Origin of the sequence: Sphingopyxis sp. BSNA05 (genome assembly GCF_013265645.1) — a bacterium.
GTDB lineage: Bacteria > Pseudomonadota > Alphaproteobacteria > Sphingomonadales > Sphingomonadaceae > Parasphingorhabdus.
Genome location: NZ_PYIA01000166.1, coordinates 1 through 57671 on the forward strand (window position 1 = coordinate 1; position 57671 = coordinate 57671).

Here is a 57671-nt window from a genome sequence, read left to right on the forward strand (position 1 = left end):
AAAATCTGATCAGCCTTGCCGTGATCGCTGTGGCCTTGCTCATCATCGCCTTCATCCTCCGGAATATTGCGGTCAGCTGGGCGCCGTCCCGCGACCAATATCCGGTGCAGGGAATTTCGGTCGACGAAAGCCACGGTACCATCGTCTGGCATGTCGCGGGCGCCACCGGAGTCGACTTTGCCTATATCCAGGCCACCGCCGGCGCGGATAAGCGTGACGCGAATTTCGCCGCGAATATCGAAGGCGCGCGGGAAGCCGGTATCCGCCACGGCGCGCTTCACAATTATTCGCTCTGCCGCCTGGCCACCGATCAGGCCACGATGTTTGTCACCACCGTACCGCGCGGTGAAAATATGCTGCCGCCCGCCATTCGTCTGGCCTTTGACAATGGCTGTGGCGACCGTCCCGGTCGCGCCCTGATGCTGAGCGAGCTCAACACCTTTCTCAACCAGATCGAATCGCATAGCGAGAAACGCGCTATCATCGCGGTGTCGCGGGAATTCGAGGAACTGTACAATATCAGCAGCGGGATCGACCGGACCTTCTGGCTGGAAGCCAATTTTTTCCCGCCCGACTATGCCACCAAGCCATGGGTGATGTGGCGCGCTTCCGACATGCGCCGGATCAGCGGGGTTGACGGCCCGATAAACTGGAACGTAGTGCGTCCATGAGTATCAACAGGAATCCGATATGAGCATTTTATCCGACCGCTGGATCCGCAACGAAGCCAGACATTCCGGCATGATCGAACCTTTTGTCGAAGGCCAGAAGCGCGAGGGATGTATCAGCTACGGCCTGTCCTCCTATGGCTATGACGCGCGGGTATCCGACGAGTTCAAGATTTTCACCAATGTGAACAATGCCGTCGTCGATCCCAAGAATTTCGCCGAGAACAGCTTTGTCGACCGCAAGACCGACTGCTGCATCATCCCGCCGAACAGCTTCGCCCTTGCCCGGACCGTCGAATATTTCCGGATACCGCGCGACGTGCTGGTCATCTGTCTCGGCAAATCGACCTATGCGCGCTGCGGAATCATCGTCAATGTCACACCGCTGGAACCGGAATGGGAAGGCCATGTCACGCTGGAATTTTCCAACACCAGCCCCCTGCCCGCCAAAATCTACGCCAATGAAGGCGCCTGCCAGTTTCTGTTTCTGAAAGGCAACGAGCCTTGCGAGACGAGCTATGCCGACCGGTCGGGAAAATATATGGGGCAAAAGGGTGTGACTCTGGCCAAGCTCTAGGCCATAGCAGGACCAATTAATTCCCCGATTAAACAATCTGCAGGAGAGCTCGTCATGTCCGTAGCAAAAGAATTTGATGTCATCATCTATGGTTCCACCGGCTACACTGGCCGTCTGGTCGCCGAATATATGGCGCAGCAATATGGCATCGGCAAAGACGCTCCGAAATGGGCGATGGCGGGCCGCAGCCTCGACAAGCTCGAAGAGGTCCGCGATCTCATTGGCGCGCCAAAGGATACGCCGCTGGTCGTGGCCGATTCCGATGATGCCGCCTCGATCGACATGATGGCGAGCCGGACCAAGGTCGTGCTGACGACGGTCGGCCCCTATCAGCTCTATGGCGACGAACTTGTTGCCGCCTGCGTCAAGAATGGCACCCATTATGTCGACCTGTGCGGTGAACCCGGCTGGATGCGCGAGATGATCGACCAGCATCAGGAAGCGGCTGAAAAATCGGGCGCGCAGATATGCTTCTCCTGCGGCTTCGACTCGATCCCCTTCGATCTCGGCGTGCTGATGCTGCAGAAGGAAATGAACAAGCGCTATGGCAAGCCAGCAACCCGGGTCAAAGGCCGGGTGCGCGCGATGGAAGGCACATTTTCCGGTGGCACCGCTGCCAGCCTGAAAGAAACGATGAAGGCGATCGCCAAAACCCGGGCCTGGTAAAGATTCTGGCGAGCAGCTTTGGCCTGACCCCCGGCTTCAAGGGCGTGGATCAGCCAAATATGACGCTACCGAAATATGACAAGGCCATCGACAGCTGGGTCGCTCCCTTCATCATGGCGGCCATCAACACGAAGAATGTCCACCGGACCAACTTCCTGCTCGACTTCCCCTTTGGCGAAGATTTCAAATATGACGAGATGGTCGTCACCAGCCCCGGCGACCTCGGCAAGAAAGCCGCCGAAATGATGGCCAAGGCCAATCCTCTTGGCGGCGAAGACGGCCCGAAACCCGGCGAAGGGCCGACCAAGGAACAGCGTGAAAACGGCTATTATGATGTCCTGTTCCTGGGCGAGACGGCTGACGGCGAAACCGCTGCGCTGTGCGTCAAGGGCGACAAGGATCCCGGCTATGGCTCGACCTCGAAAATGATCGCGGAATCGGCGCTCTGCCTGGCCCAGGACGCGAACAAGAAGAGTGGTGGCGTCTGGACGCCGGGCGCGTTGATGGGCGAGAAGCTAGTCAAGCGTCTGGAAGACAAGGCCGGTCTCAGCTTCGTTGTGGAAAGCTGACGGCTGTCCAATTTCGCTCGACCATTTCATGCCGGATTGTCGCGCGGAACAATATTCTGTCATTTCGCCCTTGAAACTCCGCTTTTCAGGACAAATTTATTAGCATCATGCTGAATCGTCTTCTTCGCAGAAAAAGGCCTCCAGTCCGCTTGATCACGCGACCGTTCCGGAGGGACGGCGGGTCTATGCGATTGGTGACGTCCACGGGCGTAATGACCTGTTGCTGCAACTGCTCGGCAAGATCATCAAGGATGACGGCGAACGGGACAAGGCGGACAGCGAGATCATCTTCCTGGGCGATCTGGTCGACCGGGGACCGGACAGCGCCGGCGTCCTCGACACGGCGATGCAGATCAGGGAACAATTGCGCAATGTCCGTTTCCTGATGGGCAATCACGAGGAAGTCTATCTCGCCGCAGCTACCGGCGACGAAAAGTCCGTCCGTTTCTTCAACCGGATCGGCGGACGCGAGACGATCCTGAGTTACGACATCAGTCTGAAGGAATATATCGAGCTCGACATAGTCCAGCTTGCCGAACGCATTCCCGACCTATTCCGTCAGGAACATATCGAATTTATCAAGGGATTTGAAGATCATGTGATCATCGGCGACTATGCATTCGTGCACGCCGGCATCCGCCCTGGCATCCCGATTGCCGAACAGCGCAAGAAGGACCTGCGCTGGATCCGCGAGGATTTTCTGTCTGCACAGGAAGCGCACGAGAAGGTGATTGTCTATGGCCACACGATCACCGATGACGTGGTGGAAAGCGGGAACCGGATCGGTATCGATACCGGCGCCTATTATTCCGACAAGCTGACCGCGCTTTGCCTCCAGGGGTCGGAACGCTGGTATCTCGACACCGCCTCATAGAAAAACGGCGGAACCGTGAGGTCCCGCCGCTTTCGGTCTGCCATGCAGACGATCATATTGAATTGCGGGCCGTTCAGGCGACCTGCGCGGTCGGAGCGAGCTCTTCTTCCATATCGCGCAGGACATAGCCCCTGCCCCATACGGTTTCGATATAATTTTCGCCGCCGCAAGCCAGCGACAGCTTCTTGCGCAGCTTGCAGATAAACACATCGATAATCTTGAGTTCCGGCTCGTCCATTCCGCCATAGAGATGGTTGAGGAACATTTCCTTGGTGAGCGTCGTGCCCTTTCGCAGGGAGAGCAACTCGAGCATGGCATATTCCTTGCCAGTCAGATGCACGCGGTTGCCATCGACTTCCACCGTCTTCGCATCAAGATTGACCGCCAGTTTGCCGGTGCGGATAACGCTCTGCGAATGGCCTTTCGAACGGCGCACAACCGCATGGATGCGGGCAACCAGTTCGTCCCGGTGGAACGGCTTGGTGACATAATCGTCAGCACCGAAGCCGAAGCTGCGGACCTTGCTGTCCATTTCGCTGATGCCGGAAAGAATGAGAACCGGCGTTTGCACTTTCGCTACGCGCAGCTTCTTGAGCACATCATAACCATGCATGTCGGGCAGGTTGAGATCGAGCAATATGATGTCATAATCATAGAGCTTGCCGAGATCGAGGCCTTCTTCACCCAGATCCGTTGTATATACGTTGAAACCTTCGGTCGTCAGCATCAGCTCGATAGCTTTTGCGGTCGTTGGTTCATCTTCAATCAGCAGCACGCGCATCAGGCAGCCCCTTTTTTCTTAATTGCTCGCTCCGGATCGATCACTGTGCCGACCCGATGGATCATTTATTAACCATAAGATGAATGAACGTAAAAGGTTAATTTTTCCCTAAGGCAGGATTCAGCACGAGTCGCGAGCAGTCGAATGACTCTGTAACCCGCAGAAATGAGTCGTTTCAGGACTCCCGCCCATGGCGAAAAAAAATTAACTTTTTGCCGTTGCGGGGGCAAAAATGTCGCGATTGGGCCGGAAGAGGCCCTGATTTGTGACAGATATGTTTAAAGTCGATACTGAATTTGCGGCTAATCACACGCTTCATCAACAAGCTCTGTCGTCTCGCGGCACATGCGGCTAGTAACCGGATATGGTTGATATTCCGGAAAGTGCCATCACCGAGACCTTTCTTGCCGCCAGCGGGCCTGGCGGCCAGAATGTCAACAAGGTGGCGACCGCGGTCCAGATGCGGGTCGATATCTATGCGCTCGGGCTCGAGCCTTATGCCTTTCGCAAGTTGCGGACGTTGGCCGGCCGCAAAATGACAAGCGGCGGCGAACTGGTCCTGACGGTGCGGGAATATCGGACCCGCGAAGCCAATCGGGCAGAAGCAAGGCGCCGCGTGGCGGAAATGATCGAACAGGCCTATCAGCGCGATGCCCGGAGGATCAAGACCCGGCCGAGCCGCGCTGCCAAGGCCAGACGGGTGGAATCGAAGAAGAAGAAAGCCTCGGTCAAGAAGACGCGCGGCAAACCGTCTCTCGACTGAACCCCTGCCCCACAGACCCGCTTGTGACAAACCGGTCCGCAGGATCCAGAGAGGCTGGCCTGCCGGATAGGAAACGGTTAAGGCACCGCTAACCAAAGCGCAGCCGGAAAGGCAAAAATCACCGATGCTGGATATTTCGATCGACCCGGACCAACCCGCGGCAGAACTTTATGCCGACCTGACGTCCTTCGCCACCGCGCTGGTCGACGGCGAACCCGATGCTATCGCCAATATGGCGAACATCGCCGCGCTGATCTGGCAATATGTGCCCGGGCTAAACTGGGCCGGCTTCTACCGCGTCATTGACGAGGAACTGGTGCTTGGCCCGTTTCAGGGCAAGACCGCCTGTATCAGGATAGCCATTGGCGCGGGCGTGTGCGGTACGGCAGTGGCAACCGGCGAGGTCCAGCGAGTGGCCGACGTCCACGCCTTTCCCGGCCATATCGCTTGCGATGCCGACAGCCGGAGCGAATTGGTCGTTCCGGTCCTGAAGGACGGCAAGGTAATCGCCGTGCTCGATCTCGACAGTCCGCGGCCCGACCGTTTCGGGGTAGAAGACGAAGCAGGAATGGTCCGGCTGATCGGGGCAATTGCTAATGCTCTTGGTTAATTTGGCGCTAACCAACATGCCCCATTTCGAGACAAAGCGCTAAATCAACTCTATTTTACAAGCGGCTAATGGTCAAAGCCCCCGAAAAATGGTAAATGTTCATTAACCAAATTTCGGTCGGACACGCTTCTTGCATGTCTGAAACTAGGGAGTTGTTAACCATGAAGACCCTCTTACTTACCGGCATTGCCGGTGTTTTGGCGGTGGCACCAGGATCGGCCATTGCAGCCATCGACTCGACATCGGGGGCAGCACCGACACCAATGGTCGACCTGAGCTTTGCCTCGTCGACCGCCCTGGCGAACCCGGCGGCAGCGAGCCGGCAGCACAATGGCAATATGCGCCAGATGAAAGGCCATCGCGGCACGACCAGCTATGTTCGCCGTGGCCGGATGGGCTATGATCGCAATTATCGCAAACCCTACCGCGGGTTCCGCCTTCCCATAACCTATATCCAGCCAAGCTATTTCATCAGCAATTTCGGCTATTATGGTCTTAGCCAGCCGCATTATGGCTATGGCTGGTCGCGCTATTATGATGATGCGGTGCTGACCGACCGCTACGGCGTGGTCCAGGACGCGCGCTATAATGTCGATTGGGACCGTTATAATCAGGGCTATCAGGACGGCTATCGTGACGGCTATGCCGCTTATGATCCCGGCGTGTTCACCGGCGATGACCGAGTGGTTGCAACGCCCCGCGCCTATAACCACCGCGACCAGTCCACCTATCGCGGCGACTGGCAGGGTTCCTATCGCGAAGACGGCAGCTACCAGGGCGAATGGCAGGGCACCTACCGGGACGCCGATGGACAGGTCTATCAGGGCGAATATTCCGGAACTTTCATCGGTGACGGAAATATGTCGCCGCACTGGAGTTCGGAAAGAGAAGCCCGTTCAGACCATTATGCCCCCTATCCCGATGATCGCGGCTATGACCGGCAGCGCGCGGAGGATCTCGCCTATCTCGAACGGTGCAAGAAAAGCAGCGGCATCGGTGGCGCTATTGTGGGTGGCGCCATTGGCGCATTTGCCGGCAATCGCATTGCCGGTAGCGGCAACCGCCTCGCCGGATCGCTGATCGGTGGCGGAGTGGGCGCCGTCGCTGGTGCGGCGATCGATCAGGGAACCGATCGTTGCCGCAAGCTGCTCAAGCAATATGGCTATGACCAGCAGCAGCAGCCGAACAGCCACCGGGAATATCCACCAGTGCAGCATCGCCGGCCGCTGCCACCGCAAGGCCATCCGACCTATCCGAGCGGCTGGAACGGCTATTATAGCCCGGGCTATTATTATGCGCCGGCCCAGCCGATGATCACCACGATTGTCATCCAGTCCGCTCCGGTCACGACCACGACGACCACCACCTATATCGAGGAAGAAGTGGTCTATTCGGCGCCGAAGCAGAAGAAGCGCTGGAAGCCGGCGCCGAAGAAAGTCTGGAAACCGGCACCGAAAGCCGTGCCACTGAAAGGCTGTCAGCAGGCGCGCTGCCTGTACGACTGACACGTGCGATAACAGTTAAAAAGCCTGCCAACCGGATGAGGTTGGCAGGCCTTTTTTGAACCATGATCGGCTAGCGGAAAATCAGTTCGGACATTGCAACTTCAGCAACGCGGCGGGATCGAACCTCTGCCAGCCATCCGGACCGAGCCTCTCGAGCGGGCGAAAGCGGACCTTGTATTCCATTTGTGGCGAGCCATCGACCCAGTAGCCAAGATAGACATAGGGCAATCCGGCGGTCTTGGCGCGCAGGATATGATCCATGATGATATAATTGCCGAGACCGGCGCGCTCGCCATGGTCCGCATCAAAGAAGCTGTAGATCATCGACAGGCCGTCACCCTGCTGGTCGGTCAGGCAGGCTCCGACCAGACGGCCCCTGCTGCCATCATCGGTCGGCTCGCGATATTCGATCACGAAGCTTTTGACCGGCGACTGTTCGACCATGTCGGAATAGTCCATCTCGTCCATCTCGGCCATGCCGCCGCCGGGATGGCGTTTGGCGAGATAATTCTGGAGCAGCTGAAACTGTTCGTCGGTGGCCCAGGCTCGCAGGCTTCGACCACCAGATCGCTGTTCCGGCGGATCAGCTTTCTCTGCGTGGCGCTGGGACGGAATTCGTCGGTCAATACCCGGACCGAAACGCAAGCCTTGCAATCCAGACAGCTGGGCCGGTAGGCGACATTCTGGCTGCGACGGAAACCGATCCGGCCGAGCGCGTCATTCAGCTCTTCGGTATGGGGCCCGTTCAGTTCGGTAAAACCTTGCGTTCATTCTTTCCGGGCAGATAGGGGCAAGGGCTGGGATTTGTCACAAAGAATCGCGGGAAGCGAACGGGTGCAGTCACAAAGCCGGCCTTTTGTTACATTCTTGAGAATCGACAAGGACAATATGCAGCGCGACAATCAAAATGAAAAGGCGATTTACCACATTCATTCATATTAAGTCGGACGAACCGGGTCCAAAAAAACGGGGCGAAAACCGCCCCGTTTTCCATTTGGTCAAATATAGCTCAGGGGCTTGTCGGTTCATTATCATCGGCAATGATGATGATACCGGCGATAACCGCTGCCGCAGCCAGAAGCGCGATCAATATGCCATTTTCGCCTTCCAGCTTCTCGAGGGTTACAGACTTGGCATCGGTCCGCTGTACAGCCACAGCCGATGCAACGCTATTGGTCGATTGTGCCACAACGGGTGAGGCAACCAAAGTGAATGCTGCGAGGCTAGCAGCCAGTTTACCGAATTTCATAAAAGATGCTCCAATCAGGTCTTGTCGAAAGATTAAAAGCTCAAAACTGAACTTTCATGCGCCCTGTTGAATTCCGAAGGATTTCCTCAAAAATCAGCCTTCGTGCGTAGCCATTTATCTTATTTAGTGATTCGTCGCAACCATCTCGCGCAATCAAATGCGTGAAGTGGCCCCTTTTCCGGACATTTTTCCTTATGCTCAGTCCCGGACGAATGCGGGCTTGCCCCCGATCCATGTCTGCAGAACCTGGAGCTTCCGGATCTGGGCCGGGGTCGCCAGCATGATATCCTGATCGATGATCAGGAAATCCGCCCTTTTTCCAGGCTCCAGGGTGCCCAGCCGGTCTTCGGCAAAGGCAGCATAAGCCGCACCATATGTATAGGCCTGCCAGGCCTGCTCGCGGTTCAGCCTTTCGGCCGGCATCCATCCGCCAAACGGCTGGCCAGAGGCGTCCTCGCGGGTCATCGCCGCTGCCAGACCGGCAAAGGGATTGGGCAATTCCACCGGAACATCTGTCCCGAACGCGAGAACCGCTCCGGAATCGCGAAGCGATTTCCAGGCATAGGCGCCCGCGAGCCGCCCTTGCCCAAGCCGCGCCTCGGCCATCAGCCGGTCGGAGGTCTGGTGCACGGGCTGCATCGAGGCGACCGTCCCGCTGGCAGCAAAGCGAGCGATATCGACCGGATCGATGATCTGCGCATGTTCGACCCGCCACCGCCGATCGCCCTTGTAAGTGACCCGCAACTCCTCGATCGCCGACAATATCTCGTCATTGGCCTTGTCGCCGATTGCGTGGACCGCGGTCTGGAAGCCGTCCATGGCGGCGCGGCTCATTTTGTTCTTGAGTTGCGCCGATCCGAGCATCGCCAGCCCGCGTTCGCCGGGCTTGTCCGCATAGGGCTGTTTCAGCAGAGCGCCGCGCGAACCCAGCGCGCCATCGAGATATAATTTGACCCCTGCCAGTTTCAGATGATCCTCATAGAGCCAGGGTGAAGGCGCCGGACCGGCAATCGCGACCATGTCCTCGATACCCGAGGCGTAAGAGACGATCCGGATTTTCAGCTGGCCCTTGTCCCCTGCCCGGCGAAAGCTCTGCCAGTCCTGCATCGTCGTGCCCATGTCGGCGATCGACGTTACGCCGTTGGCCAGCAATATTTCCTGTGCCTTGGCAAGCGCCAGATCGCGCTCCACCGGACGCGGTGCCGGGATCGCCGCTTCAAACAGCCCCATTGCCGCATCGACAAAAATACCGGTCGGCTTGCCTCCGGCCTTCTCGATCGAGCCGCCGCTGGGTGATCTGGAAGAATTTGAGACACCTGCGGCCTTCATCGCAGCGCCATTGACCCAGGCCGCATGACCGTCGACGCGGGAAAGATATACCGGACGGTCGGGGACCACGCTATCCAGTTCCGCCGCGGTCGGAAAACGACCGAGCCCCCAGATTTCCTGGTTCCAGCCATTGCCGATGATCCAGGGCTTGCCCGGATTATCCGCAGCATATCGAGCGATTTTGGCGAGCGCCTCGTCCAGTGTCCTGCTGTCGGACAGATCCAGCGTCAGTGCGCCAAAGCCCATGCCCATGACATGGCCGTGCGCATCAAAAAACCGGGGATCAGCGTACGGCCCTTGCCGTCAAACTGGAAATCGACATCGCGCGGCCGCTTGTCCTTGCGATTGAGCAGCTGTTTCACTTTGCCGTCGTCGTCGATATGCATCGCGACAAAACGGACGACCTTGCCCTCGCTGTCGAGCGTCATGCCATTGACATTTTCAATCAGGCTGTCGGCCTGCGCGATACCGGGAAGCAGGAAAAGACCCGCAGCAATCGCCCCACACAGCCTGCCTGTTTTGTCCACCTGCTGCCCATGATATTCACCTTGTTCATTTTCTTTTCGGCAGGCGGGAAACCAATGAACTGGTATCATTGCGTCCGCCGCCGGCGGCCTGCACCTCGGCATAAAATTGATCGACCAGCGCCGCGACCGGGATGGTGGCGCCGTTGGTCCGGGCCTCTTCGATCGCCAGTCCCAGATCCTTGCGCATCCAATCGACGGCAAAACCGAAGTCGAACTTGTCTTCGGCCATGGTCGCCCAGCGATTGTCCATTTGCCAGCTTTGCGCAGCGCCGCCGGAAATCGCTTCATAAACCTTGTCCAGATCGAGCCGGCTGGCCTGGGCAAAGCGCAGCGCTTCCGACAGACCTTCAAGCACGCCGGCAATGGCGATCTGGTTGCACATTTTGGTGGTCTGGCCGGCGCCGGTGCGTCCGACATGGACGATCCGCCCGGCATAGGCGGCCATGATCAGTTCGGCCGCCGCAAAGGCTTCCTCGCTGCCGCCGCACATGATCGACAAAGTGCCGTTTTCCGCTCCGGCCTGACCGCCGGAAACCGGTGCGTCGACGACATGGATCCCCCGGCCCTCCGCTTCTACCGACAATTGCCGGGCAATGCGGGCCGACACCGTGGTGTGGTCGATAAACAAGGCAGCGGATGCCATGGTTGAAAAGGCGCCGTCACGCCCCATGGTGACAGATGCAAGATCATCGTCATTGCCGACACAGGTGATCACTATCTGCTTGTCGCGCGCTGCCTCGGCGGGGCTTTCGGCGATTTCTCCGCCATGTTGGGCCACCCATGCCTCGGCCTTGGCTCTGGTCCGGTTATAGACGGTGAGTTCGTGCCCGGCTGCGGCTAGATGCCCGGCCATGGGTCCGCCCATCACACCAATCCCGATAAATGCAATTTTTGCCATGATATCCCCTAAGCTGTTGCACGGCCATAATCATTGTTTCCCTCGATGACCAGATGCGTTAGGGGCACAGGCGATATGAATGATATGCAGAAAACCGCCCTTCCCTCGTTCGACCATGAGGATGTGAAAGCCGCGCACGACCGGATCAAGGACCGGATCGTCCACACCCCGACGCTCAAGAGCATTACGCTGTCCGAGCTGAGCGGTGCGGAAGTCTTTCTCAAATTCGAAAATCTGCAATTCACCGCAGCCTACAAGGAACGCGGCGCGCTCAACGCGCTGCTGCTGATGGACGAGAGCAAGCGCAAGGCCGGTGTTATCGCGGCTTCTGCCGGCAACCATGCCCAGGGCCTCGCCTATAACGCCAAGAATCTCGGCATCCCGGCCACCATCGTCATGCCGAGCACGACACCGATGGTGAAGGTCGAGCAGACCCGCGGCCATGGTGCCGAAATCGTTATTTTCGGCGGCAATTATGACGAAGCCTATGCCCATGCGATGGAGCTCGCCGAGCAGCGCGGCCTCACCTATATTCACGCCTTCGACGATCCGCATGTCGCGGCCGGTCAGGGCACAGTGGCCATCGAGATGCTGGAAGCCATCCCTGATCTCGATCGTCTGATCATCCCGATTGGCGGCGGCGGACTGTTCTCCGGCATGGCAACCGCAGCCAGCGCCATGAAACCGGACATCAAGATGACCGGCGTCCAGGCCGCGCTCTATCCCAGCATGTATGGCAGGCTGACCGGCAAGACCGTGACCGCCGGCGGCGACACGCTGGCCGAGGGCATTGCCGTGCGCAATCCCTCCGAATTTACCGCCGAGATCATCCAGAAATATGTCGACGAGATTTTGCTGGTCAGCGAAGCACAGCTCGAGGGCGCGGTCAGCCTGCTGCTGCAGATCGAGAAGACCGTGGTCGAGGGTGCCGGCGCCGCCGGTCTCGCGGCGCTGCTCGCCAACAAGGAAAAATTCGCCGGCGAGAAAGTCGGCCTGGTCCTGTGCGGTGGCAATATCGACACCCGCCTGCTGGCCAATGTTCTGCTGCGCGACCTCGCCCGCTCGGGCCGCCTCGCCCGTCTCCGCCTGCATCTGCGCGACCAGCCCGGCGCGCTCTACAATGTCGTGAAGCAATTTGCCGAGCATGAGGTGAATATAATCGAAGTCTATCACCAGCGGGTGTTCACCAACCTGCCGGCCAAGGGACTGATCACCGACATCGAATGCGAGGCCAAGGACCGGGAGCAGCTGGAAGGCCTGATCGCTGATCTCAACAAGGCCGGCTATGATGTCCGGCAGGTCGAACTGGCCGACTAGCGACAGATACGAGTGAAAAATTGTTCGAACGATTGAAAGTCGCGTCCCAGTACATCCTGCCAAAGCGGGGCCTTACCAGCTTTGCCGGTCGCATTGCCGAGGCGGAACGGGGCGCGCTGACGACCCGGCTGATAGGCTGGTTTGTCGGCAAATATGCGGTCGATATGAGCGAGGCCGGAAATCCGGACGTCGCCAGCTATAACAGCTTCAACGCCTTCTTCACCCGTCCACTCAAGGCCGACGCACGACCGATCACGAAAGCGGATTTTGCCTGCCCCGTGGATGGCGCGATCAGCCAGCTTGGTGCTATTGATGACCAGCATATCCTGCAGGCCAAGGGCCATTTGTTTACCTCGACCGAGTTGCTTGGCGGTGATTCAGCACTGGCAGCAGAGTTTCGCAACGGCAGCTTTGCCAATGTCTATCTGTCGCCCAAGGATTATCATCGCATCCACATGCCATGTGACGGCAGGCTTAAAAGCATGACCTATGTGCCGGGCGCGCTGTTTTCCGTTAACCCCGCCACGGCGCGCGGCGTGCCCAATCTTTTCGCGCGCAACGAGCGGGTAATCTGTGTGTTTGAATCACCGGAACATGGCACGTTCGCGATGGTCCTGGTCGGTGCTACCATCGTCGGCAGCATGGCAACGGTCTGGCACGGCCTCGTAAAGCCAAAGCCCGCGAACAAGATTAGGCAGTGGACCTATACTGACCAGAACATCACGCTCGAAAAGGGCGAGGAGATGGGCCGATTCCTGCTCGGCTCTACGGTCGTCATGCTGTTCCGCCCGAACAGCATCGCTTTTCAACCGACTGGGCACCGGAGAGATCGGTGCGTCTCGGCGAAACAATGGGTCACCGGCCTGGATTTTGAACATTTGTCGACTGGCTTGCGAACAAGCGACGAAGCGGTCACGTTATTATTCGCTTGGCTCCCTGATTGCTACCGACAGGTCCGCTAGTCGCCGTTGCGCACAGCTGACCGCGCGTCCGGATGGCGAATTCCGGGCCGTTCCCGGGATGTGGGCATTTGGTCCGCAACATCGACAAAGCAGAGCTTGGGCTCGCTTTTCAGCAACTTCCGTTTCCGACCCAATCGTGGACGTTCGCATTAACCTGATCTAGTGTCCGATGCTGTGGCGAAAGCTGTCTTTTTTGACCGATATTGATCCAGTCTATTGACTTACCCAAGGCACTGAGCCTCGAGTACTGAGAACGAATTAAGATGAGCGATAATATTGACTAAGGTTGTAAATATCTTGAGACAGTTGACTATTTTCAGCTTAGTGAGCGCACTTGTCTCGGCGTTCAGCATATTTTCGATGCTCGAAATCATTTGGCAGTTCGGAATATCGCCAGTCATCAGCGACCTTTTGCAATATTACAGGACGCTATCGCAGTGGGCGTTGGGCTGGATTGGATGGCCGTGGAGCTGGAGGCTCTCCCTCGTTGCCCGTGATATATTGGGGCTGCAACTCTTGTGCGCCGGAATACTATTGCGATCCGGTGCAATTAGAGACTTAACCGTCCGGAGTGCCAATGATAATATCAGACCAGCAGGTCCGGTTTTGAAATTTTTATTCCTCGCTACGCCACTTGGTATATTTTGTTGTTACAGTGCGTTGCAGGGAGTTATCATGTCACCATTCGCGGAGGACGATCGCTCTTCAAGCCTCAGTAAGCAAGTTCTGCCATTTGTGCTGTCGAGTATCTTGGCGCTGTTCGTCATCTTTGCGTTCAATGCTTATGGCGTATCAGCCGTTAGCATGTAGAACTCGATTTATTTGCGGAGAGGTAAACATGGCGGTCGATAGAAAACTTTGGGCTGAGTCTTTTACAAATGGACTACCACATTGGCCTTGTCCCACGTGCACGAAGGGGCATCTCGTGGTCATGGAGGGCAAGTTGTGGAATGAAGAAACTGGGCCATCAAAGGCTGCGCATAGCCATGATGCCTGGGACTTAGAGTGGATCGAAAAACGCTTTGTCGGTTTGCTTGAGTGCAGCATGCCAGTTTGCAAGGAATTGGTGGCTGTCGGAGGTTCATCAAGCATAGATTATTATCAAATCGGTGAAAATGAGTATGTTGATGACACTTATTATCGCGTGGAATCGCTGCATCCGGCGCCTATTCCGATTTCCTGCCCCGAGGAAACTCCGGCGCCAGTGGAAGAATCCATCCGTGAAGCATCTTCTTTATTTTGGCAAAGCCCCGAGTCTACAGCAAATAAAATACGACAAGCGGTCGAGAATTTGATGAATGTTCATGGCATCGATAGCAAGGATGGCAAAGGCAATCACGTCAATTTACACGTGCGGATTGAGCAGTTTTCAATAACCGATGCACTCAACGGCGAGGTGCTATTAGCTACCAAATGGTTAGGAAATAGTGGTAGCCATGTGGGAGGTATCAGCCGCGAGGAAGTTCTGGACGCCTTTGATATGATTGAGCTGGTGTTGGAAAACCTATACGGCAAGACCAAAGATGAAATTATGGCGAAGGTCGCTGCGGTGAACGCTGCTAAGGGTGCCAAAAAGAAACCTTGATCGCGGAAATTTGCCGATGCCAACCAAACAGTTTGCAACTAGGCGTCTATTTTATACTGGTTGATCAAACGCAAATCGACGTCCGCTTTTGGAGTGTTGCCATCTTTAGCAAAAGCATTGTCGAATGACCGCCTTCCACCCAATTTCCGTCATCCAACGAGACCGCGGCCACCGTCCGCTTTCCGGATATTGCTGAGTCCAGACCTAAACCGGCGCCGTAACCCCGGCATCGCGCATGCCGCGCCAGATCTGTAGCGCCTGCACCGTTTCCGGCACATCGTGCACCCGAACGATCTGCGCGCCCTGCTGGATCGCGTGATGGGCGAAGGCAATCGAGCCGCCGAGACGTTGGTCGACCGGCGCTTCCTTGGATAGCGCCCCGATCATCCGTTTGCGACTGGCACCGATCAATAGCGGCTGACCCAATGCATGGAACATCGCGATATTGTTCATCAGGGCGAGATTGTCGGTCAGCGACTTGCCGAAGCCGAGGCCCGGATCAATGATGATCTTGTCGCGCTCGAAGCCTGCCGCGACCACCTCAGCGACCCGCTGCTCCAGCCAGTCGAGCGTATCGGTAACGATATTGCCATAGCCGTCGCCCTTGTGCGGGTCCTTGCCGCTGGAGGGCGCGTGCATCAAGATCACCGGAAGACCGGACACGCCGGCCACCTCGAGCGATCTCTTGTCGTGCAGCAAGGCCGAGACATCGTTGATCAGATGGGTGCCCGCAGCGATTGCCGCCTCCATCACCGCCGCCTTGCGCGTGTCGATGGAAATGGCAGCCCCGCAATGGGCCAGCTTTTCGATCACCGGCACCACGCGCTTGATTTCATCGCCTTCCCAGACCGGATCTGCGCCGGGCCTGGTGCTTTCACCGCCGATATCGAGGATCGATGCGCCGGCAACCGTCATGGCCAAGCCGGCTTCGGCCGCCTTTTCAGGATCATTCTGATGTTTGCCGCCATCGGAAAAACTGTCCGGCGTGATATTCAATATGCCCATGACATGCGGCTGGTCGAAGCGGATGGTCCGCTCTCCACATTTCAGAGCGTCATGCTGCCGGGTCAGATTGGCAAATAAAGTGGCGGCCCGCTCGGCCAATGGCTCGGGAAGGGCTTTCGACCATTCCGGCCATTGGGTGACGTTGACCAGGCCCCTGCGGTTCGGAAAATCGGCCTCAACTATCAGATATTCTATCTGAGAAAACCAAGTTAAACTGTTGTTTAACCATTGATTTTACCCTCATGCCATTGGGGACTATCGACAAATCCGACAGGCTTTAGATAAAGCCTGGCATCCGCCCCACATGCTTCCAATTCTTCCAATTGTCCCATGGCTTCCCCCTATCAGGGTTCAGTAGCCAGCAAATAAGTCTGGCGCAGATTGTCGATCGGCTTCAGGTCCTTGCCGTCCTTGTAATACCAATAGGTCCAGCCATTGCAGCTTGGTGCATTTTGCACGGTTGCGCCGATCTTGTGGATCGACCCTTCCTGACCTTCCCAGATCACCGAACCGTCTGCGCGAACCTTGACCTTATACTTGCGGTTCTTGCTGCACAGTTCGTCGCCGGGCTTCAGATAGCCGGTTTCGACCAGCGTTCCAAAGGCAACCCGCGGTTTGGACTTGGGCGACTGCATGGTCTTGAGTGCGCTTTCGTCTAGCGGCAGCGCCTCGGCAATGCGCTGTTCGGCGACTTCGCAATAGCTGTCCTCTTTCTCGCAACCGATCCATTCGCGGCCCAGTCTCTTTGCGACCGCGCCGGTCGTGCCGGTGCCGAAGAAAGGATCGAGCACAACATCGCCGGGATTGGTGGTTGCCAGCATGATGCGGTAAAGCAATGCTTCCGGTTTCTGGGTCGGGTGCGCCTTGGTGCCGTTGCGTTTCAGCCGCTCCTGACCACCGCAAATCGGCATCACCCAGTCGCTGCGCATCTGCAGTTCATCATTGAGATTCTTCATCGCGCGATAGTTGAATGTATATTTGGATTTTTCCGATTTCGATGCCCAGATCAATGTCTCGTGCGCATTGGTGAAGCGAGTGCCCTTGAAATTGGGCATCGGATTGGCCTTGCGCCAGATGATGTCGTTGAGGATCCAGTAGCCGAGGTCCTGCAGCGAAGCGCCAACCCGGAAAATATTGTGATAGCTGCCAATGACCCACAGGGATCCATCGGGCTTGAGAATACGGCGTGCTTCGGCCAGCCAGGCCTTGGTGAAGGCATCATAAGCGGCGAAGCTGTCAAATTGGTCCCAGGCATCGTCCACGGCGTCCACCTGACTACCCTCCGGACGGAACAAATCTCCGCCAAGCTGCAGATTATAGGGCGGATCGGCGAAGACCATATCGACCGATGCATCGGGCAGCGATGCCATCGCGGTGATACAGTCCATCTTCATGATCTGCCCCAGTGGCAGCTCGACAGCCTTTTTGCGGTGCGTGTTCCAGCGCTTGGCGCGGTGCGTGTTTTGGGCGCCTTAATGCGCTCGATAATCCCCATGAAACTCAATTCCTTTTTTCGATCGCGCCCGTGGTGAGTCCCAAATCGTCCGCGGTCAAGGCCGTTAACATAGGTTAAAGGCGTATCTTAATGGTTAACGGAAACTTGTCCGGGAGAACGAAAGGAGTCCGTCACCAGATATGGAGTCAGGGCCGCCGAGCCAGACTCAATCCCTAGTGGTGTGACGCAAAAGACTCGTTCGCGAAGTTTATTTGTTCAAAATCGGGAAATTGCCCGAAATCAAATTCGGTTCACAAAAAGCGGCGTTCAGGCTATATGCTTAATCAATAGTAAAGCTCGAAAGCGCAACAGCCCGGGGGCCGGTGAACAAATGGCACGTAATTTTCGCGACAAATATCAGCATGAATATGGCATCGCCCAGCAGAGCGACGAACCCCGCCCGCATCCCGGCGTGATCGTCGGCGGCGAGGCCGGGCGCGAGAAGCGCAAGGAATATGCGATCGTTTTCGGCTCCAAGATTTTCGGCTCGATTGCAGCGGTCTGGTGGATGTTTACCTATGATACCGGCTGGGTCGAATGGTCGGCCTTCATCGCCGGCTATATCGTGCTGATGCTCGGCATCGTCCTCGGCTTCCACCGCTATTATTCGCACAAGGCCTTCGAAACATCGGTGCCGATGCAATATATTCTCGGTGCCATGGCGCAAATGTCGATCCAGTCCTCGGTATTGCGCTGGGCCGCAGACCACCGGCGGCACCATGCCCATAGCGACGAGGTTGGCGACGTCCACAGCCCCTGGCTTGACGGCAAGGGCAAGCCAACCAGCAGGCTCAAGGGCATGTTCCACTCGCATTTCGGCTGGTTCATGGACGATTGCGTCACCGACATGAGCATCTACGGCAAGGGCCTTGCAGACAATGAGGTCGTGCTGTGGCTGCACAAGACGCGCTGGTTCTGGCTGGTCTTCTCGCTGATCATCTTCCCCGGTGTCTGGGGTCTTGTTTTCGGCGGCTGGGACCATGTGATCGGCACGATCCTGATCGGCGGCTATTTCCGGACCTTCGTGGTGCTGCAGATCACGCTCGGCATTTCCAGCTACGCCCATGTCGTGGGATCACAGCGCCATACCAAGGGCGTCGGCACCGCCCGGAACAGTTTCATCTTCTCGCTGCTGACCTTCGGCGAAGGCTGGCACAACAATCACCATAAGCATCCGCGCGCCAGCTTTCAGGGCATGGCCTGGTGGGAAATCGACATCGCCGGCTATGTCCTGCTGTTGCTCGAGAAAATGGGCCTGGTGTGGAATGTCACCCGGCAACCCAAATATATCAAAAGCGAGAGCGGCGAATGGGTTCTCGCAGAGCGCAAGATCGCGCCGAAACGCGCGGAAGTCGAAGCCTAGAGCAATTCCATCTGGGAGACCGGAGCGAAGCTTCTGCGGTGCAGCGGCGTCGGTCCATATTGCCTGAGCGCCGCCAGATGCTCGGCGGTGCCATAGCCCTTGTTCCGTTCCCAGCCATATTGCGGATATTGTTCGGCTGCGGCGATCATCAGCCGGTCCCGAAATTCCTTGGCGAGAATGGAGGCAGCGGAAATACAGGGATGCAGCGCATCGCCGCCGATCACCGCCTCGGCAGAATAGGTCCATTTCGGCAAGCGGTTGCCATCGACCAGTATATGATCGGGGACGGCATCCAGCCCTTCCACCGCGCGTGTCATTGCCAGCATCGTTGCCTGCAATATGTTGATCTCGTCAATCTCGGCCTCGGAACATTGGGCCACTGAAAAGCGGGCACATTCCATGATTTCCACTTCGAACCGCGCGCGCTTTGTTGCCGTCAGCTTCTTGCTGTCATCCAGCCCAGCAATAGCGTGATCATGCGGCAAGATCACCGCAGCGGCCACGACCGGACCGGCGAGCGGCCCCCTGCCCACTTCGTCCACGCCGGCGATCATCGCTCATCATCCTGAAAATCTGTCACAAACTGGTGTCCGAGCGGCCCGCTGCCTTCTCCAAGCCCCGGCGCTTCCAGTATCGCGATGCGGGTGAAGGATATGGCCTGCTCGAAAGCCGCGTTCAGATCCAGTCCGCTGCCGAGACCGACCGCCAGCGCGCTGGCGAAGGTGCAGCCGGTACCATGGGTTTCGCTGCTATCGATCCTTTTCCCTTCGATCCGCCTGACAAGGCCGCTTGGCGCATAGAGTTCGTCGACGACCACTGAACCGTCTCCGTGACCGCCCTTGGCCACCAGATGGCAGCCATGGCTCAAAATCTCGTCCTTGCCGCCCAGCGCTTCCAGTTCCGGCAGATTGGGCGTGACCACCGATGCCACGTCCATCAGCTTGCCGAACGCGGCTATCGTCTCGCTATCCGCCAGGATACTGCCGCTGGTCGCGATCATCACCGGATCGAAGACAATGGCGATGCCCAGCTTCTGCAGATAGTCCGCCACCGCTAGCGCTGCCGCCGCAGTACCGATCATGCCGATCTTGACCGCATCGACGCCGATATCGCTGACCACGGATTCGATCTGCTGCAGGATCATTTCGGTCGGCAGCTGGTGGACGGCCTGCACCCCGAGCGTATTCTGCGCGGTAATCGCGGTGATCGCCGTCATTGCATGCCCACCGAGCATGGTGATGGTCTTGATGTCCGCCTGTATGCCGGCCCCGCCACCGCTGTCCGAGCCGGCAATCGACAATATCCGTGGGCAGTTAGCGGTCACAGGAATAATGGCCCGACCTGGACGATCAGAAACCATTCAAAGGCACCGACGATCAATATGATGGGAAGCCAGAAGCGGCGGAAAAACCGCGCGCAAAATATAGAGGAGCAGCGTCACGAGGACCGGCAGGATCAGGCCCATGGCCACAATGGTTCTGGCGTCCATGGCGTCGAGAAAACCCAGCATCAGCCAGCAACTTCCTCTACCACCGCGCAAATGCGGTCGACCACAGCATTGACCTGAGCCTCGTCGTCACCTTCGGCCATCACCCGGATCAGCGGCTCGGTGCCCGATTTACGGATGACCAGACGGCCGCTGCCTGCCAGTTCCTTCTCCGCTTCGGCAATCACCGCCTTGACCTTTTCGCTCTCGAGCGGCTGGCCATCGCTGTAACGCACATTCTTGAGCAATTGCGGGACCGGATCAAAAAGATGCAGCAATTCGCTCGCCGGCTTTCCGCTATCGACCAGTTCACCGAGCACCTGCAGCGCTGCAACGGTGCCGTCGCCGGTGGTTCCGTGATCGAGCAGGATCATATGCCCCGACTGTTCGCCACCGACATTATAACCGCCCTTTTTCATCTCCTCCAGAACGTAGCGATCGCCGACCTTGGCTCGCACGAGATCGAGATTCTGCGCGTTGAGAAACCTTTCCAGCCCGAGATTGGACATCACCGTGGCAACAATTCCGTCCCCGCGGAGCAACCCGTTCCGGCTCCAGCTCCAGCCGATCAGAGCCATCAGCTGGTCGCCGTCGACCACCTGGCCCTTTTCATCGACCACGATCAAGCGGTCAGCATCCCCGTCCAGCGCGATACCGATATGCGCGCCGGATGCGACGACAGTTTCCTGCAAGGTTGCGACATCCGTCGACCCGCATTTGTCGTTGATATTGAGACCATTGGGACTGATCCCGAGCGTCACAACCTCGGCGCCCAGTTCCCATAGCGCAGAAGGCGCCACCTGATAGGCGGCGCCGTTGGCACAATCGCAAACGATTTTCAGGCCGTCCAGCCGGATATGGTCGGGCAAGGACATCTTGACCGCGTGAATATAGCGACCGCGCGCATCCTCGAACCGTTTGGCGCGGCCAATATCAGCCGCCGGGGCCAGCTTTGCCTCGTCTTCCAGATAGGCTTCGATGGTAAATTCATCCTCGTCGGACAGTTTGAAACCGTCCGGACCGAACAGCTTGATCCCATTGTCATAATAGGGATTGTGGCTGGCCGAAATCATCACCCCGAGATCGGCGCGCATCGAACGGGTCAGCAGGGCAACAGCGGGTGTCGGCAAAGGCCCGACCTGAACGACATCCATACCGACGCTGGTAAAGCCGGCAACCAGCGCATTTTCCATCATATAGCCGGACAGTCTGGTATCCTTGCCGATGACCACCCGGTGACGATGATCGCCGCGCTGGAAATGCCGCCCGGCGGCCTGCCCCACCTTCATGGCGATCTCTGCCGTCATCGGATGTTTGTTGGTCAGGCCGCGTATCCCGTCGGTACCGAAAAACTTCTTCATCATATCCACTTATTTCCCACCAAGATCGCGCCCGTTGCGCCTTTCTCTAGCCGATGGATCGGCTGGAGACCAAGAGGGAATGGAAGCGATAGCAAAAATTACACATAATCACCCCTTGCCAGCTCCAGCCCGCCATGGTTGATGGTCCGCTCGGCAAAGACAAAGGGATGGACCATTGAAAAAGCGCTGATCATATTGGTTGCCCTGATTCTAGGGATATTGATCGGACTCTTTGTCGGCCCGAGAAGCGCATTGCTGGTCGAGGCCGCCGATGTCGTCGGTAACATGTGGCTCAATGCCCTGCGCATGACGGTCATTCCGCTTGTCTTCACCCTGCTCGTCGTCGGCATCGGCAAGGCCGCATCCATGGCCCGCGCCGGAAGGATGACCGCCCGCGCGATCCTGTTCATGATATTCATTCTCTGGTGTTCGTCGGCCATGGCAGCGCTGCTGACACCGGCCTTGCTCGAATTTTTCCCGCTTGACGGCGATGCGGCAGCGGCGTTGCGCTCTGCCCTCGGGACTGCCGGACCGCCAGGAGAAGTCCCTCCGTTCAGTGAATTTCTCCGCGCCCTGATCCCGACCAATGCCATTGCCGCAGCAGCCGAGGATGCGGTGCTGCCGCTGATGATATTCGCGCTGGCTTTTGCCTTTGCGATCACCCGCCTGCCGACGCGCAAAGGATGATGCTGGACCAGTTTTTCAATGCGATCGCCGATGCGCTGCTGATCCTGATCCAGTGGGTTCTGGCGCTGGCACCGATCGGCGTTTTCGCCCTTGCCCTGGGCGTCGGCGCCAATGCCGGGCTCGCTGCCTTCGGGGCCTTGGCGCATTATGTGCTGATCGTCAGCAGCATCGGGATGGTGATCTGGATTTTCAGCTATATTCTGACTTATGTCGGCGCAAAGCGCGGACCCGTCGCCTTTTTCAAGGCTTCGGCACGGGCGCAGGCAGTAGCGATTTCCACGCAAAGCTCGCTCGCCTCGCTGCCGGCGATGGTGAACGGCGTCAAGACCCTGGGCGTCGGTGACCGCTCCGCCGATGTCGTCCTGCCGATCTCGGTTGCATTGTTTCGCGCCACCGGCCCCTGCATGAATTTGGCGGTGGCCATCTATGTCGCCCATCTCATGGGCATTGAACTGTCGGTCGGCATGCTCGCGATCGGTGTGGTCGTGGCGGCGATCACGACCATGGGGGCAGTCAGCCTGCCCGGCTCGATCAGTTTCATCACGTCGATCGCGCCGATCTGCATCGCGATGGGGGTCCCGATCGACCCCCTGGTGCTGCTTTTGGCAATCGAGACCTTTCCTGATATCATCCGGACAGTCGCCAATGTCAGCGCGGACATGAGCGTCACCGCGACAATCGCCAGAAGCGAGGGAGATTTGACATGAAATATCGCAAACTCGGACCCGAACTGGAAGTCTCGGCGCTGGGTCTCGGCTGTATGCCGATGGCAGGGATCGGCAAGAGCATGTACGGTACGGCGAGCAGCGCCGAAAGCCTGGCGACCATAGACCGGGCGATCGAATTGGGCGTCACCTTTTTGACACCGCCGAAGTCTACGGCCCCCATATCAACGAGGAATTGCTCGGGCGGGCGATCCGCGGCCGGCGCGAGCGGCTGGTCATCGCCACCAAATTCGGCTTTGCCATCAACGACGGTACGGTGCGCGGCGTGGATTCAAGCCCGGCCAATGTCCGAAAAGCCTGCGAAGGGTCGCTGATGCGGCTGGGCATCGATACAATCGATCTTTTCTACCAGCACCGCGTCGACCCCAATGTGCCAATCGAGGATACGGTCGGCGCAATGGCCGAGCTGGTGACAGAGGGAAAGGTCCGCTATCTTGGCCTGTCCGAAGCCGGAGCGGCTACGCTGAAAAAGGCGCATGCGACCCACCCGATCGCCGCGTTGCAGTCCGAATATTCGCTGTGGGAACGGGGTGTCGAGGAAGATATTCTGCCCGTCTGCCAGGACCTGAATATCGGCTTCGTGCCTTATAGCCCGTTGGGTCGCGGTTTTCTGACCGGCCAGATCAGCAGCCGCGAGGATCTTCCCCAGGATGACTATCGCCGGAACGATCCGCGCTATTCCGAAGAGAATTTCGCGCTCAACATGAAACTGGTCGACGTCGTCAAGACGGTTGCCGACCGGCATCACTGCTCACCCGCGCAAATTGCTCTGGCATGGCTGCTGGCCCAGGACGATTTTATCGTCCCGATCCCGGGTTCGAAACGGCGGGCGACGCTCGAAGACAGCATGGCCGCCGTCGATATCACGCTGACCGGAGCGGATCTCGACGAACTGGAAGCCGCAGCGCCGGTCGGCGGCACTGCGGGTCCTCGCTACGGCGAGACCATGATGTCGATGGTCCGGCTCTAGCGCCTAGCGGTCATAGGCTTTGGGCAAGGCGCCGGAGCGGGATTGGCATAGCGGTCCCGCAGGCGCATCTGGCGGTTGCTGAGCGACTGGTCGACACCGTCGATTATCACCTTTTCAACCTGGGTCGACAGCTCCAGCGGATCGCCGGTCCAGATCACCACATCGGCCTGGCGGCCGGCCTTGAGAGACCCCAGCTGTCCGCCGACATCCATGATCTCCGCAGGCACCGAACTGATCGCGGCAAAAGCCTCGTCCCAGCTCAGCCCGGTGGCGCGCGGAACCTTGTTCAACGCCACAAGATTACCGGCATATTGCACCGAATAGCGCAGCTGGTGCGCGTCACGGTCGTTGATCATACCGATGGCAACCTTGACCCCGGCATCCTTCATCCGACCGATATTGGACTGTGTGGACGCCAGATCCTCGAAACCATAAGGCAGATCGCTGAGCGCCGAAGCGAGTACGGGCACGCCGGCTGCGGCAATATGATCGGCCACGCGCCAGCCTTCATTCACCCCGACCAGTACCATTTTCAGGGCCGGAAAATCCTTGCGCAAGTCGAGGACCTTCAGAATGTCATTGGCGCTTTCGACATGGACCAGCAGCTTGGTGTTGCCGTTGATGACGGGTAGCAGAGCCTTCGCGTCCGATGCCTTGAGCAGATCACTGTCAAAGGCCGCCGGATTGCGGGCATAAGTGCGTGCCTCTTCGAGCAGCGCCCGGAAATGGATATGCGAGGCTGACCGGCTGCCCCTGCCCGGCGATGACCTGTCTCGCCCAGTTCGACAAACTGGAATGCGCGCGCGCGGGTGATCGGATCTTCATCCTGCCCGAGGTCGACGATCGCCCCGAATCCGCCGAAGATGGAGCTTGAGGTGCTCGGCGAAACCACCGCTCTCGTCACCCCTGCGGCGCGGTTGACGGCAACTGCCGAAGCAAAGGGGTTGATCGCATATTGCACGTCCAGCGCAGCCGAAAAGGGCGAACGGCTGGCGTTCATGTCGTTGGTCTGGCTGACCGCCCCGACCTCGACCAAGCCGATCCGGCTGAACCCGGCAAAATGCCCGGTGTCACCCATTTGCCGGTGGCGTCGATCCGTCGTGCATCGGCGGGAATGGAGATATTGGCACCGGCAGCAACGACGCGGTCGTTGCGGATCAATACCGTACCGCCGTCGATCGGCGCGCTGCCGTCGCCGATCACGACTTTGCCGCCGGTAATGGCGGTGGTCTGCGCAGCAAGCGGCGCAGCGATCAGGGCCGCAGCGGAGACGAGCAATGTGGCAAGGCGCTTCATTTCACGTCTCCTTCACCGGGCTGGCCGAGTTCGAAATCGCTGACCGGGCGGCGGCTGGGATCGCCGCTGTCAAACATCAGCGCGCCGTCAATCCAGACCTTTTCGGGCCGCGCATATACGCTCAGCGGATTGCCGTTCCACAGTACCAGATCAGCCATCTTTCCGGGTTTCAGGCTACCGGTCATCTCGTCAATGCCCATGGCTTTCGCCGGATTGAGCGTGATCCAGCGGATTGCCTGTGCGTCGCTGATCTCTATGCCCATTGCCCGGCCATCGGCCAGAGCCTTGGCCGCTTCCTGGTTGAGCCGCTGGATCTGGTTTTCATCATCGCTGTGGATGATCACGCAGGCGCCGGCATTCTGCAACAGCGCCGCATTTTCCGGGATCGCGTCATAGGCTTCCATCTTGAAGCCCCACCAGTCGGCCCAGACGGCGGAACAAATGCCCTCTTCGGCCAGAATGTCGGCGATTTTATAGCTTTCGACCGCATGGTGAAAGGCAGTGACCTTATAGCCGAATTCCTTCGACATATCGATAATCTGGGCAAGCTCGTCCGCGCGGTAGCAATGGTTATGGACGAGAATATCCCCGTCGAGCACGCCGGCCAGAGTTTCCTTGCCGAGATCGCGCTTCTGGCTCTTGCCGGCGTTGCGCTTGTCGCGATAATCCTGAGCGTCGATCCATGTCTGCCGGTTGAGCGCGAGATTGCCCATACGGGTCGACGGCATCCGGTTGCGATTGCCATATACACGCTTGGGATTTTCGCCGCAGGCCATTTTCATGCCATAAGGCGCACCGGGAAATTTCATCGCCTGCACGGTGCGCGCAGGGACATTTTTCAAGGTGACCGAGCGGCCGCCGAACAGATTGGCCGAGCCTGGCAGAATTTGCAGCGCCGTGATGCCGCCATTGGCCAGGGCACGGGAAAATCCCGGATCATGCGGCCAGACACTATGTTCGGCCCAGACTTCCGGGGTCACCGGCGAGGTCGCTTCATTGCCATCATCATGGGCTGACACGCTGGGCGTCGGATAGTCGCCGAGATGGCTGTGCACGTCGATGATGCCGGGCGTGACATATTTACCGGTACCATCGACAATGGTCGCATCGGCCGGGATGGCCGTGTCGGGGCCGCCGATCGAGGAGATTTTCCCGCCCGCCATGAACACTGTTCCCCGCTCGATCCGGCCGCCCTCACCATCGTAGATGGTCACGCCGGTGATAGCGGTGGGCGCCGAAGGATAGGCGCGGTAGGTCGAGGGAAATGCGACCTTGGCCGGTTTGCTCGATTTCACGGGCGGTGAGGCGCTAGCCGAATTTGTATCCGCCGCATTGGCCGTACAGCCGGCCAACAGCGATCCGCCAGCAACCAGCGCCAGCAAAGCCCCAAATTTCATAGCAAAGCCCCTCAGTCTTATGGTTTGGTCGTTGGGTGGATACCGGCAGCCTGTGGTTCGCCCACTTCCCGCTGGCCTTCCAGATCATCGCCGACATTGTCGTCCTTCAGCGTGTCAAGATGCATCAGATTTCTGATCAGCGGGGATATCACGAGAACACCGATCCCAACGGCGATCGCCACCCAGCCAACGGTGGAATAGACATCCAGCACAACCTGCTTGCCCGCTTCCTCGCCCACGCCTTCAGCGCCTGTTGCGGAAGCGATGAGACCTGCGGCAAAATTGCCGGTTGCCGATGCGAAGAACCATGTACCCATGATCAGGCTCGCCATATGGGCGGGAGCCAGCCGGTTCATCGCCGACAAACCGACCGGCGACAGGCAGAGTTCACCAGTTGTGTGCAGCAGGTAGATCAGGAAGATGAAGATCACAGGCGTCGCATTTTCAAGTCCGGCAGACTGCGCGCCCCAGACCAAAACCAGAAAGCCGAGACCAACCTGAACAACACCCAGACCGAATTTGAACGGCGCGGATGGCTCGATTCCCTTGCGGCCCATCACCGTCCATAGCGTCGCAAATACCGGCGCCAGCAGGATGATGTAGATCGCGTTGATCGACTGGAAGGTCGAGGCAGGAACACCGGCGCGATCAACATGCCGGTCGGTGAACAGGTTCAGCGAAGAACCAGCCTGCTCGAACAGCGCCCAGAATATGATTGATGTCAGGATCAGGAACATTGCCGCGAAGATACGGTCGCGTTCGTCGGATGCCAGCTTCGTGACCGCGGTCACCAGCACATAGAGAACCAGCGCGCCGCCAAACAGGCCGAGCACGTAGCCGACCATGTCCTGGAACTGAATGGCCAGCCAGCAGATACCGACAAGTACCAAACCGATGATATACATCCACCATTCCAGCTTCAGTCCGCCAACAGGCTTGTTCAGAAGCTCCGGATCCTTGGCTTCGCCGCGTCCGAGCAGGAGGGGTTTGCCCCAGATGAAGACAACCAGGCCAAGCAGCATGCCGATGCCGGCCAGACCGAAACCATAAGCCCAGCCATAGGTTTCACCGATATAGCCGCAAAGCAGCGAGCCCATCGCCGCGCCCAGATTGATGCCCATGTAGAAGATCGTATAGGCGCCGTCGCGTCGCACATCGGTGCGGGGATAGAGCTGGCCGACAATCACCGAGATATTGGCTTTCAGAAAGCCGGAGCCGACGATGATAAGCGCGAGCGCCAACCAGAATATGCTGATGATCGGGTTATCGACGTGGCCAATCCCGGCGTCGCCCTCGAAGGCCATGAAGAAATGGCCGAGCGTAAGCAGCACGGCCCCGAACAGCACGGCCTTTCGTTGTCCCAGATATTTGTCCGCCAGATAACCGCCGACGACAGGGGTAATATAGACAAGCGCCGTATAGGCGCCATAAATGATACCGGATTCGCTATCGGAAAAGAGCCAGTGCTTGGTCAGGTAGAAGATAAGCAGCGCGCGCATGCCGTAATAGGAAAAACGTTCCCACATTTCTGCGAAAAACAGAACAAACAGCCCCTTGGGGTGGCCGAGGAATGTCCCTCTTGCATCACCCGATTCCAGATACGCTCCCGCCATATAAATACTCCCCGGCAATAGACTTGGGCCGCATAATCCGGCCCGGTTGCCTCGCACCCTAATGATAAAAATGCGCAAGTGAAGCATATTGTTTCAAGCGAGACCGGTTTTCCGCAAATTCGCCTTGCAATCGGCCCCGTCTCTTCCGAAGTGACAATCATGACCGAAAAGCAATTCAACGATCTCAGCAGCCTCGCCAGCTACCTCCCCTCCCGCCGCTCCGGACGGCCGCGCGACATGATCGCACCCGGACCAGGCAAGGCGCAGATTGAAGAGATTGTCACCATTGCCCTGCGCACGCCGGACCATGGCAAGCTGGCGCCGTGGCGCGTGGTTGCAGTCAGTGACGATCAGCGCAGCCTTCTCGCCAAAGGCATCCATAATGCCTATCTGAAGGAGCGGCCGGATGCCGGACGGATGGAACTCGAATCGCTGGAGTCAATGGCGTGCCAAGCGCCGACCCTGCTCGTTTTGCTATATTCGCCGGTGGAATCGACCAAGATTCCCCTCTGGGAACAGGAGCTCAGCTGCGGCGCCTTTGCGATGAACATCCTCCATGCCACCCATGCCATGGGCTTTGTCGGCGGCTGGATCACCGGCTGGCCGGCTTTCAACGATGATGTGCGCGATCTGTTCGGCGCCGCTCCGGAAAGAATCGCCGGCTTCCTCTTTCTGGGGACGGCAGGCGCAGAACTGACCGAGCGCCCCCGGCCGGAGCTTGCCGACATATTGTCATTCTGGGACCCGGCGACGCCGGATTAGAGGCTGGATCTCAGGCCAGGTTCCCGAGAAAACGGAACTTACGCCTTGCCCGCTTCGCTGTATTATGGCAGTGCAGCAGCATGAACAACAGCAACAAACCGGTCTATCTCAAATTGCGGGACATTATTTCCGAATCCATTCTCGACGGTGAATATGGCGAAGGCGACATGCTGCCGTCGGTCCGTGTCTTCGCCGCCGAACAGGGCGCCAATCCCCTGACCGTGGCAAAAGCCTATCAGGGCTTTCAGGAAGACGGCCTGGTCACGGTGAAGCGCGGGGTTGGCATGTTTGTCGCAGCCGGCGCGAAAAACCGTCTGCGCCTCGCCCAGAGAGAGGATTTCATCAAGAATATCTGGCCCCCGGTCGAGCGCCAGATGAAGCGGCTGGACCTGTCGATCGAAGATCTGGTGAAAAGCGACGCCTGAACCGCCGTCAGCTTTTGATCTTGCTCCGTTCGGCGCGCTGCTCTGCATAGGCGCGACGCAGGCTTTTCCGGTAAACCGGATTGTCCGGCATGATCGCTACCGCTTTCCTGAGCAAGCTTATGGCCTGTTTCCGGCGGGTCTTGTCCTCCAGCAGCGCCAGACCATAGAGATGCGTCACCACCGGACTTGACGGCTGCACCCGATAGGCAATCCGCCCGGCGGCGATAGCCTTTTCGGTGTGCCCGAGACCGGTATAGGCCTGGGTCAGGCCTGCCATGATCAGGGCGTCATTGCTGCCAATGCGCTGGCGCAGATTTTCCAGAATATGGGCCGCAACGGACCAGCTTTCGGTTTCCAGATGGGCATAGGCCATCCAGCGCAGCCCCGCGATATTGCCGGGATTGTAATTGAGATATTGCGCGAGATCCTCGCCCGCCTGCTGCATCTCGCCTTTCGCGCGCAAAACTTCGACCAGACGCAGCATCACCGGTTCGGAAAAGCGGATGCTGCGCGCCTGTCCGAGCGCGTCCAGCGCCTCGTCATAATTGCCCATGGTCGCGGCGACGTCGGCGACCAGAATATGGGCCGCGCTCGCGCCACGATTGCCTTGTTGCAGCCGCTTCGCTTCGGCAAAGGCGGCATCATAATCACCCGCCGTGTAGAGCGCGCGAATATAGGGAACCACCACCCGCGCATCGTTCGGGTTGCGCTGCGCTTCGGCGCGCAGCACGCTGAGCGGGGCGGCCGCCATGAAGGCGCTCTCCCGTCCGAAATCATGAACCGCGGCGCGGTTCATGATGGCCGCGGCCTGCCCCCGCTCACCGATCGATTCGAGCGCGCGGCCCGCCAGCCACAGCGCATAGGGATCGGCGCCGCTCCGGTTGACCTGTGGCTTGAGAATATCGACCGCATCGCTAGCGCTCCCCGCAAGATAGAGCGAACGTGCCAGCAGGTTCTGCGCCTGCCTGTTGTTCGGCTGGATCGAGACGAGCCGCTGGAACTTGTCGACCGCGGCATTAGGATTGCCCTCGGCATGTTCGATGATCCCCTGCACCAGCAAAACCGCAGGAACATCGTCGATCGCGCCTCCGGTTTTCTGCATCAGTCGTCTCGCCAGATCATATTGTCCCGCCCGGGCCGCGAGCACCGCCTGCATGAAGAAGGCGCGCGGGTTCTTGCCATCGAGGGCGATGATCTTGCGCGCGACGACCAGCATGTCGGTCATCCGCCCCATATCCCCCAGCGTCGCCGCATATTCGGTCAGCAAGGGCACATCATTGGGATCCAGTTCCAGTGCCCGTTCGAACCAGGGCAATGCCGCGCCGAGACCGAACTGGAACCGCAACAGCTCCCCGCGATATTGCAGCGCCCGGATATTGGCGGGGTCCAGCCTCACCGCCTCGTCAACCGCATTGGTCGCCCCGGCCTGGTCCCCGGAACGTGACCGGAAGCGGGCGATGTCGACCCAAAGATCGGGATTCTCGCCGTCCAGTTCCATCGCCCGGTTATAGGCCGCACCAGCCAGTGGCTCATCGCCCATTTGCAGGGCAACCTTGCCCATGATCCGCGCAGCATAGCCTTGATGTTTCCTCGGGATGTCATTGGTCAGCAACTGGTCGCGCGCCTTTTGCGCCTTGCCCTGCAGCGAATAGGCATGCCCGTAGAGATGTCGCACATATGCCGGATCGATTCCGAGTTCCACGGCCCGGTCCAGTTCCGCCTCGGCCCCGATCCCGTCCCTTAGCTTCAGCAACACTTCTGCCTGCGCCACCCGCGCGTCAATCCACTGCGGATCGGCCTTGATCGCATTCAGCAATTCGATCCGCGCCGACCGCACATCGCGTTTGGCGCGAAACTGCTCGGCCCTGGCAAAGGCGTCTCGTGCGTCCTCACTGCCTTCGCTGGCGCCATATATGGCCGTCGGGACCCCGGCCAGGGCCAGGGCCAGGGCTGACGCGAGCAGGACCGGCTTGCTGGTCAGGCGCAGTTTCTGGACAAGATCGGACAGCATGGTTCAGCTGGCTTGCTGCAACTTATATTGCTTGAGCAGATCATAAAGTGTCGGCCGGCTGATCCCCAGCAATTTGGCCGCATTGGAAATATTGCCGCTGGTCTGCGAAATCGCCCGCAGGATCGCCGAACGGTCGGCGGCTTCGCGCGCAGCTTTCAGGTTCAGCAGATCGGTCGCCGCATTTTCGTCGACGTCCAGATCAAGATCGCCGGCGGTGATCATCTTGCCGTCGGCCATGATCACCGCGCGCTTGATCCGGTTTTCCAGTTCCCGAACATTGCCGGGCCAGTGCCAGGCCTCCAGCGCGGCCAGCGCGTCGGGTGCAATCCCCTTGACCGCCGGATTGATTTCCGCAGCGAATTTTTCTGGAAATGCCGCGCCAGCAGGCTGGCATCGCCCGAGCGCCCGGACAGGGGCGGGATCTTGATCACGATTTCGGCCAGACGATAATAGAGATCCTCGCGAAAATCATTGTCCTTGATCATCGTCTCGAGATCCTGATGGGTCGCGCAAACGATCCGTGTATCGACGGCTATCGGCTTGCGTCCGCCGATCCTTTCGATCACCCGCTCCTGGAGAAAGCGCAGCAATTTCACCTGGAGCGGCAGCGGGATATCGCCAACCTCGTCGAGGAAAAGCGTGCCGCCGGCGGCCTGTTCGATCTTCCCTTCGGTCGTCTTGATGGCGCCGGTAAAGGCCCCTTTTTCATGGCCGAACAATTCGGATTCCAGCAGATTTTCCGGAATGGCCGCACAGTTGATGGCAACAAAGGCCTTGTCGCGACGATCACTGGAATCGTGCAGACCCTTGGCCAGCAATTCCTTGCCGGTACCGCTGGCGCCCAGCAGCATGACCGAGGCGTTGGTATTGGCCACCCGCTCGATCATCTGGGCCACTTTCAGCATTTCCGGCGCGCCGGTGATGATCTCTCCCAATATATAGCCGTCGCTGTTGCTCCGGGCGGCAAGGCTGGCATTTTCCTGTTCCAGATTGCGCACGTGAAAGGCGCGCCTGACAATCAAGCCAAGCTCGTCGATATCCACGGGCTTCTGGTAGAAATCCCATGCGCCGCCGGATATCGCCCGCAAGGCGCTGGCTTTTTCGCCATGGCCGGAGGCAACAATGACCTTGGTGTCGGGCTTCAGGCTCAATATCGCTTCCATGGTCGCGAAGCCTTCCGTGGTGCCGTCCGGGTCCGGCGGCAGCCCCAGATCAAGCGTAACCACATCCGGCTCTTCCGAGCGCAGCTTTTCGATCGCAGTCTCGCGGTCGCCGGCGATGATGACATCGAAATCGTCATAGGCCCATTTCAGCTGTTTCTGCAGACCCGGATCGTCTTCAACGACCAGCAGTTTCTCTTTTCTGGGTTGCTCTTTGTCCGGCATCATGCGGCCCTTTCGTCAGCGGGAATATCTTTCGGCAAATGTTTGGCGAGCGGCAGAAGCAGCGTGAAGCGGCTCCCCACATTTTCGGTGCTCTCCACTTCCAGACGCCCGTTCATCGACCGTGCCAGTTCGCGCGCTTCATAGGCTCCGATTCCAAAGCCGCCCTGTTTGCTTGATGAGAAAGGCTTGAAGAGCTGGTTGCGGACAAATTCGGCGGACATGCCGGTGCCCTGGTCACAGACTTCGATGGCGACGCTCAGGTCACGGCGCCGCGCGTTGATGGTGATCGGCTGGTCTTCGGTGCTGGCGTCAATCGCATTCTGGATCAAATGACCCAGTATCTGTTCCACCCGGGCCGGATCCGCGAAAATCGTCAGATCATCGACACGGCTGCATTCCAGACTGTGAAGCAACCGCTTCTTCTCGATGATCGAGCGGATAAGGTCGGCAACCTTGACCGACTTCGGTTCCTCGGGGTGGCTCTTGTTATGCTGCGACAGGCGTTCGAGCAGCCCGTTCATCCGGTCGGCCGAATCCTGCAGCGTCTCGATCATATCCGCCTGAAACTCGGGATTGTCAGCATGGCGCTTGGCGTTGCGCGCCAGCAGGCTGAGCTGGCTGACCAGATTTTGATATCATGCATGATGAAGGCCATGCGGCGGTTGAATTCATCGAACCTCTGCGCCTCCGACAGGGATTCCTGACTGCGCGATTCAGCGAGATAGCTTGCCACCTGGCGGCCGACAACGCGGAGCATGTCGAGATCCTCCCAGTCCAGTTTGCGGTCGATTCTGGGACGCGCCAGCAACATCAGCCCGGCAAGCCGGTCAAAATGTACCAGCGGCACCGCAACCCATGCCTGATCATCTTTGGTCATCCATTCGGGAATGGCGGCGGCATCGCATTTGTCATCCTTGCCCGCCCGCAACGTGTCAAATTCGACGATATGACTGGTGCTTTCGAGAAAGGGGATGGTTCTCGTCGTGCAGGCACGCGCCGGGACCTCGATTGATGACCAGTTCCAGCGGGATTGCAGCACCAGTTGCCCGGATTCATCAGGCACCAGCAAAATCCCGGCTGGCGACTCCGTGATATCGGCGATCGCCTTGATCACCCGTTGGTGGAACGGCGCGCTATCCACGCCGGGCCGGCCGATAGTATCCGTGAAACGGATCCACTCCGATCGATAGTCATAGCGGTGCTGGAAGAAATTCTTCGCCAGCTTCACCTTCAGCCAGGCGCGGAAACGGCCCGATGGCAACAGCAACAAGGCACCGATGGTTGCTCCGAACAGGAAGCTGATCTGGGCCAGACGGGCATAGTCACCGCCGATGATCTGCAACGCCGTCGCGATCACAACCATCATCAGCAGATAGCTGCCGATCGCCACCAGCGACAGAGAACGGAAAGCGACGCTGCGCGACAGTTTCAGATTCCATTCCGTGTTGCGCAAGGACGCCAGGGCCAGGATAGCGCGATCACCGCGATCATCGGCCCGCGCATCGCGTGCAGTTCCATGGGCACGCTCTGGGTCAGATAGGTGATTGTGAACAAATTGAGATCATAGGTCCAGATCGCGGCCAGTGAGGCCATCGGCAACCGGATGCCCCAGCGGGTTTCCGGCGCCGAAATCGAATAGAGATTGTGCACCAGAACCAGGCGCCCACGGCAAAGATCATCCGCAGCACCAGCGAGGTATAAAGCGTCACATTTTCCAGCCGCGGACTGCCGGAAAAGGCCGGAAGCATTGAATCCACCAGGATCTGCCCGACGAGCACGAAGGAGAGCGCCGCATAGATGCCGTTGACCGTCTTCGGCTCGTCGCGGCCTTCCCCTGCCCGCAGCAGGATGAACATGAAGCCGAGCCAGCCAAAATTGCGCAGGGTTTCCGCAAAACGCGAAATCGGTGACAGATATCCCTCGACCGCGATCGACAATGCCCAGAAACTGGTCAGCGTGATCGCGATGATCAGCCATATCTGCTTGTTGTTGCGTTCAACCTTCCGCTGGAATTGCCAGATCGCCAGCGCGCCGAAAAGCGCGGCGGCGATGCCGTGACCGAACAGGCTGATATAGTCGAGAAGCGATCCCATATCAGCGCGCTCCTTCCGGCCACAACACGACCCTGATGGTCTGCAGGATGATCAGCAAATCGAGAAATGGTGTGTAATTTTTGCATAATAGAGATCATATTCAAGCTTGTGCCGGGAATCCTCGGTCGACGCGCCGTAGGGATAGTTGATCTGCGCCCAGCCGGTGATCCCGGGTTTGACGATATGACGCTCCGCATAATAAGGCATTTGCGTCTGCAGATCATCGACAAATTGCGGCCGTTCCGGACGCGGACCGACGAAGCTCATCTCGCCCTTCAACACGCTCCAGGCCTGGGGCAGCTCGTCAATCCGGACCTTGCGGATGAAATTGCCGATGCGCGTGATCCGCGGATCATTTTCACTCGCCCATATTGCCTCGCCATCCGGCTCTGCATCGGCGCGCATGGAGCGAAGCTTCAATATGTTGAACCTCTGGCCGTAGAGACCGACGCGCTCCTGTTTGAAAAAGGAACCGCCGCGGCTTTCCAGCCTGATCAGCAGCGCAAAGAGCAGGATTACCGGCCCGGTCAGGATCAGCAACAGGAAGCTCAGGAATATGTCGAAACCCCGCTTGAACGTGGTCGACGGCCGCCGCCCCGAGGAAAAGCCGTCGGAAAAGATGAACCAGCTCGGATTGACGCTATCCAGATCGACCCGTCCGGTTTCGCGTTCGAGAAAGCTGGACAGATCGTTGACATGCACGCCAGTCGTCTTGATCGTCAGCAAATCGGCGACGGGAAGCGCATTGCGTCTTTCCTCGAGCGCCAGAACCACTTCGCTGACCTCGAGATCGATCACATGCTGCGGCAGATTGTCGATATCCTGACGGCGGACCGCGCTGTCAATCACGCGCGCCCCTTCGTTCATCGAGACATAGCCGGCAACGATGAAGCCGCATTCCGGGCGTTTTTCCAGCGCGGCGATAGGCGCGGCCCGCGGCCCTGCCCCAAGGATGAGCAGCCGTCGCTTGAAAATATCGCTGTCGAGCATGGTCCCCAGCAGGACGCGAATGACCATCAGGAAGGTGATCGCCAGGATCATCGCGTAGAGTGAATTGGAGCGCCAGAGCGTGATGCCGGGCAGCGCGAAAGCGAGCAGGGAGAGGAAAATAACCCCCAGCGAGATGGCGACCAGGATACGGGCGGCGGCAAAGCGCAGGGATTGCAGCGCCTCGGGTCCGTATACACCGACCGCGATCAGCGCCAGTTGCAGGGCAAAGGCAAAGCTGAATATCGGCCCAGGACGATCGAAAATCGTTCCGACCCCCATGTCGATCTGGATCGCGCGCAATATCCAGCCCACTTCCGCGGCTGCGAGCAGCAGCGCGAAATCGATCAAACCCAGAAAGATGACAGGGTAAGGAATATAATGTTTGAACAATCGGATCATATCGCGCGTCGTCTTTCCTTGGTCAGCTTCGGCCATAAGGAAAATTCGTTAGCTGTCGGTAAATTTTACAGAATAAAATCCGCGCAGGCGCTCTCTTTCGTCGATATTGTTCAATATACCGACAGTCGCACCTATTGGTAAACGCCGGTTTCACGCAGTTTTGGCGCGCATCAGACCCTAGTCGTTGACGAAATCAAACGGCGTCAGGCCGCGCTCCCTTTCATCGAATTTGAGCGCGCGGCTGCGCGGCGGGGCGGACCGCTGCGAACATTGCGGCCGGGTGCAGGCCGTGCAGCCCAGACCGATTGCATCGGCTTGCTCGATACCCAGATCCTTGCCCCGCGCATAATAGAGCGCCGACGCGACATCGGCGGACACCCCGAGGCCGATGGCAAAAGCCGGCGTGTGGCCACCCGCTCCGGAGCCGATGCCCTGCACCGCACGCGACAAAGTGAACCATGTCGAACCGTCTTCCAGAGCGACCAGTTGCGACCGGATTTCGGCCGGTTGCTCGAAAACCCGGTGGATGTCCCAGAGAGGACAGCGATGGGCGCTTTCGACCAGCGGCGCGTTGCTCGCTCCGGCATAGCGTTTGGAAATCATCCCCGAACGGTCGATCCTGACCATGAAGAACGGCAGGCCGCGCGAGCCGACGCGCTGCAAGGTGGTCAGCCGATGGGCGACCTGTTCGAAGCCCGCACCGAAGCGGCGCTGGAGCAACTGGATCCGATAACCGCTCTGTTCGCAGGCCTTTAGAAACCGGCCATAAGGCATCATCAACGCCGCCGCGAAATAGCCGGACAGGTGCCGACGGAACAGCTTTTCGGCCGCACGGTCCGTGAATTTCCCGCCCGCCGCCAGCGCGTCAATCTCTGCCTTTGCCTCGATCTGGCCGAGCAGGAGCGCGGCCTGAAACGTGCGGGAGGCAGGGTCGAGCATTTCCGACAACTGCAACTGCCGGGCGTGCAGGTCCAGTCGGCGCAGCTTGTCGGGCAGTACGGTTTCCGGCAGGATCCTGATCGTCAGCTGATGTTTGACCCGGAGCCTTTCGGTAATCGCCCCGTAGAGATCGCCAGCACCGAGGCGCAGTTCGTCGGCAAGCTGCTCGGCCATGGCATCGAGATCGGCGAAATGGTTGCGCCAGCGTTCGATTTCCCGGCGGACTGCCTGGATCGGATCGGGTGCCCCGCTATCCCCCGTTTCATCTCCGGTCTTGCGATTGTCAAACAGGCGGACAAAGGCTTCGGCCGTATTGGGTGACGCGATCAGCCATTCTTCCAGCTCCGTTCGATCGATCGACAGGTCCTCGAACAGCGGATTGGCGAGGCGCTGGCGGATCGCATCTATTCCGCCACCCGGTTCTGCGGCAATCAGCTGTCGCGGATCAAAATCGAACCGTTCGGCCAGCAACAGCATCAGACGGGCACTGAGCGGCCGCTGGTTGCGTTCGATCAGATTGAGATAGCTGGGCGAAATATCCAGCGCTTCGGCCAGCGCGACCTGAGTCATCGCGGCGCTGCGCCGCAGCCGTTTGATGGCGGCACCGGCAAATAGTTTCTGGACTGTCATGTCGCCGCTATGTAAATTTATTTACATTGATTCAAGCCAAATTGCGATTTCTTGTCATATTCAACGCACGCGAACAATATTCTGCGCTCGCGGTCTGTGATCCGGACTGCCGATCAAGCCCGCAACAGAGGGTAAATGTTTCTTAACCGCGTCCGGCTATTTCCTTAGGGAATTTGAAATAAACTGGTGCCTGCTATGCTCAAAGAATCCATATTGCTTGTCGCGTCCACCGGACTGCTGATCTACTTCATCACGCCGAAGGAAGAGCCGCCAAAAACGGCGCCTGTCGCGGCTGAAGTACAGGAAATGGCGCCCCCTGTCGCTCCGGTATCGGATGACAGCTGGGAAGAGGATGATAGCGAGGATAGCGACTATGAGAATTTTGTCTTTGGAGAGCCGATGACGGTGGCTGGCAGTGAGGGCGATGACCCCTGGGATGAAGATCACAACCCCAGCCTGCAATATCAGGCAGACAAGTCCCCCTCGAAAAGCCGCTCTTCGGTTGGCGAGGCCCCGCCCCTGGCAGGCAGCCCACGCCCGGGTGAACCCGGCAGCCAGCAGAATCCGATCGAGCGGAGCGGAGACTCCGGCGAGGACTAGTCCAGCAGCAAATGTTGACCGGCCTTTCCCCGGAAAGGCCGGTCAAATTCCGTATTTGACGAATGAAAAGCCTACGCGCCTGGTCAACCGGGAAGCGGAAATGTCAGATCTGGAGACTGGCTCACTCCCTGCTATTCCCTGATTGCTGACGGTCGGAACTGACGATCGGTCAGTCGACGCAGCGCTGCATCTGATAGACGTCGGGCGCGATCATCAAGTCGAACCGGTTCCGATCGACGACGGTGACCGGACCATCCATCCGGAAACGACCGCCCGCCTCGCCGGTTTCCTCGTCAACCGCCAGATCATTGAGGCTCAAAACCAGTTTTCCATCCTGCCAAGCCCAAGTGCCGACCAGATCTTCCGAGACAAAATTTCCGCCGGCGATCATCGTCCAGCTGGTGGGTGCCGAGCATATTTCATCGACAAAGGTCCAGCGTCCCTCAAAATAGGACGCGTCGGTGGGGCCAGCCGCTTGCGCGACGGACGCGAATGCGGCAACCGCCAGCGCGCCCGGGACGATCCACCGCCAACCCATCTATTTCTTCATGATCTGCAAGGTTGCGGCGGTCAGAGCCTCGGCGCCGGTCTTGATCACCGTCTCCGCATCGGGCGCCCAGAATGGGCTGTGCAGCGATGGCAATTTCGTACCTGCCGCCACCGAGGCCTGATATTCTGCCATAGGGACACCGCCAACCCAGAAGATCATGCTCTTGATATTTTCATCGGCACGGCGGTAGCGGCTGAAATCCTCGCCACCCATCACCGGCTTCGACTGCACCACACGATCCTTGCCGAAGCGGGTTTCGAACAGCTGCGCCATTTCCATTGAAAATTCCGGGCTGTTGTAGGTAGCGGGGGTGAACTCCGCATCGCGAACCGACACGACCGGCATCCGGTCCTCGGGCATGCCCGCGGCAATCGCTTCGCCGCGCGCAATCCTCTTGATCCCGTCGAGCAGCTTGGCCCGGGTGGCATCGCCATAGCTGCGCACGGTGATCAGCAGCAACGCCTCGTCGGAAATGATATTATGCTTGGAGCCGGCCTGGAAACTGCCAACCGTGACAACGGCGGGATCCTGCGGATCGATCTCGCGGCTCACCAATGTTTGCAGCGCGCCGACTATCCGGCTGGCCAGCACGACGGGATCCTTGGTGGTGTGCGGATAGGCACCATGGCCGCCAACGCCCTTCACCTGGATATCGACGCTGTCGACATTGGCCAGCGCGAAGCCGGGCGCATAGCCGATATATCCTGCAGGAACGCCGGCTGCATCGTGAAAGGCCAGCGCATAGTCCGGCTTGGGAAAGCGGGTGTAGAGACCGTCTTCCAGCATCGCCATCGCGCCCTCGCCCGTCTCTTCGGCCGGTTGCAGGATCATCACCAGCGTGCCCGACCATTCTGCTTTGCGCGCAGCCAGTTGCCGTGCGGTGGCAACCCAGCCCGTCATATGCGTGTCATGACCGCAGGCGTGCATCACATAGGTATCATTGCCCTGTCGGGTTTTCGCCTGGGCCTTCGATGCGAATGGCAGCCCGGTTTTTCCTCCAGCGGCAGGCCGTCCATGTCGGCTCGCAACATCACCGTCGGTCCCTCGCCATTTTTCAAGATCGCGACCACGCCGGTGCCACCGACATTTTCGGTAACCTCATAGCCCAGACGCCGGGCTTCGGCAGCCAGCTTGGCGGCTGTGCGCACTTCCTCGCCACTCAGTTCGGGATTGGCATGCAGATCACGATAGATATCCATCAGCGAGGGCATGTCCGCCGCGATGGCATCCTTCAGACTGTCGGCCTGTGCCGGCATGACCGCGATCATTGAAGCTGCTGCCATCAATCCGAGTTTTGTAAAATTCCGCATATCCATCCCCATTCTATATTTTTCTAGCCCTGCCTAATCGGAAGCGAAATGCTTGTCAGGTCCAAAAATTCATTCCGCTGGCGTCAACTCCATCACGTCGACCTTGCTTTCATAGGCGGGAAACGGAAATATCATCCGCCAGCGTTTTGGTCCGATGCGCTGGACAACCGCCGCCTGATCGCGTTTGGCAGTCTGGCCATAAGGGACCAGAGCATCTTCATAATGGTAGATCAGGGAGCCGAGATATATTGACTGGTTCCCGGCCGCTTTGTCGATCCAGCCGATCGTGCGCTGCGAGCCCGTCAATTTGGTGAAATGCTTGCGGCCATTCTGATCCACGATCCGGCATTTGAAGGCAGGATAGGCGATATAGGGCAGCCCGCCATCGGCATCGCCGTCCAGCTTGGTGATTGAACAATTATACACGCCTTGCGGAATGTCACTGCCAGCCAGAGCCGCATCGGTGTGGAAAAGCGGAGAACGTGCGGCAAGCAAAGCGCCCTGTCCCGAACCGGTAACGCCCGATCGACCGATCTCCAGCGCCTCCTTCCAATTTTCCAGCCTTTCTACATCGGCAGCAGTCGCCCGCTCACGCCATAGCGGTGCGACCGGCACCTCCGCGGTGGCTGCAACGAGCAAGAACAGCCCGGCAATCACTGTGCGGTCCAGCCCCCGTCGATCGAAATATTCGCGCCGGTAATCGCCCGCGCCTCGTCCTTGCACAGGAAGATGGCGAGCGCGGCGATCTGGTCGATCTGGACAAATTCCTTGGTTGGCTGCGGCGCCAGCAGAACGTCGTTGATCACCTGCTCGCGGGTCAGCCCGCGCACTTCCATGGTGTTGGGGATCTGCCCCTCGACCAGCGGCGTCCAGGTATAGCCGGGCGAAATCGTGTTCACGGTGATACCGTTTTGCGCGACTTCCAGAGCAACCGTCTTGCCAAAGCCGTCAATCGCGTGCTTTGCCGCATTATAGGCGGATTTGTAGGGGCTCGCGACCTTGCTGTGCATCGAGCCGGTGTTGATGATCCGGCCCCAGCCTTTTTCCTTCATTCCCGGCAGCACCGCCTTGGTCGCGTGAAAGGCGCTGTTCATGATGATGTCCATCACCGCATTCCATTTTTCCTCGGGAAATTCGTCGACGGGCGAAACGAACTGGATACCGGCATTGTTGATCAATATATCGACGGTCCCGAGCTGCTCGGCACAATCGCCACACATCTGCCGGATTTCCTCCGGCTTGGTCATGTCGGCGCTGCTATAGGCGGCCTTGGTGCCGCTCAATGTCTCCAGTTCCTGACGCAGCGCTTCAATCTCGCCCGCGTCGCCGAAGCCGTTGATCATCACCGCCGCGCCTTCCGCGGCTAGCGCTTTTGCATAGCCGCCGCCAATGCCCGATGTAGAGCCGGTGATCAGCGCAGTCTTGCCCTTCAAAAACATAGATATCTCCTTTGCCGCGACCTTAAATCAGTCGCACCGGACTGCAACGATTTTGTAAAACTATCTGGCGGAACTTGCGCTTTTTCCGGAATCAGGCGAATTGGGACCGGACGAGGAGACAAGTAATGCGTTTAGACGATCTGGACCCCAGCAAGAATGTTCGCGATCAGGGCCGTGGTGGCGGCCGGAGCTTTGGCGGCGGCGGAGGTGGCGGTCTCGGATTGCTGCTCAGCTTCCTGCCGATGTTGCTCGGCCGGAAAATGGGCTGCGGCACGATATTGCTGATTGGTGGCGCCGCGGCGGCTTTCCTCTATTTCAGCGGTGGCGGCCTGCAACTGGCCGGCGATACAGGCGCGGGCGGCTTCCAGTCGGAAAGTTCCGGAACCAATGTGGCGTGCGATACGGAGGAAGAGCTTTTCGCCTGTCAGGTGCTCGCCTCGACCGAGCAGACCTGGGCCAAATTGTTCCAGCAACAGGGCCAACGGTACAAGCCGACCACCCTCACCTTCTATGACCAGTCCGGCCAGTCCGGATGCGGCGCAGCTCAGGCTGCCTTGGGTCCCTTTTACTGCCCTGCGGACCAAGGCGTCTATCTCGACACCAGCTTTTTCCGCGAAATGTCGACCCGCATGGCGCGAAGGGTGATTTCGCCCAGGCCTATGTGATCGCGCACGAGGTCGGCCATCATATTCAGAACCTGACCGGTGTTGCCGATCAGGTGCGCAATGCCCAGCGGAGCGCAAGCAAAGCCGAAGGCAATGCGCTGCAGGTCCGGATGGAGTTGCAGGCCGACTGCTATGCCGGCGTATGGGCGGCGCAAAATGCCGACCGGATGGAACCCGGCGATGTCGAGGAAGGCCTGAACGCGGCCCATGCGATCGGCGATGATACGTTGATGCGCGGAGCCGGTCAGCAACCGGTGGAGAGCATGTTCACCCATGGTTCGTCTGCGCAGCGCATGGCCTGGTTGCGCAAGGGCATGCAAACCGGAGATCCTTCGGCCTGCGACACGTTCGCGCGCGGCGCCGTATAGAAATCACGGGCTCCGGCGTCACACCGGAGCCCGCTTTTGGGCTCAGGCCTTCGTCCGACCCAGACTGCTAGACCAGTCCAGTCGACGGGTGACAAACATCACCCCTGCAAGAGCCGTGAAGATCAACAGCGATCCGATCAGCAGCGAGTAAGCCTGCAGACTGAGCAATATGTAGATCGCGCCATAGAGGCCCGCCAGCAATCCGCCGACCAGACTTGCGCTTCGCCAGCTCGACAATACTGAGGCCGAATAGGCCGTTATCAGCCCGATGGTTGCCGCCGACGCCGCAATGAAGGCGAGCGCGAAACCGATGATTTCGGCAAAAGCCAGCAGCAACACGAAGAACAAGACCAGCGCCGCACCGATCAATATATATTGCACCGAGGATATCCGCACGCCGCCGATCAGATCGAACAGCAGAAAGGCGACAAAGGTAAAGCCGATGATCAGAAAGCCGTATTTGGCGGCGCGATCGACCTGGCCATAGAGATCAACCGGCTGGATCAGATTGACCGTTGCGCTTGCCGCCGCGCCGCCGCTGTCGGGCTGGAACTGCACCCTCTCCAACGCCGATCCGGGATTGACCTGTGCTCCCTGCTGCATGGAAACCAGAGAACTTCCCAGAGCAAGATTGGTGATGACATATTTCGCCTCGAAGCCCTCGGCGGTGACCTTGCTTTCCTCCGCTTCCGGCAGAAAAAGCCCGGTGAAGCTGGGGTGCGGCCATTTTGACCGGACCGTCCATTCCGTCAGGCCCGCATGGGGCGCAATGGTCAGGCTCTCGTTGCCCTTGAAACGTACGGCGAAATCCGCTGCCAGCCCGCCCTCGACGAGAGCGCTGGCATCAACCCAGGCGTAAAAGCCGCTGTTGCCGGTTTCACCGAGCCCTCTGCCCGGCTTGAGGCTCAGCTTCTCATCCTCCACAGTGACGCTGTTGTCACCCGCCAGCCCGCGCGCATCGGACAAGCCAAAGCGCAGCTCGGCCCCGGCAAAATCGATGTCCTCCATCGCAATACCGTTGCGCTCGAAATCGTCGGGCAGTCTGAACATGGCCGATCCGATGACATTGGTATCGTAGACGACGACTTCATATATCGCGCGCTTCTTGGTCGAGGTCTTGAGTCCGCTGTCCAGCGTCAGCTTTTCCGGTGCCAGAAAGAATTCGCGCTGCACGATATTGGTCCGGGTGACGGTCTTGCCGTTTTGCTCAACCGTTTCCTGCAGCGCAACATTATAGGGCAGCACCAGTTTCGGCCCGGCAAATATCTGCTCCCCGCCCCAGCCCGACACGATCGAATGCTGCGCGGTCTCGCTCTGGCTTTGCCGGTCATACACCAGCAGCCAGGTGGCGAACAAAGGTATCGTCAGCAAAAACCCCATTAGCAATACCATCAGGAATTTGCGGCCGGGGGACCGCTCCTCCCTGGCCACCCCAAAATTATCGTCAGTTTCATCCATGATTTCATTCCCTCTTCCAGCGCAACAAAGGTTGCTTGCGGGACGCGCGCGTTCGTCTAAACTCCCGCTCTGACCATTATCCAACCTGCGACGAACAGTGGCGCATGTGCGTCCAATCGAAAGGCCGTTATGAATATCTCGGATTGCCACAATGTGAATGACTTTCGTGCGCTCGCGAAAAAACGCCTGCCCTTTCCGATATTTGACTATATCGACGGCGCGGCGGACGACGAAGTCACCCGGCGGCGCAACACGTTGGCCTATGAACGCTGCGATCTGGTGCCCAACGTTCTGGCCGGTGTGGAAAATATCGACATGAGCACGACCGTGATGGGGCAAAAGCTGGCGATGCCCTTGTTCCTCTCCCCGACGGCGCTGCAACGCCTGTTTCACTGGCAAGGCGAACGCGCGGTTGCCCGGGCGGCAGAGAAATTCGGAACCTATTTCGGCATTTCCTCGCTGGGCACGGTCAGCATCGAGGAGATTGGCGAAAGCATCAGCACGCCGAAAATGTTCCAGCTCTATGTCCACAAGGACAAGGACCTCAACCGGTCGATGGTCGAGCGCTGCAAGGCCGCGAAATTCGACGCGCTGACGCTGACCGTCGACACGATCGTCGGTGGCAACCGCGAGCGCTGCCTGCGCTCCGGCTTCACCAGTCCGCCGCGGATCACCCCGACCAGCTTCTGGAGCTATGCCGCCAAGCCCGCCTGGGGCCTGAACTATATGTTCCGCGACAAGTTCGAACTGTCCAATCTGAAAGACCATGTGTCGGAAGGCACGAGCGTGCCCAACTCGGTCGCCGATTATTTCACCAATATGCTCGACCAGTCTCTGGACTGGAAAATGGCGGAGGAAATAGCCAAGGACTGGGGCGGTGAATTCTGTCTCAAGGGCATCATGTCCGTGGCTGACGCCAAGCGCGCGGTCGATATCGGCGCCACCGCGATCATGGTATCCAACCATGGCGGACGGCAGCTGGACGGCAGCCGTGCCCCCTTCGACCAGCTGGCCGAGATTTGCGATGCGGTCGGCGACAAGCTCGACGTCATCTGCGACGGCGGCATCACCCGGGGCAGCCATGTGCTGAAAGCGCTCAGCGTCGGTGCCAAGGCCTGCTCGGGCGGACGCCTCTATCTCTATGCTCTCGCTGCGGCCGGACAGTCGGGGGTTGAGCGAATCCTCTCTTTGCTGCAAGCTGAAATCGAACGCGACATGAAACTAATGGGCGTCACAGCGGTTGATCAGTTGAACCGCGACAATCTGAGATTTCGATAACCGGCGCGGTCAGGGGATTGAAATGAAAATATGAGCAAATTTGCCGGCCTGCTACTGGCCCTCTCCGTTCCGGGGACAGCCGTGCTGGCGCAAAATGGCGCGCAGGAAGATTCGACGCTGGAACAGGCGGGCAACAAGGTTACCGAACCGTTTGACGGCAAGGAAGTGCCGCAGAAGTTGCGGGATATCCAGGACGATCCCTATTCGCTCAGCGGCTTGCGCAACTGTGCCGCCATCATTGCCGAGGTCGAGGAGCTCAATGCCGTGCTCGGCCCTGACGTCAACGAAACGGTCGACAAGAGCCTGGCCAAGAAGCGCGAACAGACCGCAGCTCGGGTGGCCGGCAGCGCGATCGGTTCGATCATCCCGTTCGGCGGGATCATCGGCGAGGTGACCGGCGCCAATGCCGAGCGGCGGCGCTATAATCAGGCGATCTATGCCGGCACTGTCCGGCGCGGATTCCTGAAAGGCGTCGGGCTGCAGCGCGGATGCAAGGCACCCGCGCGACCGTAAATCAACCTTGGGGGCAACAAGGGAGACATATCATGGCGTCAGCCGGATATATTATCATTGCCGGGCTGGCCGGCCTGTCACTGGCCGGACAGCCGTTGCGGGCAGCTTCACCCAATGTCGAACGACCGATGGTCGACCATGTCGAGGACGCGGTTACGCAGCCGGCCAAGGATATCAACCTGAAGAAGGACGAAATCCCTCCGCGATTGCTGGAAATCCAGAAAGCACCTTATGACCTTACCGGCATGACCGGTTGTCGCGCCATCACCACGGAGATCGCCAGCCTGCGCCCGATGCTTGGCCCCGACATCAATGAAGACCCGCTCATTTCGCGCGCCGAAAAGCGCGAGCGCAGCGTCAGCCGTGTTGCCGGCGGCATATTGGGCGGTTTCATCCCCTTTCGCGGCGTGCTCCGCGAGGTGACCGGTGCCAATGCCGCGCGGGAACGCTATCAGCGCGCGTTGTCCGCGGGCTTTGCCCGCCGGAGCTTCCTCAAGGGACTGGCGGTGAGCAAGGGATGCATGCCGCCGCCATCGGTTTCATGACAATATTGGAGTCAGCGCCTGTTCGCGCCTGGTGCCTGGCGATTTGCTACCGGAATGTGTCGACAAAAACCATATCGCGATGGCCGCCAGCATGATCGCAAACCCGCGCCGCACCAGCCCGGCATAGGGCCCACTGGTCAGCCAGCCATGGGCGCGGCCAGCTAGCAGTACGATGGTGATATGAATCAGCGTCGCGATGGCGACATAGGCGATCGAAAGCTGCGCGGTCTGCATCGCCACCGGTCCATTCTGGACAACATGGACCGGCAGAACCGCTATGAAAAACAGAGCCGCCTTGGGATTGAGCAGATTGATGATCAGCCCGCGCCGGAAATAGCGCGCCGCCGAACCGTTTCTGTGCACTGCCGACGGCGACACTTCCCGCTCCACGCTCCACGCCTCCCACGCCAGCCACAGCAGAAAAGCCGCTCCGGCATAGCGCAGCAAATTGAATATCAGCGGCGACGCGTGCGCGAGCTGTGCCAGCCCCAGCGCGGAGGCCGCCGCGACAATTGCCAGCCCCAATCCGATTCCCGCTGTCGCCGCAAAGCCCGCCCGCCGTCCCTCGCTGGCGCTGAGCAAAGCCAACCAGCCCATATTCGGGCCGGGCGTCAGTTCGACCAGCAGGACCACGAGCAGGAATGAGGGAAGCATGGGTGCGAGCATCGGGTGTTTCTATCGGGATTGATGAATGGGGGGAAGGAAATCAGCTATTCTGAATCAAGTATTTGACAGTTTCAGACCGTCATCGCACGCAAACTGGCTTAGATATTCCCGCCAGCGTAACATCCAACAGGTGAAACGGATCCCCGAAAAGCTCACTCGAAATGCGCGGCATTTGAGGAATAATGCCACTCCCGCTGAACGGATATTGTGGAACATATTGTGCCAGTACCGCCCGCGATTTACCCGGCAGCTCCCGATTGTTCCATATATTGTGGATTTCGCGCATCGGAAGGCGAAGCTTGTTATCGAACTGGATGGAAGTCAGCATCTCGATAGTAAGGAGGAGGATTTTATCCGCACTGAGTATCTCGTCAAACGGGGCTGGAAGGAATTAAGATTCTGGAATAGCGAGGTGATGGAAAACACTCATGGTGTCGCTGAAATAATACTGAAAACTGCCGCTGAACGACTTGGCGGCAAAGAACTGGAGGCAGTTCCGCCTCGGAAACGAAAGCGCGAACCGGATTAGAGTCTCGACCCACCCCCAACCCCTCCCTGGCCAGGGAGGGGAGCAGGAATGGTCCGCTTTGCAACATATATTCCCCTCCCTGAAAGGGAGGGGCTAGGGGTGGGTAACGAGCGCCAGCGAGTTCCTTAAACTGACCGATTGCGAGGACAGTTTAAACGGACCTCCGGTTAGCTCCGGCCCAACTCCAAAACCATCAATAAACCCGCTTCTTCGGCTTCACATAGGTTGCTTCGTCGGTCAGCGTGTAATCATGCACGGGGCGATAGCTGATTTCGCTCTTGCCGCCCTTGCCGCCCCAGCCTTCGAAGGTGATGACCGTGTGCTTCATCCATTCCTTGTCGTTCCGGTCTTCATAATCCTCGTGCATATGCGCGCCGCGGCTTTCCTTGCGGTTGGCGGCGGCCTTGATCGTGACCATTGCCTGGCTCATCAGATTGTCGAGTTCGAGCGTCTCGATCAGGTCGGTGTTCCAGATCAGCGAACGGTCGGTCACGCCAACATCGGCGAGTTTCGCATTGACCTTGTCCATCGCGGCAACGCCCTCTTCGAGCAGCTTGTTGTCGCGGAACACGGCGGCATGCGCCTGCATCGTCTTCTGCATTTCGAGGCGTAGGTCGGCGGTCGGGATCGAGCCCTTGGCGTTGCGGAAATGGTCAAGCCGTTGCAGCGCCAGATCGGCGCTATCGGCCGGTAGCGGCTTGTGCGACGCGTTCGGCACCAGCTTTTCCTTGAGCCGCAGACCGGTCGCGCGGCCGAAGACCACCAGATCGATCAGCGAGTTGGAGCCGAGACGGTTGGCGCCGTGCACGGATACACAGGCCGCTTCGCCGACGGCGTAGAGCCCTTCGACAATCGCGTCCGGATCATCTGCCGTCGGATTGATCACTTCGCCATGATAGTTACAGGGGATGCCGCCCATGTTGTAGTGTACGGTCGGCACCACCGGCAAAGCTTCGCGGGTCAGGTCGACGCCGGCGAAAATCTTGCCGGTTTCGGTGATACCGGGCAGCCGTTCGGCCAGCACTTCGGGCGCGATATGGTCGAGGTGGAGATAGATATGATCCTTCTCCGGCCCGACACCGCGGCCTTCGCGGATTTCGGTCGCCATGCAGCGTGAGACAACGTCGCGGCTGGCCAGATCCTTGGCGCTCGGCGCATAGCGTTCCATGAAACGCTCGCCTTCGCTGTTGGTCAGATAACCGCCCTCGCCGCGTGCGCCTTCGGTAATCAGCACGCCCGCGCCGTAAATGCCGGTCGGGTGGAACTGGACAAATTCCATGTCCTGCAAAGGCAGGCCAGCGCGCAGCACCATGCCGCCGCCGTCACCGGTGCAGGTATGGGCAGAGGTCGCGCTGAAATAACAGCGGCCCGAGCCGCCGGTCGCCAGCACCACGGCGTGGCTGCGGAACCGGTGGATCGATCCGTCTTCGAGACAGAGGGCAATCACGCCCCGGCACTCGCCGTCTTCCATGATCAGGTCGATCGCGAAATATTCGATGAAGAAATCCGCGTCATATTTCAGGCTCTGCTGATAGAGCGCGTGCAGCATCGCGTGGCCGGTACGGTCGGCAGCAGCGCAGGTACGCTGGACCGGAGGCCCCTCGCCCATATTCTGCATATGGCCGCCGAAAGGGCGCTGGTAGATCGTCCCGTCTTCGTTGCGCGAGAAAGGCACGCCGGCATGTTCCAGCTCGTAGACCGCCTGCGGGGCTTCGCGCACCAGATATTCGATCGCGTCCTGGTCGCCGAGCCAGTCGGAGCCCTTGACCGTGTCATACATATGCCACTGCCAGTGATCGGGCGTGTTGTTGCCGAGCGATGCGGCAATCCCGCCCTGCGCCGCAACCGTGTGCGAGCGGGTCGGAAAACCTTGGTGATGCAAGCCGTTTTCAGGCCCGATTCCGCAGCGCCCATGGTGGCGCGCAGGCCGGAGCCGCCAGCACCGACAACCACGGTGTCATAGCTGTGATCGATGATCTTGTAAGCAGGCTGGGTGGATGTGTCGTTCATTATGCTACCACTCCGGTAAAGGCTATTTTCGCGACCGAGAAGATTCCCAGAGCCGCACCGCCGATGGCGAAAAAGTTGAGGAGGACGATCAGGCCGAACTTGACGCCGTGATCCGGGACATAATCCTCGATCAGGACCTGCAAGCCGAGGCGCAGATGCCAGAAGATGCTGACCAGCATCAGCATCATCGGCACGGCGACCAGCGGCGAGGACAGCCATTCGACCATCAGTTCATGCCCATATTGCGGCAGCCGGACAAGCGAGAAGACCAGCCAGAGCACCAGCAGCAAATTGCTGACTGCGGTCACCCGCTGGACTATCCAGTGATGCGCACCTTCCTGTGCCGATCCGAGGCCGCGTACCCGGCCGATATTGGTTCCTGAACCCATGTTCCGATTCCTGTTCTAAAGAATATTCTTGGAGGCGATGTAGAGCCACATCGCGCCGGTGGTGATGATCGCGGCCAGAGGCACGGCGATCGACCACATCTTGTTGGTCTGCAGTTCATAGCCCGCACCCGCGTCCAGCACGAAATGGCGCAACCCGCTGTACATATGCTCGAAAAAGGCAAAGCTCATGCCGACGAGAACGATATAGCCGATATAGCCCCAGTTAAACCAACTCAGGAAATAATCATAGCTTTCCGGCCCCGCGGCAATTGCGTAGAGCCACCAGACGAGCAGCGGCACGCCGACCAGCGCCATGGCGTCGCCGGTTGCCCTGTGAAGAATGGACACCAGCATATGCGGCCCCCATTTATAAACCTGCAGATGCGGTGAAAGCGGTCTGTTCGATGCTGAACCTGATACGCCGGACATTATATTCCCCTGAACAATATCTCCGGATGATACCGGAGTCTTTGAAATAGAACCAATCCCTTAGCGAAAAGCGCGTATCATGCAAACCGGATGCGCTCTATTTAGACAATTTATTAGTGCAAAATTATTCAGGCCAATTGCAAAGCCCGAAATCTGCATCATTGATGGACGCGCGCGCCCTGTCGTTCTAATCCATCGGGCATGAGCAACAAAAAACACATATATTGGTCACCGGCGCCAGCCGCGGCATCGGTGAGGCCATCGTCGACTCGCTCGGCATGGATGATGTAACGGTCATCGGTCAAAGCACCGCCGGCGGAAATGATCTGATCGCGGCCGATTTTACGCAGGACGGCTCGGCACCCCTGCTGTGGCAGCAAGCGCTCGACCGGCTTGACGGACGCATAGACGTGCTGGTCAACAACGCCGGCCTGTTCCAGCCCAACCCGCTCGCCGCCGACGACTGGCTGGAAAGCTGGAACCGGACCATGACCATCAACCTGACGGCATCGGCGGAGCTGTGCCGCTTCGCAGTCCTGCATTTTCAGCAGCGCGGCGAGCCGGGCCGGATCGTCAATATCGCAAGCCGCGCCGCCTATCGCGGCGACAGTCCCGACCACTGGCATTATGCCGCATCGAAAGGCGGCATGGTGGCAATGACCAAGACCATCGCCCGGGCCTATGCGAAAGACGGGATACTGGCTTTCGCCATCTGCCCCGGCTTCACCATGACCGGCATGGCTGAAGATTATCTGGCAAGCCGCGGCGGCGACAAATTGCTCGCCGACATTCCGCTTGGCCGGGTTGCCCAACCGGAGGAAATCGCATCCATCGCCCGCTATTGCGCGCTCGACGCTCCGCCCAGCATGACCGGCGCCGTACTCGATGCCAATGGCGCGAGTTTTGTCCGATGATCGCCCGCGAACATCTGGACACCGCTCCCATCCCCGGCGGCGATGAACTCCGCCTGTTCCGCCGCGCCCTGAAAGGTGCCGACGAATATTCGATCATGCTGGGTCGCATCGAGCTGATGAACAGCCGGCTCAGCGGGTCGGAAGAGGCGCTGGCCACCCTCACCTGCAAACGGCTGGCAGTCAAAAACCCGCGCCTGTTGATCGGCGGCTATGGCATGGGCTTCACCCTGCGCGCTGCCCTGTCGGTCTTGCCGCCACAGGCGCATGTCGAAGTGGCCGAGCTGATTCCGGCCATTGTCCAGTGGGCGCGCGGGCCGATGGCGGATCTCTCGCAAAATGTCTCGAGGACAGCCGCGTGACCGTCACCATCGGCGATGTCGCAAATGTGATCGGCAAGGCGGAGCGCGACTATGATGCGATTTTGCTCGATGTCGACAATGGTCCGGACGGGCTGACCCATGACGCCAATGACCGGCTCTACAGCATGGCGGGCCTGGCCACGGCGAAAAAGGCCTTGCGCTCCAATGGCATATTGGCGGTCTGGTCGAGCGAAGGCGACAACCGATTTACAGCGCGCCTGAAAAATCCGGTTTCGCCGTCGAGGTTAAAACCGTCTCCGCCCGCAGCAATGGCAAGGGCGCAAAACATACGATCTGGCTGGCGGCAAATCGCTAGGGGCGATCTAGAAGCGAATATCAAACGCGACAAAGCTTACCAGACCGGCGATTGCCAGCACCAGGCTGCTTGCAGCCAGCGCCGCCACCGCCGCGCGCCCCTTTTTCCAGCCTGCGGTAAAGCCGGCCACGCCGGTCTTGAACAGCATATTCGCCAGCACCGTCATTGCCAGCACGAAACCGGCCAGATCCGACATTATCGTTTCCTCAGGCAGCGCCCCCAAAGTGATGATCGCGGCATCGACGTCGAAGGATCCCACGATCAGCACCAGATAGGCAATCCCGCTGCTTCCGTATTTTGCCTCGGCCCAGCGCGCCGCCAGCGACATTGCCGCGACGGTCAGCGCAAAGAAGAACGCCGGCAGCAGGCGGATGGGGTTGCGTGTTTCCACGCTCTCATCCGACCGGGCAGCCCCGCTCCGGCGCAGCAGGAGCAAGCCGATGATGGCGGCCACCAGCGCCGCAGGGGCGAGAATCATCGCCAGCGGCACGAAGGCAAAGCGCGCGAGCAGGAAAGTCAGCAACAGCACCCGGATATACATGACCGAGGACGCCAGCGCGATGCCCGCCGACAGGGTGCGACCTGCCGTCTCTTCCCCGCGCAATCGTTGCGCCAGCGACGCGGTCACTGCGGTGGAACTATAGGCGCCGCCAATGACGGCGGTGACCACCGTGCCATGAGCGGCGCCGAATATCCGGTTGGCGACATAGCCGGCAAAGGAAAGACCCGTCACCAATATGACGACAAACCATAGTTGCTGCAGATTGAAGGCCTCATAAGGTCCGAAATCGCGGTCCGGCAGAAACGGCAGGACGGCGAGCGCGATCAGGGCAAAGCGGATCATCACATTGATGTCGGTCGGCCCCAGCCTGCGCATAAGTCCGTGCAGTTCCGACCGCATCGACAGCAGACCGGTGACGATTGCCGCCCCGGCCATCGCCAGCGCCGGATAGCCGCTCCCCGCCACCAGACCGAGACAGAGCGTCAGCAGCGAGACCACGAAATTGGTGATGCTGCGCCCGTCCGGCTCGTGGATGGTCTTGAAATGGCTGATCGACAACATCGCCACCACGCCGGTCAGCAGGATGGCGGCGATGACCAGATTCAGGCTTTGCGAGATCAGCGCGACCAGACCGCCGAGCCCGGCGATCAGGCCGAAAGTGCGAATCCCGGCGACCCGTGCGCCCTTGTTCTCGTCGCGCATCGTCCATCCGCGCTCGACACCGATCAGCAGGCCCGCCGCCAGCGCGATCGCAAGGTCGCGATAAATAAGCCATTCGCCGGAGAATTCCGTCAGCATGGCAAGGGCATCGTCCCGCGGTGAAATCCGGATTTTGTCATCATCATCCAGCCTTAGTGAAAGCCGGCCCGGCATTTGCCCATGCGTAATTACCCTTAGGAAGCGGTCAGATCGCCCTGCTGACACCGTTGCGCGGTCCAGTCGAGAAATATGCGCCGTGACGCTTTTACCCTCTCACGGCGCTGGCATTGAGCGGCAAGCTCGGCTAACGGCTGCCCATGCTTAATTTCAACAATATAACCGTGCGCCTCGGCGGCACCGTGATCCTCGACGGCGCGACCGCAGCCCTGCCCCCCGGCGCACGGGTCGGCATGATTGGCCGCAATGGCGCGGGCAAGTCGACCCTGATGAAGGTGATCGCGGGCATGCTCGAGCCCGATGACGGCAGCGTCGACATGCCCAAGGACGCGCGCATGGGCTATATCGCCCAGGAAGCACCTGCCGGACAGGACAGTCCGCTCGATACTGTGCTGGCCGCCGATACCGAACGCGCGGCACTGCTCGAAGAATCCGAGACCGCGACCGACCCGCACCGGATCGGCGAGATTCACGAGCGGCTGAACATGATCGACGCGCACAGCGCCCCGGCGCGCGCGGCGAAAATCCTGATCGGGCTCGGCTTTGACGAAGCGGCGCAGCAACAGCCGATGGACAGTTTTTCCGGTGGCTGGCGAATGCGCGTGGCGCTCGCCGCCCTGCTCTTCTCGCAACCGGAACTGCTGCTGCTCGACGAGCCGTCGAACCATCTTGATCTCGAAGCGACCATGTGGCTGGAAAATTTCCTGACCAGCTATCAGGCGACAATCCTGGTGATCAGCCACGAGCGCGATCTGCTCAACAATGTGGTCGACCATATCCTGCATCTGCAGCATGGCACGACCACCCTCTATCCCGGCGGCTATGACGCGTTTGAAAAGCAGCGGGCCGAGCGTCAGGCGCAGCAGGCGTCCGCCCGCGAGAAACAGATCGCCCAGCGCGAAAAGCTGGAATCCTTCGTCTCCCGCTGGGGCGCCAAGGCGCATAGCGCGAAACAGGCGCAGAGCCGGGTCAAGGCGCTGGCCCGCATGGAGCCGATTGCCGCCGCAATCGACGATCCCTCGCTGAGCTTTCATTTTCCGAGTCCTGCGGAACTGAAACCACCGCTGATCACGCTCGATGATGCTGCCGTCGGCTATGGTGACAATATCATTCTCTCCGGCCTCAATATGCGGCTGGATCCCGACGACCGGACGGCCTTGCTGGGCCGCAACGGCAACGGCAAGACCACGCTCGCCCGGCTGCTCGCCAGCCAGCTGGAGCCGAAAAAGGGCGCGATCAACAAATCCGGCAAGCTGACCGTTGGCTATTTCACCCAATATCAGGTCGAGGAACTGGACACGTCGGACACGCCGCTGGAACATATGACCCGCCTGATGAAAGACGCCAAGCCGGGCGCCGTGCGCGCACAGCTCGGCCGCTTCGGCTTTTCCGGCGACAAGGCGACGATCAAGGTCGGCAAGCTGTCCGGCGGGGAACGCGCCCGTCTGGCGCTGGCGATGATCACGCGCGACGCGCCGCATCTGCTGATCCTCGATGAGCCGACAAACCATCTCGACGTCGACGCGCGCGAAGCCCTCGTGCACGCGCTCAACGAATATAGCGGCGCCGTCATCCTGGTCAGCCATGACCGCCATATGCTCGAACTCACGGCCGACCGGCTGGTGATGGTCGACAGCGGCAAGGCCGAGGAATTTGCCGGCACGCTCAAGGATTATACCGATTTCGTTCTCGGAAAGAACCAGCCCGGCTCCTCGGGTGGCAAGTCCGGAAGCGGCAACCGCAAGGAAGAACGCCGCGCCGCCGCCGAACGGCGCAAGCAGCAAGGGGAGTTGCGCAAGACCGTCTCGGCAGCCGAAAAGGAAATGAAGGTCCTGGCGGAGGAAATCTCGGCCATCGACCGCGCCATGTTCGATCCGGCCAGCGCGGCGGCGAAACATGCCGACCTCTCGATGACCGAATTGATGAAGCTGCGCGCCGAACACCAGGACAGGCTCGACAAGGCCGAAGCCCGGTGGATGGAAGCCAGCGACCGACTGGAACAGGAAAATGTCAATGCCTGAGCGGCACATCTCTGACCGGGCCTTCTCTGACGGACTAGTCCGTTGAGCGGCACCTGGAAGGTCTCGATCCTCTGCACCCGCGCCGAAGCACGAACGCTGGCGGCGGACAATCTGTTCATTTCTTCAAGCGATTCGACGCCGACCATCGTCGCCAGCGAAGTCGACGCCAAGCGGCCGGACGAATGGATGATCGACGTCTATTGCGAGGAAATGCCCGATCCCGAGATGGTCGAGAATCTCTTGCAGCTGTCGCCTTCGGCGGAAGCCGCCGGATTTCAGCCGATTGTCACTCAGCTGGGAGACGAGGACTGGGTCACGCTGAGCCAGCAGGGCCTCGAACCGCTACGGGCCGGACGGTTTCACGTGCACACCACAAGCGACCAGCCATCCGGCAATCCCAAGCTGACCAATATCTGTATCGATGCCGGGCAGGCTTTTGGTACCGGCCATCATGAAACCACCATGGGCTGCCTGCAAAGTCTCGACCGGCTCAAGAAAACCGGCCACCGGTTCCGCAACATCACCGATGTCGGCACCGGCACCGGCCTGCTCGCCTTTGCCGCGCACCATCTCTGGCGCGACGCGAAAATCATCGCCAGCGATATCGATCCGGTCGCAGTCACGGTCACCGGCGAAAATGCGCGCCAGAATGCAATCACGCTGGGCAATGGCCGCAGCCAGATCCGGCTGGTCCAGAGCAACGGTCTCGATCATCCCGCGCTCAGGCAGCGCGCGCCCTTTGATCTGATCATCGCCAATATCCTGGCCGGCCCGCTGGTCGCCCTTGCCCCGCAAATCGCCGCCGCATCAGGCGCCGGCACGGTGCTTCTGCTCGCCGGCCTGCTGAGCCGGCAAAAGGCCGAAGTGGTCCGCGCCTATATCCGCGAAGGATTTCGCCTGAAACATTCCCGGTTGGATAATGAATGGCCCTGCCTGACTCTGGTCAAGGCGAAAAATATGGCTGGCCCCGCAAGCCCCACCGCAAGAAATCACCGCTGGCATCGGATTATTTCGGGGAATGCTAGTGCTCCGCACCTGATGCGGAGCTCTGTCGGCACCTCACCATCACGCGGGCCGGGCTCCGTATCAAGTACGGAGCACACGCATAATCAAACGACCGTAGCCTCACCCGCCTGCGACCGGGCATAGTCCTGCGTCCCTTCGGTCAGCACCACATCACCCTCGACAATCTCGGCAATCCTGATGTCCGGCAGACCGGCAATCTTGTCGTATAGCGGCTTGAAATCCGTCTCCACCGTCACCCGCAGCAGCTCGTCGAGGCTGGGAATGACGAAATAATTCTGCTGGTAATCGTCGATCCGATACTCGGTGCGCAAGACCCGTTCGAGATCGAACAGGATCCGGTTGGGGCTGGGATCATCCAGCGCAAAGACGCTCTCCCCATAGCTGGAGACAATGCCGGCGCCATAGATTCGCAGACCTTCGGCCTCCTGGATCAGTCCGAATTCCACGGTATACCAGTAGAGCCGCGCCAGCTGTTTCAGCGTGCCGAATCTCAGCGCCCTGAGCCCGCCGCGGCCATAGGCGGCCATATAGTCACCAAATCGCTGGTCGGCGAGCATCGGCACATGGCCGAAGACATCGTGAAAAATATCCGGTTCCTGCAGATAGTCGAGCTGGTCCCGCCGCCGGATGAAATTGCCCGAGACAAAGCGCCGGTTGGCGAGATGGTCGAAAAACACGTCATCGGGCACCAGTCCGGGCACGGCGACAACCTGCCAGCCCGTGGCATCCATCAATATCCGGTTGAGCTCTTCGAAATCGGGAATACCGGGCCGCGACAGTTTCAAGATATCGATGCCGTCGAGAAACGCCTGCGCCGCCCGGCCCGGCAGCATTTTCTGCTGGCGCGCGAACAATATATCCCAGGTCTCGTGGTCTTCCGCCGAATAGCGTTGCCAGTCCTGGTCGATCGTCCAGTCGGCATTTGCGTGCGCTGGCGGCTTGTCATAGACATGGGTTTCGGTTTCGGGGGTATCGAGCATGGCCGCATCCTACAGC

48 protein-coding genes and 11 pseudogenes are annotated in these 57671 nt (G+C 59.2%); 27 read left to right on the forward strand and 32 right to left on the reverse strand.

Features of this window, described 5'->3' with window-relative positions; all coding sequences use genetic code 11:
- The first annotated feature begins 5 nt into the window (after positions 1 to 5).
- The 4 genes and pseudogenes from C8024_RS19235 to C8024_RS19250 all read left to right on the forward strand — a co-directional run bounded on the left by C8024_RS19235 (position 6) and on the right by C8024_RS19250 (position 3354).
- On the forward strand, positions 6 to 671 hold the full coding sequence (locus tag C8024_RS19235) for a glycoside hydrolase family 25 protein (protein ID WP_173208319.1): 666 nt from the start codon (positions 6 to 8) through the stop codon (positions 669 to 671).
- 19 nt (positions 672 to 690) lie between these two features.
- Positions 691 to 1245 (forward strand): dCTP deaminase, encoded by a 555-nt coding sequence (dcd, locus tag C8024_RS19240; protein WP_100094630.1) that lies wholly within the window; start codon positions 691 to 693, stop codon positions 1243 to 1245.
- 54 nt (positions 1246 to 1299) lie between these two features.
- Positions 1300 to 2480 (forward strand): annotated as a pseudogene (locus tag C8024_RS19245) (trans-acting enoyl reductase family protein).
- Positions 2481 to 2700: 220 nt separating this feature from the next.
- Positions 2701 to 3354: a metallophosphoesterase family protein gene (locus C8024_RS19250; RefSeq protein ID WP_254306123.1), complete on the forward strand. Its 654-nt coding sequence runs from the start codon at positions 2701 to 2703 to the stop codon at positions 3352 to 3354.
- Positions 3355 to 3427: 73 nt separating this feature from the next.
- Here the strand turns inward: C8024_RS19250 and ctrA are convergent, their stop codons facing one another.
- Positions 3428 to 4135 (reverse strand): response regulator transcription factor CtrA, encoded by a 708-nt coding sequence (ctrA, locus tag C8024_RS19255; RefSeq protein WP_100094627.1) that lies wholly within the window; start codon positions 4133 to 4135, stop codon positions 3428 to 3430.
- Between the two features lie 364 nt (positions 4136 to 4499).
- Here ctrA and arfB point away from each other — a divergent pair, with 364 nt between their 5' ends.
- From arfB to C8024_RS22350, 3 genes are all read left to right on the forward strand, one after another.
- Positions 4500 to 4898 (forward strand): alternative ribosome rescue aminoacyl-tRNA hydrolase ArfB, encoded by a 399-nt coding sequence (gene arfB, locus C8024_RS19260; RefSeq protein WP_100094626.1) that lies wholly within the window; start codon positions 4500 to 4502, stop codon positions 4896 to 4898.
- 124 nt (positions 4899 to 5022) lie between these two features.
- The gene (locus tag C8024_RS19265) at positions 5023 to 5508 is read left to right on the forward strand and encodes a GAF domain-containing protein (protein WP_173208232.1); all 486 of its coding nucleotides are present in this window, start codon (positions 5023 to 5025) and stop codon (positions 5506 to 5508) included.
- Between the two features lie 161 nt (positions 5509 to 5669).
- Positions 5670 to 7013, forward strand: coding sequence for an RcnB family protein (locus C8024_RS22350; protein ID WP_254306124.1), 1344 nt, complete (start codon positions 5670 to 5672; stop codon positions 7011 to 7013).
- A gap of 81 nt (positions 7014 to 7094) precedes the next feature.
- Here C8024_RS22350 and C8024_RS19280 read toward each other — a convergent pair.
- The 4 genes and pseudogenes from C8024_RS19280 to C8024_RS19295 all read right to left on the reverse strand — a co-directional run bounded on the left by C8024_RS19280 (position 7095) and on the right by C8024_RS19295 (position 11016).
- Positions 7095 to 7857, reverse strand: a pseudogene (locus tag C8024_RS19280) (arginyltransferase).
- A 165-nt stretch (positions 7858 to 8022) separates the two neighbouring features.
- On the reverse strand, positions 8023 to 8262 hold the full coding sequence (locus tag C8024_RS19285; protein ID WP_100094623.1) for a hypothetical protein: 240 nt from the start codon (positions 8260 to 8262) through the stop codon (positions 8023 to 8025).
- A 198-nt stretch (positions 8263 to 8460) separates the two neighbouring features.
- Positions 8461 to 10088, reverse strand: a pseudogene (locus tag C8024_RS19290) (amidohydrolase).
- Between the two features lie 55 nt (positions 10089 to 10143).
- Positions 10144 to 11016, reverse strand: a complete 873-nt coding sequence (locus C8024_RS19295) for an NAD(P)-dependent oxidoreductase (RefSeq protein WP_173208235.1) — start codon at positions 11014 to 11016, stop codon at positions 10144 to 10146.
- Between the two features lie 84 nt (positions 11017 to 11100).
- Between C8024_RS19295 and C8024_RS19300 the strand changes: the two genes are divergently transcribed.
- The 4 genes from C8024_RS19300 (at position 11101) to C8024_RS19315 (ending at position 14880) form a co-directional block, all read left to right on the forward strand.
- Positions 11101 to 12333, forward strand: a complete 1233-nt coding sequence (locus tag C8024_RS19300) for a threonine ammonia-lyase (RefSeq protein WP_254306125.1) — start codon at positions 11101 to 11103, stop codon at positions 12331 to 12333.
- Positions 12334 to 12353: 20 nt separating this feature from the next.
- Positions 12354 to 13295 (forward strand): archaetidylserine decarboxylase, encoded by a 942-nt coding sequence (gene asd / locus C8024_RS19305; protein ID WP_254306126.1) that lies wholly within the window; start codon positions 12354 to 12356, stop codon positions 13293 to 13295.
- Positions 13296 to 13592: 297 nt separating this feature from the next.
- Positions 13593 to 14105 (forward strand): hypothetical protein, encoded by a 513-nt coding sequence (locus tag C8024_RS19310; RefSeq protein ID WP_173208241.1) that lies wholly within the window; start codon positions 13593 to 13595, stop codon positions 14103 to 14105.
- Positions 14106 to 14226: 121 nt separating this feature from the next.
- Positions 14227 to 14880, forward strand: coding sequence for a DUF4145 domain-containing protein (locus C8024_RS19315; protein ID WP_173208243.1), 654 nt, complete (start codon positions 14227 to 14229; stop codon positions 14878 to 14880).
- A 204-nt stretch (positions 14881 to 15084) separates the two neighbouring features.
- Here the strand turns inward: C8024_RS19315 and folP are convergent, their stop codons facing one another.
- Positions 15085 to 15984 (reverse strand): dihydropteroate synthase, encoded by a 900-nt coding sequence (folP, locus tag C8024_RS19320; RefSeq protein WP_367947449.1) that lies wholly within the window; start codon positions 15982 to 15984, stop codon positions 15085 to 15087.
- 245 nt (positions 15985 to 16229) lie between these two features.
- On the reverse strand, positions 16230 to 17297 hold the full coding sequence (locus C8024_RS19325; RefSeq protein ID WP_302051667.1) for a site-specific DNA-methyltransferase: 1068 nt from the start codon (positions 17295 to 17297) through the stop codon (positions 16230 to 16232).
- A 414-nt stretch (positions 17298 to 17711) separates the two neighbouring features.
- On the opposite strand from C8024_RS19325, the gene C8024_RS19330 reads away from it, so the two are divergent.
- A complete protein-coding gene (locus C8024_RS19330; protein WP_173208249.1) occupies positions 17712 to 18743 on the forward strand; it encodes an acyl-CoA desaturase in 1032 nt (343 codons plus the stop codon).
- On the opposite strand, the gene C8024_RS19335 is transcribed toward C8024_RS19330, so the two are convergent.
- Genes C8024_RS19335 through glmM form a run of 4 tightly spaced genes read right to left on the reverse strand, consistent with a single transcriptional unit; the run spans position 18740 to position 21593 of the window.
- Entirely contained in the window at positions 18740 to 19297 is a 558-nt protein-coding gene (locus tag C8024_RS19335) for a ribonuclease HII (protein ID WP_173208252.1), read from the reverse strand. The genes C8024_RS19330 and C8024_RS19335 overlap by 4 nt on opposite strands.
- Positions 19294 to 20067: a bifunctional hydroxymethylpyrimidine kinase/phosphomethylpyrimidine kinase gene (thiD, locus tag C8024_RS19340; RefSeq protein ID WP_367947450.1), complete on the reverse strand. Its 774-nt coding sequence runs from the start codon at positions 20065 to 20067 to the stop codon at positions 19294 to 19296. Before thiD ends, C8024_RS19335 begins: the two co-directional genes overlap by 4 nt.
- Before the next feature lie 36 nt (positions 20068 to 20103).
- Positions 20104 to 20253 carry a hypothetical protein gene (locus C8024_RS19345; RefSeq protein WP_173208258.1) on the reverse strand — a complete coding sequence of 50 codons (150 nt, stop codon included), beginning with the start codon at positions 20251 to 20253 and terminating at the stop codon, positions 20104 to 20106.
- A complete protein-coding gene (gene glmM / locus C8024_RS19350; RefSeq protein ID WP_100094611.1) occupies positions 20253 to 21593 on the reverse strand; it encodes a phosphoglucosamine mutase in 1341 nt (446 codons plus the stop codon). Before glmM ends, C8024_RS19345 begins: the two co-directional genes overlap by 1 nt.
- 192 nt (positions 21594 to 21785) lie before the next feature.
- On the opposite strand from glmM, the gene C8024_RS23895 reads away from it, so the two are divergent.
- The 3 genes and pseudogenes from C8024_RS23895 to C8024_RS19360 all read left to right on the forward strand — a co-directional run bounded on the left by C8024_RS23895 (position 21786) and on the right by C8024_RS19360 (position 23972).
- On the forward strand, positions 21786 to 22277 hold the full coding sequence (locus C8024_RS23895) for a cation:dicarboxylase symporter family transporter (protein WP_367947451.1): 492 nt from the start codon (positions 21786 to 21788) through the stop codon (positions 22275 to 22277).
- Positions 22274 to 22984 (forward strand): dicarboxylate/amino acid:cation symporter, encoded by a 711-nt coding sequence (locus C8024_RS23900; protein WP_367947452.1) that lies wholly within the window; start codon positions 22274 to 22276, stop codon positions 22982 to 22984. The genes C8024_RS23895 and C8024_RS23900 overlap by 4 nt, the downstream gene beginning before the upstream one ends.
- A pseudogene (locus C8024_RS19360) lies at positions 22981 to 23972 on the forward strand (aldo/keto reductase). Before C8024_RS23900 ends, C8024_RS19360 begins: the two are co-directional and overlap by 4 nt.
- Before the next feature lie 3 nt (positions 23973 to 23975).
- Here C8024_RS19360 and C8024_RS19365 read toward each other — a convergent pair.
- The 3 genes and pseudogenes from C8024_RS19365 to C8024_RS19375 all read right to left on the reverse strand — a co-directional run bounded on the left by C8024_RS19365 (position 23976) and on the right by C8024_RS19375 (position 28278).
- Positions 23976 to 25268 (reverse strand): annotated as a pseudogene (locus C8024_RS19365) (amidohydrolase family protein).
- On the reverse strand, positions 25265 to 26665 hold the full coding sequence (locus tag C8024_RS19370) for an amidohydrolase (RefSeq protein ID WP_173208260.1): 1401 nt from the start codon (positions 26663 to 26665) through the stop codon (positions 25265 to 25267). Before C8024_RS19370 ends, C8024_RS19365 begins: the two are co-directional and overlap by 4 nt.
- A gap of 17 nt (positions 26666 to 26682) precedes the next feature.
- Positions 26683 to 28278 carry a peptide MFS transporter gene (locus C8024_RS19375; protein WP_173208263.1) on the reverse strand — a complete coding sequence of 532 codons (1596 nt, stop codon included), beginning with the start codon at positions 28276 to 28278 and terminating at the stop codon, positions 26683 to 26685.
- Between the two features lie 159 nt (positions 28279 to 28437).
- On the opposite strand from C8024_RS19375, the gene C8024_RS19380 reads away from it, so the two are divergent.
- A complete protein-coding gene (locus C8024_RS19380; RefSeq protein WP_173208328.1) occupies positions 28438 to 29040 on the forward strand; it encodes a nitroreductase in 603 nt (200 codons plus the stop codon).
- An 80-nt stretch (positions 29041 to 29120) separates the two neighbouring features.
- Positions 29121 to 29465 (forward strand): GntR family transcriptional regulator, encoded by a 345-nt coding sequence (locus tag C8024_RS19385; protein ID WP_100094605.1) that lies wholly within the window; start codon positions 29121 to 29123, stop codon positions 29463 to 29465.
- 7 nt (positions 29466 to 29472) lie between these two features.
- Here C8024_RS19385 and C8024_RS19390 read toward each other — a convergent pair whose 3' ends face one another.
- The 7 genes and pseudogenes from C8024_RS19390 to C8024_RS19410 all read right to left on the reverse strand — a co-directional run bounded on the left by C8024_RS19390 (position 29473) and on the right by C8024_RS19410 (position 37912).
- Complete coding sequence (locus tag C8024_RS19390) at positions 29473 to 31476, reverse strand: tetratricopeptide repeat protein (protein ID WP_173208266.1); 2004 nt, start codon at positions 31474 to 31476, stop codon at positions 29473 to 29475.
- A gap of 3 nt (positions 31477 to 31479) precedes the next feature.
- Positions 31480 to 32861, reverse strand: a pseudogene (gene prsR, locus C8024_RS19395) (PEP-CTERM-box response regulator transcription factor).
- Complete coding sequence (locus tag C8024_RS22355) at positions 32861 to 33415, reverse strand: ATP-binding protein (protein WP_254306127.1); 555 nt, start codon at positions 33413 to 33415, stop codon at positions 32861 to 32863. The pseudogene prsR and the gene C8024_RS22355 overlap by 1 nt, the downstream one beginning before the upstream one ends.
- Complete coding sequence (locus tag C8024_RS22360) at positions 33412 to 34314, reverse strand: GAF domain-containing protein (RefSeq protein ID WP_254306128.1); 903 nt, start codon at positions 34312 to 34314, stop codon at positions 33412 to 33414. The genes C8024_RS22355 and C8024_RS22360 overlap by 4 nt, the downstream gene beginning before the upstream one ends.
- A 79-nt stretch (positions 34315 to 34393) precedes the next feature.
- Positions 34394 to 34954, reverse strand: a complete 561-nt coding sequence (locus C8024_RS22365) for a hypothetical protein (protein ID WP_254306129.1) — start codon at positions 34952 to 34954, stop codon at positions 34394 to 34396.
- Position 34955: 1 nt separating this feature from the next.
- A pseudogene (locus tag C8024_RS19405) lies at positions 34956 to 36343 on the reverse strand (TIGR03013 family XrtA/PEP-CTERM system glycosyltransferase).
- Positions 36344 to 36520: 177 nt separating this feature from the next.
- Positions 36521 to 37912 (reverse strand): short-chain fatty acyl-CoA regulator family protein, encoded by a 1392-nt coding sequence (locus C8024_RS19410; RefSeq protein WP_100094600.1) that lies wholly within the window; start codon positions 37910 to 37912, stop codon positions 36521 to 36523.
- A 195-nt stretch (positions 37913 to 38107) separates the two neighbouring features.
- Between C8024_RS19410 and C8024_RS19415 the strand changes: the two genes are divergently transcribed.
- A complete protein-coding gene (locus tag C8024_RS19415) occupies positions 38108 to 38512 on the forward strand; it encodes a hypothetical protein (RefSeq protein WP_217272336.1) in 405 nt (134 codons plus the stop codon).
- 169 nt (positions 38513 to 38681) lie between these two features.
- Here the strand turns inward: C8024_RS19415 and C8024_RS19420 are convergent, their stop codons facing one another.
- The 4 genes and pseudogenes from C8024_RS19420 to C8024_RS19435 form a co-directional block, all read right to left on the reverse strand.
- Positions 38682 to 39050 carry a hypothetical protein gene (locus C8024_RS19420; RefSeq protein WP_173208272.1) on the reverse strand — a complete coding sequence of 123 codons (369 nt, stop codon included), beginning with the start codon at positions 39048 to 39050 and terminating at the stop codon, positions 38682 to 38684.
- Positions 39051 to 40372, reverse strand: a pseudogene (locus C8024_RS19425) (amidohydrolase). It lies immediately after the preceding gene.
- Positions 40373 to 40441: 69 nt separating this feature from the next.
- On the reverse strand, positions 40442 to 41011 hold the full coding sequence (locus tag C8024_RS19430) for a DUF4893 domain-containing protein (protein WP_217272337.1): 570 nt from the start codon (positions 41009 to 41011) through the stop codon (positions 40442 to 40444).
- A gap of 14 nt (positions 41012 to 41025) precedes the next feature.
- Positions 41026 to 41811: a 3-hydroxybutyrate dehydrogenase gene (locus tag C8024_RS19435; protein ID WP_173208278.1), complete on the reverse strand. Its 786-nt coding sequence runs from the start codon at positions 41809 to 41811 to the stop codon at positions 41026 to 41028.
- Between the two features lie 125 nt (positions 41812 to 41936).
- On the opposite strand from C8024_RS19435, the pseudogene C8024_RS19440 reads away from it, so the two are divergent.
- Positions 41937 to 42844 (forward strand): annotated as a pseudogene (locus C8024_RS19440) (neutral zinc metallopeptidase).
- Between the two features lie 42 nt (positions 42845 to 42886).
- On the opposite strand, the gene creD reads toward C8024_RS19440, so the two are convergent.
- Positions 42887 to 44302, reverse strand: coding sequence for a cell envelope integrity protein CreD (gene creD, locus C8024_RS19445; RefSeq protein ID WP_173208281.1), 1416 nt, complete (start codon positions 44300 to 44302; stop codon positions 42887 to 42889).
- 129 nt (positions 44303 to 44431) lie between these two features.
- On the opposite strand from creD, the gene C8024_RS19450 reads away from it, so the two are divergent.
- The 3 genes from C8024_RS19450 to C8024_RS19460 are packed head-to-tail and all read left to right on the forward strand — an operon-like array spanning position 44432 to position 46638.
- Positions 44432 to 45580, forward strand: coding sequence for an alpha-hydroxy acid oxidase (locus C8024_RS19450; RefSeq protein WP_173208284.1), 1149 nt, complete (start codon positions 44432 to 44434; stop codon positions 45578 to 45580).
- A gap of 30 nt (positions 45581 to 45610) precedes the next feature.
- Entirely contained in the window at positions 45611 to 46093 is a 483-nt protein-coding gene (locus C8024_RS19455; RefSeq protein WP_173208287.1) for a hypothetical protein, read from the forward strand.
- A 32-nt stretch (positions 46094 to 46125) separates the two neighbouring features.
- Complete coding sequence (locus C8024_RS19460; protein ID WP_100094591.1) at positions 46126 to 46638, forward strand: hypothetical protein; 513 nt, start codon at positions 46126 to 46128, stop codon at positions 46636 to 46638.
- Here C8024_RS19460 and C8024_RS19465 read toward each other — a convergent pair.
- Positions 46633 to 47304: a LysE family translocator gene (locus C8024_RS19465; protein ID WP_173208290.1), complete on the reverse strand. Its 672-nt coding sequence runs from the start codon at positions 47302 to 47304 to the stop codon at positions 46633 to 46635. The two genes, C8024_RS19460 and C8024_RS19465, sit on opposite strands and share 6 nt — an antisense overlap.
- A 130-nt stretch (positions 47305 to 47434) precedes the next feature.
- On the opposite strand from C8024_RS19465, the gene C8024_RS19470 reads away from it, so the two are divergent.
- Positions 47435 to 47833, forward strand: a complete 399-nt coding sequence (locus C8024_RS19470) for a DUF559 domain-containing protein (protein WP_173208293.1) — start codon at positions 47435 to 47437, stop codon at positions 47831 to 47833.
- Between the two features lie 193 nt (positions 47834 to 48026).
- On the opposite strand, the pseudogene sdhA reads toward C8024_RS19470, so the two are convergent.
- From sdhA to sdhC, 3 genes and pseudogenes are all read right to left on the reverse strand, one after another.
- Positions 48027 to 49843 (reverse strand): annotated as a pseudogene (sdhA, locus tag C8024_RS19475) (succinate dehydrogenase flavoprotein subunit).
- Positions 49843 to 50232: a succinate dehydrogenase, hydrophobic membrane anchor protein gene (sdhD, locus tag C8024_RS19480; protein WP_173208295.1), complete on the reverse strand. Its 390-nt coding sequence runs from the start codon at positions 50230 to 50232 to the stop codon at positions 49843 to 49845. Before sdhD ends, sdhA begins: the two are co-directional and overlap by 1 nt.
- Before the next feature lie 15 nt (positions 50233 to 50247).
- Positions 50248 to 50661 (reverse strand): succinate dehydrogenase, cytochrome b556 subunit, encoded by a 414-nt coding sequence (gene sdhC, locus C8024_RS19485; protein WP_173208300.1) that lies wholly within the window; start codon positions 50659 to 50661, stop codon positions 50248 to 50250.
- Positions 50662 to 50882: 221 nt separating this feature from the next.
- On the opposite strand from sdhC, the gene C8024_RS19490 reads away from it, so the two are divergent.
- Both C8024_RS19490 and C8024_RS19495 read left to right on the forward strand, forming a co-directional pair.
- Positions 50883 to 51575 carry an SDR family NAD(P)-dependent oxidoreductase gene (locus tag C8024_RS19490; protein WP_367947453.1) on the forward strand — a complete coding sequence of 231 codons (693 nt, stop codon included), beginning with the start codon at positions 50883 to 50885 and terminating at the stop codon, positions 51573 to 51575.
- Positions 51572 to 52250, forward strand: a pseudogene (locus C8024_RS19495) (spermidine synthase). The gene C8024_RS19490 and the pseudogene C8024_RS19495 overlap by 4 nt, the downstream one beginning before the upstream one ends.
- Positions 52251 to 52257: 7 nt before the next feature.
- Here the strand turns inward: C8024_RS19495 and C8024_RS19500 are convergent.
- The gene (locus C8024_RS19500; protein WP_100094582.1) at positions 52258 to 53625 is read right to left on the reverse strand and encodes an MgtC/SapB family protein; all 1368 of its coding nucleotides are present in this window, start codon (positions 53623 to 53625) and stop codon (positions 52258 to 52260) included.
- 143 nt (positions 53626 to 53768) lie between these two features.
- On the opposite strand from C8024_RS19500, the gene C8024_RS19505 reads away from it, so the two are divergent.
- Both C8024_RS19505 and C8024_RS19510 read left to right on the forward strand, forming a co-directional pair.
- The gene (locus C8024_RS19505) at positions 53769 to 55649 is read left to right on the forward strand and encodes an ABC-F family ATP-binding cassette domain-containing protein (protein WP_173208302.1); all 1881 of its coding nucleotides are present in this window, start codon (positions 53769 to 53771) and stop codon (positions 55647 to 55649) included.
- Positions 55650 to 55691: 42 nt separating this feature from the next.
- Positions 55692 to 56798, forward strand: a complete 1107-nt coding sequence (locus C8024_RS19510) for a 50S ribosomal protein L11 methyltransferase (protein WP_173208304.1) — start codon at positions 55692 to 55694, stop codon at positions 56796 to 56798.
- On the opposite strand, the gene phhA is transcribed toward C8024_RS19510, so the two are convergent.
- Positions 56759 to 57655 carry a phenylalanine 4-monooxygenase gene (gene phhA / locus C8024_RS19515; protein ID WP_173208307.1) on the reverse strand — a complete coding sequence of 299 codons (897 nt, stop codon included), beginning with the start codon at positions 57653 to 57655 and terminating at the stop codon, positions 56759 to 56761. The genes C8024_RS19510 and phhA overlap by 40 nt on opposite strands.
- Positions 57656 to 57671 lie beyond the last annotated feature (16 nt).

Excerpts from the sequence above, each read along its gene's own strand:
- C8024_RS22365 (WP_254306129.1), bottom strand. The coding sequence starts at position 34,954 with ATGGGATCGCTTCTCGACTATATCAGCCTGTTCGGTCACGGCATCGCC.
- C8024_RS19375 (WP_173208263.1), bottom strand. The coding sequence starts at position 28,278 with ATGGCGGGAGCGTATCTGGAATCGGGTGATGCAAGAGGGACATTCCTC.
- C8024_RS19265 (WP_173208232.1), top strand. The coding sequence starts at position 5,023 with ATGCTGGATATTTCGATCGACCCGGACCAACCCGCGGCAGAACTTTAT.
- C8024_RS19335 (WP_173208252.1), bottom strand. The coding sequence starts at position 19,297 with ATGATCGCCGGCGTGGACGAAGTGGGCAGGGGGCCGCTCGCCGGTCCG.
- C8024_RS19390 (WP_173208266.1), bottom strand. The coding sequence starts at position 31,476 with ATGCTGTCCGATCTTGTCCAGAAACTGCGCCTGACCAGCAAGCCGGTC.
- C8024_RS19330 (WP_173208249.1), top strand. The coding sequence starts at position 17,712 with ATGGCACGTAATTTTCGCGACAAATATCAGCATGAATATGGCATCGCC.
- C8024_RS19500 (WP_100094582.1), bottom strand. The coding sequence starts at position 53,625 with ATGCCGGGCCGGCTTTCACTAAGGCTGGATGATGATGACAAAATCCGG.
- C8024_RS19415 (WP_217272336.1), top strand. The coding sequence starts at position 38,108 with ATGCTCAAAGAATCCATATTGCTTGTCGCGTCCACCGGACTGCTGATC.
- C8024_RS19385 (WP_100094605.1), top strand. The coding sequence starts at position 29,121 with ATGAACAACAGCAACAAACCGGTCTATCTCAAATTGCGGGACATTATT.
- creD (WP_173208281.1), bottom strand. The coding sequence starts at position 44,302 with ATGGATGAAACTGACGATAATTTTGGGGTGGCCAGGGAGGAGCGGTCC.
- arfB (WP_100094626.1), top strand. The coding sequence starts at position 4,500 with ATGGTTGATATTCCGGAAAGTGCCATCACCGAGACCTTTCTTGCCGCC.
- C8024_RS19410 (WP_100094600.1), bottom strand. The coding sequence starts at position 37,912 with ATGACAGTCCAGAAACTATTTGCCGGTGCCGCCATCAAACGGCTGCGG.
- C8024_RS19315 (WP_173208243.1), top strand. The coding sequence starts at position 14,227 with ATGGAGGGCAAGTTGTGGAATGAAGAAACTGGGCCATCAAAGGCTGCG.
- ctrA (WP_100094627.1), bottom strand. The coding sequence starts at position 4,135 with ATGCGCGTGCTGCTGATTGAAGATGAACCAACGACCGCAAAAGCTATC.
- C8024_RS22350 (WP_254306124.1), top strand. The coding sequence starts at position 5,670 with ATGAAGACCCTCTTACTTACCGGCATTGCCGGTGTTTTGGCGGTGGCA.
- C8024_RS19465 (WP_173208290.1), bottom strand. The coding sequence starts at position 47,304 with ATGCTCGCACCCATGCTTCCCTCATTCCTGCTCGTGGTCCTGCTGGTC.
- C8024_RS19345 (WP_173208258.1), bottom strand. The coding sequence starts at position 20,253 with ATGCTGGGTTTTCTCGACGCCATGGACGCCAGAACCATTGTGGCCATG.
- C8024_RS19420 (WP_173208272.1), bottom strand. The coding sequence starts at position 39,050 with ATGGGTTGGCGGTGGATCGTCCCGGGCGCGCTGGCGGTTGCCGCATTC.
- C8024_RS19460 (WP_100094591.1), top strand. The coding sequence starts at position 46,126 with ATGGCGTCAGCCGGATATATTATCATTGCCGGGCTGGCCGGCCTGTCA.
- C8024_RS19285 (WP_100094623.1), bottom strand. The coding sequence starts at position 8,262 with ATGAAATTCGGTAAACTGGCTGCTAGCCTCGCAGCATTCACTTTGGTT.
- sdhC (WP_173208300.1), bottom strand. The coding sequence starts at position 50,661 with ATGTCCGGCGTATCAGGTTCAGCATCGAACAGACCGCTTTCACCGCAT.
- C8024_RS19295 (WP_173208235.1), bottom strand. The coding sequence starts at position 11,016 with ATGGCAAAAATTGCATTTATCGGGATTGGTGTGATGGGCGGACCCATG.
- C8024_RS19505 (WP_173208302.1), top strand. The coding sequence starts at position 53,769 with ATGCTTAATTTCAACAATATAACCGTGCGCCTCGGCGGCACCGTGATC.
- phhA (WP_173208307.1), bottom strand. The coding sequence starts at position 57,655 with ATGCTCGATACCCCCGAAACCGAAACCCATGTCTATGACAAGCCGCCA.
- C8024_RS19435 (WP_173208278.1), bottom strand. The coding sequence starts at position 41,811 with ATGTTTTTGAAGGGCAAGACTGCGCTGATCACCGGCTCTACATCGGGC.
- glmM (WP_100094611.1), bottom strand. The coding sequence starts at position 21,593 with ATGATGAAGAAGTTTTTCGGTACCGACGGGATACGCGGCCTGACCAAC.
- C8024_RS19370 (WP_173208260.1), bottom strand. The coding sequence starts at position 26,665 with ATGAAATTTGGGGCTTTGCTGGCGCTGGTTGCTGGCGGATCGCTGTTG.
- sdhD (WP_173208295.1), bottom strand. The coding sequence starts at position 50,232 with ATGGGTTCAGGAACCAATATCGGCCGGGTACGCGGCCTCGGATCGGCA.
- C8024_RS19380 (WP_173208328.1), top strand. The coding sequence starts at position 28,438 with ATGACCGAAAAGCAATTCAACGATCTCAGCAGCCTCGCCAGCTACCTC.
- C8024_RS19300 (WP_254306125.1), top strand. The coding sequence starts at position 11,101 with ATGCAGAAAACCGCCCTTCCCTCGTTCGACCATGAGGATGTGAAAGCC.
- C8024_RS23900 (WP_367947452.1), top strand. The coding sequence starts at position 22,274 with ATGATGCTGGACCAGTTTTTCAATGCGATCGCCGATGCGCTGCTGATC.
- C8024_RS22355 (WP_254306127.1), bottom strand. The coding sequence starts at position 33,415 with ATGATCGAGACGCTGCAGGATTCGGCCGACCGGATGAACGGGCTGCTC.
- C8024_RS19455 (WP_173208287.1), top strand. The coding sequence starts at position 45,611 with ATGAGCAAATTTGCCGGCCTGCTACTGGCCCTCTCCGTTCCGGGGACA.
- dcd (WP_100094630.1), top strand. The coding sequence starts at position 691 with ATGAGCATTTTATCCGACCGCTGGATCCGCAACGAAGCCAGACATTCC.
- C8024_RS19450 (WP_173208284.1), top strand. The coding sequence starts at position 44,432 with ATGAATATCTCGGATTGCCACAATGTGAATGACTTTCGTGCGCTCGCG.